The following is a 56,656-nucleotide window of genomic DNA, read 5'->3' as shown; positions in this document are numbered from 1 at the left end:
AGGCGCGGTTGATCAGGTCCATTTCCGCCTGCAGCTCGCCATAGCTGAACGGCATTTCCTCGCCGCCGACATAGGGGATCTGTCCGGCCAGATCGGCCGGGCACACCCAGTCGAAGGTGAGGTTGGTGAACGGCGTTTGCGTGCCCCAGCGGCTGGGTACGTTCAGGTTGTAGATCAGCTCCTGCATGGCCTGCTTGATGGCGGCATAGTCCATGCCATCGCGGCGCACAAAGGGTGCCATATAGGTATCGAAGGAGCTGAAAGCCTGCGCGCCGGCCCATTCGTTCTGCAGGGTGCCAAGGAAATTGACGATCTGGCCGATGGCGGCCGACATGTGGCGTGGCGGCGATGCCTCCACCTTGCCCGGCACGCCGTTGAAGCCCTCATGCAGCAACTGGCGCAGCGACCAGCCGGCGCAATAGCCGGACAGCATGTCCAGATCATGGATGTGCAGGTCGCCATCACGGTGCGCCTGCCCGGCCTCGGGGCTGTAGACGTGCGACAGCCAGTAGTTGGCGGTGACCTTGCCGGCCACGTTGAGGATGAGCCCGCCCAGGCTGTAGCCCTGGTTGGCATTGGCATTGACTCGCCAGTCGCGCTGGTCCAGGTATTCCTCCATCGCGTGCTCGACATCAACCAGCGTGCGGCGCACATCGCGCAGCTTGGCATGCTGTTCGCGGTAGACGATATAGGCACGCGCCGTGGGCCAGTAACCGGCGGCCACCAGCGTGCCCTCAACCCGGTTCTGTATCGCCTCGATGCCGGGGCAAGGCTGGTCTGCCAGCGCGGCGACTACCTGCCCGGCCAGCCGGGCGGCTTCATCCGCGCCGAACTCGCCGCTTGCCCTGCCCGCTGCCGCGATTGCCGCAGCAATCTTGCCGCTGTCGAACACGGCCGTGCCACCATCCCGCTTGATGACCCATCGCCCGTCCATAAACACTCCATATGGTGATTTATAAATAACAAAACCACTATATATTGTGTAAAAGCGCAAAGGACAGCACCATCAGCCCATCTCTTGACGTGGATCAATTCTGCGGCTGCCCCCCGGCCGGATCAGCCTGCTCCCATTCCTGCCAGTCATCACCCCAGAACTCCACTGGATGCTGTGTCCGGCTGGAACCGTTGCCGCAAGCCAGCGAATCGGCCGGGCAATAGCGATCACATCCCCAGCAGATACGCTCTGGATGTTTGGGATGGGCAGGGAATTTTTTGGCCATGTCAGCTCGCCGAGCGTTAGCCGGGCTTGCCGTCACTGCGGGGGCGCCAGTAAACGGGCAGGATGCGCGCTACCCACGCCAGCATGATCAACGCCCATAGCAGCGCCAGCCACTGCAATTGCGTGGCAGCGCCACCCTGTATGGCCAGTGCCAGCCGGAGCAAGGAAATCAGGTGCAGCGACAGGTAAATGGCCCAGTAGCCCTGGTCGGCAAGCAGATTGCGGCCGCTGTGCCCCAACGTCACCCGCGTGACGAAGGCCACCAGTGTGGTCGAAAAGAAACCCAGGCCGAGCGCATGTGCCGGCGCCGCACCGGCAGGAATGGCGCCGGCGCCATGCGCGGCCAGCACGCCCAGCGTCAGTGCCAGCCACAGGAAGCTCAGGTGCAGCATGGCCAGCAGCCGGTTATTCAGTACATCGAGCAGCCCCCAGCGCAGGCTGGTCAGCGCCAGCAGTACCGCCAAGCCCCCTGCCACCCAGGCCAGCAGCCGGCCGTCATCGAAGATCTTGAGCACCACCATGACCATGCAGCAGGCCAGCCACGTGTCGAGCAACCAGTTGGGGTGCCAACGCCCATGCATGGGCACCGCCATCTGCGTGAACACGGGCAGCATGCGGTGCAGCACGATCAGGAACACGGGCAGCAAAAAGCCCCAGAGCGCGACATCCCGGGCCATGGCCCAATATTGCAGGTTGCCACACCACGCCCACCCAGCAAACAGCCCCTGCGCGATCAGGCCAGCCATCATGGCCAGCAGCAACTGCACCGCATGGTGCTTGTCGCTGCTCTGTCCCCGGCGCACACAGCCATACCAGCGCCACCCGGCCAGCAGCCAGCTCGCCTGCATGAGCACACACCCAAGTAATGCAATACGTGGCGCCACGGCAAAGCCGTACAGGCAAAGCCAGATGCCGGCCAGATAAGCCAGCGCAAGCGGCGCATGGCCGGGGCCGGTTTCGGGGGCCAGCAGCCAGCGCGGCCCGGCAGTGAACATGAAACCCAGCATGAACAGCGGAAACACGCCCAGTGGCGTCAGTACGGCATGCACCATCCAGGCCGGCGCCGTTGACGGCAGCGGCACGCTCAGGCCCAGTGCCCACCACAGCACCATGCTGAGCAGTGCCAGCGCGCCACAGGCGAAATAAATACGATGCGGCACCCGGCACAGCCGCTGCCACGATGTCGGCCCGACCGCCTGCGGCATCATGCGGCACCACGGCGCGCTTGCATGCGCTGCCCTATCTGCGCCAGCACCTCGGGGGCAAGCCTGGCCGCGGCCGGGTAAAGCAGCGCCTCCTCATCGGCAGCATGGGCCGGGTAAGCCCGTGCGAACTCGCTCAAGGCATTTGGTGCAGGCAGCACCTGCCCTGCCACAACCGCCAGCAACCAGGACCGTACCGCCTGCCACAGTGCGGCCAGCGCTACGTGTTCGGCTTCGATGCGGGACAGCGCCGCATGCAGCTGCGCATCATCCAGGGCGCGCAAGGCCGGGAACAGGTCTTCCTCCTCGTCGGCGTGGTGCAGCGGCGCAGCGATGTCGAAATAACGCAGTATCTGCTCCGCTGCACCCGCTGCCTGCCCATCTGCGCCGTGTTCGGCCAGATGCGTCTCCAGCTTCAAGCCCAGCGCGGCAAAACGACGCACCTTGTCGTGGCACGCGGTCAGCATGCCTACCGGTTCATCAAAACGGGGAAAGGATGCGTCATCCGATGGCCACATGGCTGGCTCTCCTGCAAGGCAATCGCATCAAACGCCACGCAAAACCCGTCGCTCGATGCCGGAATGCCAGTGTGCCGGCACCCGCGCACGGGCCGCCATAGTTCACACGAACTAATCCCTCTGCCTCGCCCTGCCCCCTCCGCTGGCGAATGGCGACATGCCAGCAGGGTTTTTAAGCTTGTCTACCAGAAGCAATGACAGGAGGAGCAGTCATCATGAGCAAGCAAGCGTCGCATATCCCGCCCGGGGCCATCAGCGTGCTGGTCTCCAGCACCTTCGCCTTCACCATCTGCTTTGCCGTGTGGATGATGTTTGCGGTACTGGGCATTCCGATCAAGACCAGTCTCGGCCTGAGCGAAACAGAGTTCGGCCTGCTGGCCGCCATGCCGGTACTGACCGGCTCACTGGTGCGGGTGCCGCTGGGCATCTGGACCGACCGCTTTGGCGGGCGCATCGTGCTGTTCGTGCTGATGCTGTCCACCGTAGCGCCCATCTGGTTGATGAGCCATGCCACGGCCTACTGGCACTTTCTGGTGCTGGCACTGTTCGTCGGTCTGGCCGGCGGCGCGTTCTCGGTTGGCACCCCCTACGTGGCGCGCTGGTTTCCACGGGAGCGGCAAGGGCTGGCCATGGGCATTTTCGGCGCAGGCAATTCGGGTTCGGCGCTCACCAAGTTCGTCGCCCCCGCGCTGATCGTTGCCGCTGGCGGCAGCTGGACCATCGTACCCAAGGTCTACGCGGTGGCCATGCTGGTGACCGCCATCCTGTTCTGGGTGGGTTCGCGCAGCAAGCCTGAGCATCTGGTCTCGCGCAGCGTCACCCTGCGCGAGCAACTGGCAATGCTGCGTGATCCGCGCGTATGGCGCTACTGCCAGTATTACTCGGTGGTCTTCGGCGGCTATGTCGCGCTGGCACTGTGGATGACCAAGTACTACATCGGCGAATACGGCTTCGACATGAAGACCGCCGCGCTGCTGGCGGCCTGCTTCTCGCTGCCCGGCGGCGTGCTGCGCGCACTGGGCGGCTGGATTTCCGACCGCTACGGCGCCTACAAGACCACCTGGTGGGTGATGTGGGTGTGCTGGGTGGCATTCTTCCTGCTCAGCTACCCGCAAACCCGGTTCAGCATCCTCACCGTCGGCGGCCCGCAGGATTTCCACATCGGGCTGACCGCACTGCCGTTCACCTTGCTGCTGTTCGTCGTCGGCATCGCCATGGCCGTGGGCAAGGCATCGGTTTTCAAATTCATTTCCAACGACTTCCCCGACCACATCGGTGCGGTGTCGGGCATGGTCGGGCTGGCCGGCGGCCTCGGGGGCTTCGTGCTGCCCATCCTGTTCGGCGCACTGCTTGACCTGACGGGTGTGCGTTCCAGCTGCTTCATGCTGCTGTACGGCACCGTCTGCGTATCGCTGGTGTGGATGCACTTCAGTTTCCGTGCGGAAAGCGTTGCGCTGGGCGAACAGGTGCTTGCCCAGCACGCAGCACGCCCCGCCCAACAATGACCCAGTTTTCTCATCTCAGGAGTACATCATGTCTACGCACGTTCTAAAGCGCTGGGAACCGGAAAACACCGAGTTCTGGCAAAGCTATGGCGAGTGGGTTGCCTACCGCAACCTGTGGATCTCCATCCCGGCGCTGATGCTGGCCTTCGGCTTGTGGATGCTCTGGTCGGTGGTTGTGGTCAATCTGGACAAGGCCGGTTTCCAGTTTTCCAAGGATCAGCTGTTCTGGCTGACCGCGCTGCCGGCGCTCTCGGGCGCCACGCTGCGGATTTTCTACTCGTTTCTGGTGCCGATTTTCGGCGGCCGCAAATGGACGGTGATTTCCACTGCCAGCCTGTTGATCCCTACCCTGGGCATGGCCTTTGCGCTACGTGACCCCAGCACCAGCTATCCGACCTTGCTGGTGCTCGCGCTGCTGTGCGGGCTGGGCGGCGGCAATTTCAGCTCGTCGATGGCCAACATCAGCTTCTTTTTTCCCAAGGCCAAGAAGGGACTGGCCACCGGGCTGAATGCCGGCATCGGCAACCTGGGCGTCAGTGCCGTGCAGTTCATCATTCCGCTGGTGATCTCGGCCGGCCTGTTTGGCGCACTGGCTGGCGATGGCCATGTTTACGTCAAGGAAGGCGTGCAAAAAACCGTCTGGCTGCAGAATGCCGGCTGGTTCGGCGTACCGCTGGTGCTGGTTGCCACGCTGGCGGCCTGGTTCGGCATGAACGACATTGCCGGCGCCAAATCGTCGTTCATCGAGCAGGCGGTCATATTCCGCCGCCGCCACAACTGGCTGATGTGCTGGCTCTACCTGGGCACTTTCGGTTCTTTCATCGGTTTTTCCGCCGGCCTGGCATTGCTGACCAAATCGCAGTTCCCCGGCGTCAATCCGACGGCCTATGCCTTCCTCGGCCCGCTGGTTGGTGCGCTGACCCGTCCGGTCGGTGGCTGGATTTCCGACAAGCTTGGCGGTGCCCGTGTCACGCTGCTGACCTTTGCCGCCATGATAGGCGCCGTGTTCGGCGTGATGCATTACCTGCCCGGCAACGGCAACCCCGGCAGCTTTCAGGGCTTTCTGGCCATGTTCATCATGCTGTTCGCGCTGACCGGCATCGGCAACGGCTCGACCTTCCGCATGATCCCGGTGATCTTCATGACCGAGCGCCAGCGCGCAGCCGGCAGCAGCGAGACCGCACAGAAGCAGGCATTGGTGGACGGCAACCGCGAAGCCGCCGCCGTACTGGGCTTTGCCGGGGCCATGGGTGCCTATGGCGGCTTCTTCATTCCCAAGAGCTTTGGCACCTCGCTGGCCTATACCGGCAGCCTGAACGCGGCGCTGTATTGCTTCATCGTGTTCTACCTGAGCTGCCTGGCCGTCACCTGGTGGTTCTATGCCCGCAAGGGTGCGGACATGCCCTGCTGAGCGCCTGCAATGCCTTTCGGCCGCTTATCGGTGGATGACCGGCATCAAACGCCCGGCAAAGCCGGGCGCTGACCGGCTTTTGAAGGTGAAGCAGCGGCGCTCCCTGTTTGATTCCACGCCCCCGCCCTCGCCGCCGCGAGGGGGCCTCGCTGCGCTCGCCAGTGGTGCGATGGAGCTTTGTGGATCAAGCATCCACGCTCATGCCAGCCTCAGCGCGCCTGCCATGCCCTTCAGCCGCTTATCCGTGGATGACCGGCATCAAAAGCCCGGTAATGCCGGGCTTTCTTTCATTCAACACACTCCGCCGGATGAACTACCCCTAGGGCCTGTTAACACTTATTTCACGCTTGCGTTCGGGGTAGTTCGGGATGGAGCGCAAGGCGCAGAACGCGCCGCGGTACGGGTAGCGCAAGCGGTTTGCAACGCAGCGAACCGCCCGAAATACCCCGAACCCGCAGGGCTGGGCCGCAAAGAGGCCATCTACGGCGTTACGCGCCTTGGCAATAACCGGTTATTGCCTGCGTTGCGTGCCTTGTAGCTGACCTCTTTGCGGCCCAGCGCAAGCGCGAAATAAGTGTTAACAGGCCCTAGTCCTTCCGGACTAGTCCCACTGCCTTGCCTACCCCCTCCCTCCGATGAATGGGCCAGCGCTGCGCAAAATCCTAAAGTGGCATCGTCAATGCAGGAGTCCGGCTGCGCACCGCAGCCTTCCAGGAGAAATCAGATGAGCCACTTTTTGGACCGGCTGAAGTTCATGTCCCGCGTGCAGTCCACCTTCGCGGACGGACATGGCGCGGTCGTCGCGGAAGACCGCCAGTGGGAAAACGCCTATCGCAGCCGCTGGCAACACGACAAGATCGTGCGTTCCACCCACGGGGTGAACTGCACCGGGTCCTGTTCGTGGAAGGTGTATGTGAAAAACGGCCTGATCACATGGGAAACCCAGCAGACCGATTACCCGCGTACCCGGCCCGACCTGCCCAACCACGAACCGCGCGGTTGCCCGCGTGGCGCGTCCTACAGCTGGTATGTGTATTCGGCGCAGCGCGTGAAATACCCGATGATCCGTGGCCGGCTGATCGAAATGTGGCGCGAAGCGCGCAAGAGCATGGACCCGATCGCCGCATGGGCGCATATCAGCCAGGACCCGGAGCGGGCCGCGCGCTACAAGAGCGTGCGCGGCCAGGGCGGCTTCGTGCGCGCCGACTGGGAAACCGCCACCGAAATCATCGCGGCTGCCAATGCGCTCACCATCAAGCAATACGGCCCGGACCGCATCGTCGGTTTTTCGCCCATTCCGGCCATGTCCATGGTCAGCTATGCCGCTGGCGCGCGTTATCTGAGCCTGCTGGGCGGTGCCTGCCTGTCGTTCTACGACTGGTATTGCGACCTGCCGCCGGCCAGCCCGCAAATCTGGGGTGAACAGACCGACGTGCCCGAATCGGCCGACTGGTACAACAGCACCTACCTGATGGTGTGGGGCTCCAACGTGCCGATGACCCGCACACCGGATGCCCACTTCTATACCGAAGTGCGCTACAAGGGCACCAAGACCGTCGCGGTTTCGAGCGACTTCGGCGAAATGGCCAAGTTCGGCGACATCTGGCTGGCGCCGCGCCAGGGCACGGATGCCGCGCTGGCCATGGCCATGGGCCATGTGGTGCTCAAGGAATTCCACCTTGCCGGCAAGTCTGCCTACTTCACCGGCTATGTGAAGCAATACACCGACATGCCCATGCTGGTGATGCTCAAGGAACGAAACGGCGTGCTGGTGCCGGATCATTTCCTGCGCGCCTCGCATCTCGACGCCAATCATGGCGAGGCCAACAACCCCGAATGGAAGACGCTGCAGATCGATGCCACCAGCGGCGATCTGGTAGTGCCCAACGGCACTATTGGCTTTCGCTGGGGCGAGGGCAAGGTCAACGATGGTGAAAAGGTCGGCCGCTGGAACCTGGAGCTGAAGGATGGCGGCTCTGGCCGCAGCGTCGACCCACTGCTGTCCTTGATTGACCAGTGCGACGACGTGGCCGGTGTCGGCTTCCCATACTTCGGTGCCGAGCACGACGATCTGCTGGTGCGCAATGTGCCGGTCAAGCGCCTGCGCCTGGCCGATGGCAGCACGGCGCTGGTCAGCACCGTGTATGACCTGCAGATGGCCAACTACGGGATTGATCGCGGGCTGGGCGGCAACAATGTGGCGGCATCCTATTTCGACGATGTGCCCTACACCCCGGCCTGGCAGTTCAAGCATACCGGCGTGAAGCCCGAACTGGTGATCCAGGTGGCGCGCGAGTTTGCGCAGAACGCGCACGATACGAATGGCCGCAGCATGGTCATCGTCGGCGCCGCACTCAATCACTGGTACCACATGGACATGACCTACCGCGGCATCATCAATCTGCTGATGATGTGCGGCTGCATTGGTCAGAGCGGCGGTGGCTGGGCGCACTATGTGGGGCAGGAAAAGCTGCGCCCGCAATTCGGCTGGGCACCGCTGGCTTTCGCCGCCGACTGGCAACGCCCGCCACGCCAGATGAACGGCACCAGCTTCTTCTATGCGCACACCAGCCAGTGGCGGCATGAAAAGCTGGCCGTCGACGAAATCCTCGCGCCGACTGCCGATGCCGGCCGCTATGGCCGCATGAGCATGCTGGACCTGAATGCCAAGTCCGAACGCATGGGCTGGTTGCCGTCCTGCCCGCAGTTGCAGACCAACCCGCTGGAAGTGGTTGCCGCCGCCGAAGCCGCCGGGCAAGACCCGGCCGCCTATGCTGCCGCACAGCTCAAGGCCGGCAAGCTGCACATGAGTTGCGACGACCCGGACAACCCGGCCAATTTCCCGCGCAATATGTTCGTCTGGCGTTCCAACATTCTCGGCTCCAGCGGCAAGGGGCACGAATACTTCCTCAAATACCTGCTGGGCACGCAAAACGCGCTGTTCGCCGACGAAGCCGACGCAATCCGCCCGTCCGAGGTCACCTGGCGCGAAGAAGCCGCCGAAGGCAAGCTCGATCTGCTGACCGTGCTCGATTTCCGCATGAGCACCACCTGCCTGTATGGCGACATCGTGCTGCCGACGGCCACCTGGTATGAAAAGGACGACCTCAACACGTCCGACATGCACCCCTTCATCCACCCGCTGTCCGAAGCCGTGCAGCCGCTGTGGGAAAGCAAGACCGACTGGGAAATCTACAAGCTGCTGGCGAAGAAATTCAGCGAAATCGGCGGCCCCTATCTGGGCACGCGCAAGGACTTGGTACTGACCCCGCTGCTGCACGACACGCCGGGCGAGCTTGGTCAGCCGCTGGAACCCAAGGACTGGAAAAAGGGCGAATGCGAGCTGATTCCGGGCAAGACCGCGCCGAACATGACCGTGGTCGAGCGCAACTACAACGACATCTACAAGAAGTTCACCTCGATCGGCCCCCTGCTCGACAAGCTCGGCAATGGCGGCAAGGGCATCAACTGGGATACCCGGCACGAGGTGCATGAAGTCGCCGGCTTCAACAAGGTCGTTACCGAGCCGGGCGTCAGCCAGGGCCGGCCGCGCCTGGATACCGCGATCGACGCGGCCGAAATGATCCTGACCTTTGCACCGGAAACCAACGGCCACGTTGCGGTCAAGGCCTGGGAGGCATTGTCGAAGATCACCGGGCGCGACCACAGCCACCTTGCCATCGGCCGCGAGCACGACAAGATCCGCTTCCGCGACGTGCAGGCGCAGCCGCGCAAGATCATCAGTGCACCGACCTGGTCGGGGCTGGAATCGGAAGAGGTCAGCTACAACGCCGGCTATACCAATGTGCACGAGCTGATCCCCTGGCGCACGCTGACCGGCCGCCAGCAGTTCTACCAGGATCACCGCTGGATGCTCGATTTCGGCGAAGGCTCGTGCGTCTACAAGCCCGCCATCGACACCAAGACCATCAAGCCCATGCTGGGCAAGCATGGCAACGGCGAGCACGAACTGGTGCTCAACTGGATCACGCCGCACCAGAAATGGGGCATCCACTCCACCTATTCGGACAACCTGCGCATGCTCACGCTGTCGCGCGGCGGCCCGCACGTGTGGATTTCCGAGGCAGAAGCCAAACAAGCCGGCATCAAGGACAACGACTGGGTCGAGGTCTTCAACGTCAACGGCACGCTGACCGCGCGCGTAGTGGTGAGCCAGCGCGTGCCGCAAGGCATGTGCCTGATGTACCACGCACAGGAAAAGATCGTGAACGTGCCCGGCGCCGAAACATCGGGCAAGCGCGGCGGCATCCACAACTCGGTCACGCGTACGGTGCTCAAGCCCACGCACATGATAGGCGGCTATGCGCAGCAGGCCTGGGGCTTCAACTACTACGGCACCGTAGGCAGCAACCGCGACGAGTTCGTCGTACTGCGCAAGATGAAGAAGGTCGAGTGGCTGGACGGGCCGCGTGCCGAAGAAGAACAAGGAGTCGCAAAATGAAGATCCGCGCTCAAGTGGGCATGGTGCTCAACCTCGACAAATGCATTGGCTGTCATACCTGCTCGGTGACGTGCAAGAACGTCTGGACCAGCCGCGATGGGGTCGAATACGCCTGGTTCAACAATGTCGAGACCAAACCCGGCATCGGTTATCCCAAGGAATGGGAAAACCAGGACAAGTGGAACGGCGGCTGGAAGCGCAATGCCAAGGGCAAGCTGGTGCCGCGCCAGGGCGGCAAGCTGCAGATTCTCGCCAACCTGTTTGCCAATCCCAACCTGCCGGCCATCGACGATTACTACGAGCCCTTCACCTACGACTACGAACACCTGCAAAAGGCGCCGCTGTCGCAAACGCCGCCGACCGCACGCCCGGTGTCGGTGATCACCGGCCAGAAAATGGACAAGATCGAATGGGGTCCGAACTGGGAGGACGATCTGGGCGGCGAGTTCAGCGCACGCAGCCGCGATGCACTGTTCGAGGGGGTGCAGAAGGAGATGTATTCCACCTTCGAAAACACCTTCATGATGTATCTGCCCCGCTTGTGCGAGCACTGCCTGAACCCGGCCTGCGTGGCATCGTGTCCGTCCGGCTCGATCTACAAGCGCGAGGACGATGGCATTGTGCTGGTCGACCAGGACAAGTGCCGTGGCTGGCGCATGTGCATCTCGGGCTGCCCGTACAAGAAGATTTACTACAACTGGCAGAGTGGCAAGGCCGAAAAATGTACTTTCTGCTTCCCGCGCATCGAGGCCGGCCAACCCACGGTCTGCTCGGAAACCTGTGTGGGTCGCATCCGCTATCTGGGTGTGCTGCTGTATGACGCCGACCTGATCGAACAGGCCGCCTCGACCGCGGACGAACAGGACCTGTACGAAGAACAGCTCAAGTGCTTCCTCGACCCGCACTCGCCAGCGGTGATCGAAGCGGCACGCGCACAGGGCATACCCGAGAGCTGGCTGGAAGCGGCGCAACGCTCCCCCGTCTACAAGATGGCCTGCCAGTGGAAAGTGGCTTTCCCGCTACACCCGGAATACCGCACCCTGCCCATGGTCTGGTACATCCCGCCGCTGTCGCCGATCCAGTCGGCGGCCGAGGCCGGCCGCATGCCGCACAGCACGGTGGGCGACAGCATCATTCCCGACGTCAAGAGCCTGCGCATCCCCGTGCGCTATCTGGCCAACCTGCTGACCGCCGGCAAGGAGGCGCCCGTGGTCAGCGCGCTGGAGCGGATGATCGCCATGCGCGCCTACAAGCGCAGCGAGGTGGTGCACGGCAAGCCGGATGCCAGCCTGATCACACCGGTCGGGCTGAACGCGGCCACGGTCGAGGACATGTACCAGACCATGGCGATTGCCAACTATGAAGACCGCTTCGTGATCCCGAGCAGCCACAAGGAAATGGTCGAGGACAGCTTCAACGACAAGGGGTCCTGCGGCTTCACCTTCGGCAACGGCTGCTCCGGCGGCACCTCGGAAGGAACGCTGTTTGGCAAGAAGCCGCAAGGCAGCGTGATCTTCGTTGACATGCCCAAGTCGCGCAAAAAGGCGACCTCCTGATCAGCGTGCCGGCGGCCCGCCCGCCGGCACCGGTTTGCACAAGGAAATCCGCACATGAACACGCTCTACCGCATCTTGTCCGCGCTGCTCAGCTATCCAGAACCGGATCTGCTGGATGCACTGGACGAAATCGACACTGCGCTGCATGCCCATCCCGAGGCACGGCAGACACTGGCCCCGTTGACCGCTTTTCTGGGCCGGTACTCCCTGGTTGAACTGCAGGAAAACTACGTTGCAACCTTCGACCGCAACCCCGCGCATTCGCTGCACCTGTTCGAGCACGTGCATGGCGAAAGCCGTGATCGTGGCCAGGCCATGGTCGATCTGCTGCACGAATACCTGCAGCACGGTTATGAGCCGCATGCCGCCGAGCTGCCCGACCACGTGCCGCTGTTTCTTGAATACCTCAGCCTGTGCGACGACACCAAGGCCGAAGCATTGCTGGGCGATGCCATCCACGTACTGGCCGCCATCGGCGCGCGGCTGGCGCGCAATGAAAGCCCCTATGCCACGGTTTTCATGGTGTTGTGCTCGCTGACCGACGTGGTGCCGCAGGAACAGACCGACCCGCCGGTACGCGACATGGACGAAGCACTGGAAACATTCGGCCCCGGCGCCGATGGCGTCGAACCACTGCTCAAACCGGCCATGGATGGCGTACAGCCATTGCATTTCCACCCCCGCAATCCCTCCCGCCAGGCGCACACCCCGCCGGGGTCGCAGTCTTAAGCCCAGGAGACCATCATGGATTACCTGCATCAGTTCATTTTCGGCATCTATCCCTATATCGCGCTGTGCATCTTCCTGCTCGGCAGCCTGATCCGCTTCGAGCGCGAGCAATACACGTGGAAAAGCGACAGCTCGCAGCTGCTGCACCGGGGCAATCTGCGCCTCGGAAACATCCTGTTCCACATCGGCATCATCGGGCTGTTTTTCGGTCATCTGGCCGGCCTGCTGACCCCGGTGGCGGTCTGGGATGCGCTCGGCATCAGCCACACCTTCAAGCAGCTGGTGGCCATGACGGCGGGCGGCATACTCGGCACGCTGTGCCTGGCCGGTCTGCTGCTGCTCCTGCATCGCCGGCTGTCCGACCCGCGCCTGGCGGCGCAGACGCGCACCGGCGACAAGATCCTGCTGCTGTGGATACTCGTCACGCTGCTGCTCGGCCTGTCGACCATCTTCGTCTCGGCCGGTCACCTCGACGGCCACATGATGGTGCTGCTGATGACCTGGGCCCAGCATATCGTCACCTTCAAGGGTGATGCCGCGCTGTTCATCATCGGCGCCGATACCCTGTTCAAGCTGCACCTGTTCATGGGCATGACGCTGTTCGTGATCTTCCCGTTCACCCGGCTGGTACACGTGTGGAGCGGCTTTGCCTCGGTCACCTATCTGGGCCGCGCCTGGCAGCTGGTCCGCCCGCGCTAGAACCGGCAACGCCGGGCCGGCAGCACCGGCCCGGCCAAGGAGCTCATCATGCCCATTACCGTCAATGACCACGAAATCACCGACGACGAAATCGCCGCCGAACTGCCCGGACACGATACGTTGCATCTGGCCACCATGGCCGTCATCCTGCGGCATCTGCTGCGCGACGAAGCACACCGGCTGGGCCTGCCAGCCACCGACGAGGACAGCGCCATCGCCGCACTGTTGGCGCACGAAGTGACCGTGCCCGAAGCCGACGACGCCAGCTGCCGCCGCCACTACGCGCAAAACCCGGCCCGGTTCACCGTCGGTGAACTGGTCGAGGCCGAACATATCCTGTTCCAGGTGACCGAGCGGGTGCCCTTGCCGGCGCTGCGCGGTCTGGCTGAACAAACGCTGGCCGATCTACTGGCCGAACCTGCGCAATTTGGCGAACAGGCACGCAAGCTGTCCAACTGCCCTTCCGCAACGCTGGGCGGCAACCTCGGCCAGCTGGGCCGGGGCGACACGGTACCCGAGTTCGAGCGGGTACTGTTTTCGGCCGACCAGGGCGCCATCGTGCCACGGGTGGTCGAAACGCGTTTCGGCTTGCACATTGTGCGGGTGGTGCACCGCATCGCAGGCCGCTTGCTGCCCTATGAGCAGGTCTGCACGCAGATTGCCGAGGCACTGCAACAGGCCAGCCGCGATGCTGCATGGCGCCAATACCTGCGCGTGCTGGCCAGCCGTGCACGCATCACTGGCATCGACCTCGACATTGCCGACAGCCCCTTGCTGCAATAGCAAACGGCGGGGTCGGGTGGCTGGCAGAGTGACTAGTCCCTCCTGCATATGGTCTAAAGTGGCGCCGGTGCGCAAAATCAAGACAGCTCGTTTCGGTTCCCAGCCATGAATACGGATAGTGCCCCACCCGTCCTGATCGACTCCTTCCAGCGCCGCATCGATTACCTGCGCGTATCGGTGACCGACCGCTGCGACCTGCGCTGTACCTACTGCCTGCCCAAGGGCTTCAAGGGTTTCGAGGAACCGGCCAACTGGATGACCCACGCCGAGATGACCCGCCTGGTGGGCCTCTTTGTCGGGCTGGGTGTACGCAAGGTCAGGCTGACCGGGGGCGAGCCGCTGCTGCGACGCAATCTGCCCGACCTGGCTGCGGCGCTGGCCGCGCTGCCGGGCCTGCACGACCTGTCCTTGTCGAGTAATGGCACACAACTCGCCCACCATGCAGCGGCATTGCGCCGGGCCGGGGTGCAAAGGCTGAACATCAGCCTCGATACACTGGATCACGACTGTTTTGCCCGCATCACCGGCCGCGATTGCCTGGCCGATGTGCTCGCCGGGCTGCGTGTGGCCAAAGAGGCAGGTTTTGCGCCAATCAAGCTCAATATGGTGGTGCAGCCAGCGGTGAACGATGCGGAGGTCGAGCGCATGGTCGGGTTCGCGATCGCCCACGGCTTCATCCTGCGGCTGATCGAGGCCATGCCGATGGGCGATACCGGCAGACAGGCAGGCGCCATCAATCTCAGCCGGCTTGGCATGCAACTGGCTGAGCGCCATGCGCTGCTGCCCGCGATCAAGGGCAGTGGTGCCGGGCCGGCGCGCTACTGGACCACGGCCGACGGCACGATGAGCCTGGGTGTGATCACACCGATGTCACAGCACTTTTGCGCCACCTGCAACCGCGTGCGCCTTACCGTGGACGGCACGCTGCACCTTTGCCTCGGGCAGGAAGACAAGGTTGCGCTGGGCGCGATGCTGCGCGCCGGCGCGGATGATGCGCAACTGCGACAGGCCATCATCGACGCAATCGCCGTCAAGCCGGAACGGCACGACTTCAGCAGCCAGCCAGCCAAAATCGTGCGCTTCATGTCGCAGACCGGCGGTTGAACCCGGACCGCGCCATGCACGACCTCCAACGTTTCATCGACGGTTTTCAGCGCTTCCAGCAGCAATACTTCGGCCATGATCGCGCGCTGTACAGCGATTTGCTGCAAGGGCAGCGCCCCAGCACGCTGCTGATCGGCTGTTGCGATTCGCGCGTCGATCCCGCGCTGCTGCTGGGGTGCGATCCGGGCGATATATTCACCGTGCGCAACGTGGCCAATCTGGTGCCGCCGTTCGACCCGGCCCAGCATATCGCCGGTGTGACATCGGCCGTGCAGTTTGCCGTGGCACAGCTGGGCGTGGCACGCGTCATCGTACTGGGCCATGCCCAATGCGGCGGCATCCGCGCCTTGCTGGAAGAACGGCTGTCGGGCAGCGACGAAACCGACTTCATCACGCGCTGGATGCAGATCGTTGCCCCGGCGCGCGACGAAATCGAGCGACGCATGCCCGAGGCCGATGCAGGCGAGCGTCGCCGCGCGTGCGAAATGGCCGCCATACTGGTGTCGCTGCGCAACCTGGAAACATTTCCCTGGGTGCAGCGCCGGGTAGCCGAAGGCGTATTGACGCTGCACGGCTGGTATTTCGACCTCGAAGCAGGAACGCTGCTGGCCTATTCGCCACGCGCGGACGGTTTTCTGCCGCTGGTCGCATCAAGGGATATGGAGCAGGAATGAAACAGGTATTCGGACTGATCGGCCGTTCGGGCAGTGGCAAGACCACACTGATCGAAACCATGCTGCCGCTGTTTGCCGCGCAAGGGCTGCGGGTGAACGTGATCAAGCACAGCCACCATGACGTGCAGTTCGAACCACCGGGCAAGGACAGTGCCCGCTTTCGCGCGGCCGGCGCGGCGGAGGTGCTGTTGGCCACCCCATACCGCTACGCGATCTTTCACGAGCTGCGGCACGAGGCCGAGCCAGACCTGGCCAAACAATGGGCCAGGCTGGCGCCAGCCGACCTGACCCTGGTCGAGGGGTTCAAGCACTATCCGATACCGCGCCTCGAAGTCTTCCGCCCCGACCTCGGCCAGCCTCCGCTCTACCCTGAGCACCCCGATCTGCTGGCCGTCGCGAGCGACGCGCAGCTCGATTGCCCGCTGCCCGTGCTGGACCTGAACCGACCGGCCGACATCGTACGCTTCATCATCGCCCGTGCCTTGGGAGGCCATCATGCTTGAGCTGCAAGCCATGCGCGACAAACTCGCGCGGATAGCGCTGCCGGCGCCAGCCAGCGAGTGCGTGGCGCTGTCTGCTGCAGTAGGCCGGATTTGCGCACAGACGCTGCGTGCAACAGTCGACCTGCCCGGTTTCGACAACAGCGCGATGGATGGCTATGCCGTCGCAGTAGACGCCGCCCGCCCGCTCGGGCAGTACGAAATCATCGGCTATGCCGCAGCCGGCAGCAGCGCGACAGGCGCGCTGCGTGCCGGCCAGGCACTGCGCGTGCTGACCGGCGCCCCGCTGCCCTTTGGCTGCCAGAGCGTAGTGCCGCAGGAACAGGTGCGTGTGGACGGCAAGCTGCTGCAGCTGGCCGAGGCCCCGGTGTATGGCGCCCACATGCGCGTGCGCGGCAGCGAGCTTGCGGCCGGCACCCGACTACTGGAACAAGGCACAACGCTGCGCCCGCTGCATATCGGCCTGCTGGCTGCACAGGGCATCGCCGAGCTGGATGTCCACCTGCGCCCGCGCGTGGGCGTGCTGTCCACCGGCAGCGAGCTGGTGCCCGCCGGGCAGCCGTTGACGGCAGGCCGCATCCACGATGCCAACCGCCCCCAGTTGCTGGCCTTGCTGACCGCCTGTGGCGCCGATGCAATCGACCTCGGTCAAGTGCCCGATGACCCGGAAGCCACGCGCGAGCGGCTGGCCGATGCAGCAGCATGCTGCGATATCGTCATCAGCTCGGGCGGTGCCTCGGTCGGCGATGCCGACCATGTGCGTCATGCAGCCAGCATGCTGGGCGGGATCGACCACTGGAAAGTCGCCATCAAACCCGGCAAGCCCTTTGCCTTCGGCCATCTGTGCGGCAAGCCGTTTCTGGCGCTGCCCGGCAACCCGGTTGCGGCAGCAGTCACCTTTCTGCTGCTGGCGCGCCCGCTGGTCCGTCGCGCGGCCGGCGGCACGCCGTCAGCCGACACCATGCAGCTGCTGCCGCTGACCGAGGCCGTGCACAACCGCGACATGCGGCCGCACTTCATGCGCGCCCGGCGTGTATACGACAACGGCATGCTGCTGGTGCAACCCTTTGCCCAGCAGGGCTCGGCGGCACTGGCCACCCTGGCCGAGGCCGATGTGCTGATCGAGGTACCGCCACAAACAACCCTGTCGGCCGGCAGCCCGGCACCATGCCATCTGCTTTCGGAGTTGATTGCCCCATGAATGCCGCCGGCATGCAAATCCACCTGCTTTACTTCGCCCGGCTGCGCGACGCGCTGGCGTGCGATGCCGAAACCATCACGCTGCCCGGCAGCAACCATGATGTCGCCACATTGCTGGCCCACCTGCGCCAGCGCGGCGGCATCTGGGCCAGCGAGCTGTCCGGCGACAAACCATTCCGCGTCGCGGTCGACCAGCACATGGCCACGCCGGCAACCCGCATTCCCGACGGCGCCGAGGTAGCCGTGTTTCCACCGGTGACCGGGGGCTAACCATGGCCGACATCCATGTGCGCGTGCAGCACGACGACTTCAGTCTTGATGCCGAGCTGGCCCGGCTGGCCGACCCGCTGCGGCGTTGCGGTGCCATCGCCAGCTTCGTGGGGCAGGTGCGCAACGACCCGGCGGGCAACCATGCGCTGACCGCGCTGACGCTGGAGCACTACCCGGGCATGACGGAACGCAGCCTGCATGCGCTGGCCAGCGACGCCGCCGTGCGTTTTGCACTTGATGCCGTCGTGATCATCCACCGGATCGGCACCCTGCAGCCGGGCGAGCGCATCGTGCTGGCACTGACCGCCGCAGCGCACCGCAAGGCAGCGCTGCATGCGGTCGACTACCTGATGGATCACCTGAAATCGACCGTGCCGTTCTGGAAGCAGGAACACCATGGCGCGCAACACCGCTGGGTGGACGCTAAGCACGCGGACGACGCAGCATTGCAGCAATGGCAGGCCCACGATGCGGCACGATGACGCAACAAGTACGGCACAACGCAGTACAACCATGAACGACGTGCTGAACCACTTCGATGCCGCCGGCAACGCCCATATGGTCGATGTCGGCGGCAAGGCCGCCACGGACAGGCAAGCGGTGGCTACGGGCAGCATCCACATGCAAGCAGACACGTTGGCGCGCATCGAAAGCGGCCAGCACGCCAAAGGCGATGTGCTGGGCGTGGCGCGCATTGCCGCCATCATGGCGGCCAAGCGCACGGCAGAACTGATTCCCCTGTGCCACCCGCTGGCGTTGACCCGCGTTTCCGTCGACTTCCGCTGCGCATACAATAAGGTGGATGTGCTGGTCACCGCAGCAACCACCGGCCAGACCGGTGTGGAAATGGAAGCGCTCACCGCAGCCAGCATCGCGCTGCTCACCATCTACGACATGTGCAAGGCAGCAGACAAAGGCATGCAGATCAACGCCGTGCGCCTGCTGGAAAAATCGGGTGGCCGCTCCGGTTGCTGGACTGCCCAAGAACTGGAGCCACACCCATGAGCGCCGATTCCGACGGTTTGGGCGTCACCCCGCCCTCCCCGCGCGAAAGCCTGTCGGCACGCATCGTGATCAGCTCGCTGGTTGCGCTGCTTGGCGTGCTGGCGATGATAGGCTGGACACTCTGGCTGTCCTGGCAGCTTGAAGGCGCAGGTGCCGCAATCAACGATGCCGGCAGCCTCCGCATGCGCGCCAACCGCATCGGGCTGGAGCTGCTGCGCACCGACAGCGGTCACACGCAACGCATACAGCTCGACCTGTCCGCGCAGACCGACACCCTGGCCCGCCTGCAAACCGGCGTGCCGTCGCGGCCGCTGTTCCTGCCTGATGACCCGGCCATCCTCGCGCAAATGGGCAAAGTGCGCACGCTCTGGACCAGCACGCTGCAACCTGCCGCCAGCCGGGCGCTGGCCGGTACGGATCGCGACAGCTATCTGCAGGCATTGCAGCCTTTCGTTGATCAGGCCAACCAGCTCGTACAGATGATAGAGGCCGACAACGCGGGTAAAACCACGCTGCTGCGCCTGTCGCAGGCCGTGCTTGCCGTGATCGCCTTTCTGGGCACGCTGGCCATGATCTACCTGCTGTATATGTGGATCGTCGCACCGGTGCTGCGCCTGCAGCACGGCTTGCAACGCATGGCCGAGCGGGAATTCAGCGTACGCCTGCCGGTGGAAAGCCGGGATGAATTCGGCGTACTGGCGCAGGGCTTCAACAATATGGCCGACACGCTGGAGGGGCTATACCGCGACTTGGGCGAGCGCGTGCAGGAAAAAACCGCGCAACTGGCGCAACAGAACCGCGAGCTGAGCCTGCTGTATGGCATGACGGCCTTCCTGAACCAGCCACTGGACATCGAAACCCTGTGCCAGGGTTTTCTGCAGCGCGTGATGCAGCAATTCAACGCCGACGGCGGCAGCATACGCGTGCTGGACCCCACCGGCGAAAAGCTGCATCTGGTCGTTTCCGAAGGGCTGACCGAATCGCTGGAAGAAGCCGAGCACTGCATGCGCGTACACGCGTGCTACTGCGGCGAGGCCACGCAGCAAGGCGCGGTGGTTATCCGCGATTTCCGCAAGCTGGCCAACCCGGAGGCGCTGCAATGCGCGAATGCCGGCTTCAGGGGGCTGGCGGTATTTCGCGTTGCAACGCATGACGAGGTGCTGGGTTCGTTCTCGCTGCATTTCCGCAATACGCATGCGGTGCCAGCTGCCGAAGCGCAGTTGCTGGATGCACTGGGCCAGCATCTGGGCGTGGCGCTGGTCAACCGCAGACTTGGCGCCAAGGCGCGGCAACTGGCCGTGGCCGAGGAACGCAATCTGGTCGCGCAAGGGCTGCATGACAGCATTGCGCAGGGGCTGAACTTCCTGAACCTGCAGGTGCAGATGCTGGACAGCGCCGTGCAGCGCGAGCGCTGGGCCGAGGTACGCGAGGTCGTGCCGCTGCTGCGCACCGGCGTTGATGAAAGCTATCAGGACGTGCGCGAGCTGCTGGTCAATTTCCGCAGCAAGCTGGGCCAGGGCGAACTGATTGCCGCCATCGAGGATACGGTGGCGCGCTTCAAACGCCAGTCCGGCGTGGCAGTCAGCCTGCATGTTGAAGACGCCGCCGGGCAACCGCTGCCGTCCGAGGAACAACTGCAGGTGCTGTTCATCCTGCAGGAAGCGCTGTCCAATGTGCGCAAGCACGCCCACGCCAGTGCGGTTGATGTGGAAATCAGCAACCAGCGCGACTTTCGCATGCGGATCAGCGATGATGGCGACGGTTACGACCCTGCCGAAGTCGCTGAGCGAGACACACCGCACGTCGGCCTGCACATCATGCATGAACGCGCCGACCGGCTGAATGCGCAACTGACGATGACATCACGCCCCGGCGGCGGCACACGGGTCGAACTCGTGCTGCCGTCCAGCGAGCGGCGCGCAGCCTGAACCCGATGGATGCCCCATGACCATACGCATACTCCTGATCGATGACCACAGCCTGTTCCGCTCCGGCGTGAAGCAATTATTGCAGCGCGAGCCGGACATGGAGGTGGTTGCCGAGGCAGCCGATGGCGTCGAAGGCATCAAGCGTGCCAAGGAGCACACGCCGGATGTCATCCTGCTCGACCTCAACATGCCCGGGCTGTCGGGGCTGGAAACGCTGCAACTGCTGGTGCAGGACCTGCCCGAGACAGCGGTCATCATCCTCACCGTCTCCGAAGAGGCGGACGAGCTGGGCCAGGCACTGCGCAACGGCGCTTATGGCTATCTGGTCAAGAACATCGATGCTGAGGCGCTGGTCAACGCCATCCGCCGTGCCGACCGGGGCGAGGCGGTAATCGCCGACAGCATGACGGCCAAGCTGGTGGCGCAATTCCGCGTCCAGGGCAGCGGCCCTGCCGCGTCGCCCGCTGGCGAGCGGGACCGTCTGACCCCCCGCGAGCGCGAAATCGTGCAGTGCCTGGCGCGCGGCGAGAGCAACAAGGAAATCGCCCGCAATCTCGATGTGGCCGAGAGCACGGTCAAGATCCACGTGCAGAACATCCTCAAGAAGCTCAATCTGAACAGCCGGGTGCAGGTGGCCGTGTATGCCGTCGAGCACGGCCTGAATGCCGGTGCCGCTGGCGACGGCAACTGACAGACCGATCCGGCTGGATTCATTGCAAACCTTGACCGGGGACAAGGCCGGGGCAGACTGAAAGCCTAGAATCGGCGCATGACCAAGCCTACCCCCAAGATGGAACTGGTGGCGCCGGCAGGCAGTCTGGCTGCGCTGAAGGGCGCGCTGGAAGCCGGTGCCGATGCCGTGTATCTGGGCCTGCGCAATGCAACCAACGCGCGCAACTTTGCCGGGCTCAATTTCAGCAATGACGATCTGAAAACCGGCATCGCGCTGGCGCACCGCATGGGCCGCAAGGTGCTGTTCGCCATCAACACTTTTGCCCAGCCCGGCCGTGATCATGAATGGCAGACCGCCGTCGATACCGCCTGCGGCCTGGGGGCAGATGCCGTCATCCTGGCCGACCCGGGGCTGCTGAGTTATGCGCGCATGCGCTATCCGGCGCTGCGCCTGCATCTGTCAGTGCAGGGTTCGGCCACGCACGCCGATGCCATTGCACTGATGCACCGCGAGTTCGGCATCAGCCGCGTGGTGCTGCCCCGGGTGCTGACACTGGCCGAGATCGAAAAAATCACTCGCGCCAGCCCGGTGGACATCGAGGTATTCGGCTTTGGCAGCCTGTGCGTGATGGCCGAGGGGCGCTGCCTGCTGTCCAGCTATGCCACCGGCGATTCACCCAACAACAAGGGCGTGTGCTCGCCCGCACACGCAGTGCGCTGGCACGACAGCCACGGCCATCTTGAGGCTCGCCTCAATGGTCTGCTGATCGACCGCTATGCCCCGGGCGAGCCGGCCGCCTACCCCACGCTGTGCAAGGGGCGTTTCGAGGTGCAGGACCAGCTGGATCATGCCCTTGAGGAACCCACCAGCCTGAACGCGCTGGGCTTGCTGCCACAGCTGGCCGCCATGGGCGTGCGCGCAATCAAGATCGAGGGGCGCCAGCGCAGCCCGGCCTATGTGCGCGACGTGGTCTCCACGCTGCGCGCCGCCATCGACAGTCTTCAGACAGCCCCGGATCGTTACTCGCAAAAACCGGCGTGGCAAGCCACGCTGGCAAGGCACGCCGAGGGCTCGCAAACCACGCAAGGCGCTTTCGAGCGACCATGGAAATGAACCAATACCGGATTGCCCTCGGCCCGCTGCTGTATTACTGGCCGCGCCAGACCACGCTCGATTTCTACGCCCGCATCGCCGACAGCCCGGTGGACATCGTTTATCTGGGCGAAACCGTGTGCAGCCGCCGCCACGAACTGCGCCTGCCCGACTGGCTGGCACTGGCCGCCGAGCTGCAGGCGGCCGGCAAGCAGGTAGTGCTGTGCACCCCCACGCTGGTCGAATCCGGCGCGGAGACCACGATGATACGGCGCATTACCGAGCAGCAAGACTACATGATCGAAGTCGGCGAGCTGGGGGTGATCCTCAATCTGGACGGGCGCGGCTTTATCGCCGGCCCGCATCTGAATGCCTACAACGGCAACACGCTGCAATGGCTGGCCGGGCTGGGCGCGCAACGCTTTGTCACGCCGCTGGAACTCAACCGCGCCGATCTCAAGACGCTGTTGCGGGAAAAACCCGCATCGTTGCAGAGCGAAGTCATGGTGTGGGGCCGCATGCCGCTGGCCAGCTCGGCACGCTGCTTTACCGCGCGGTACTACAAGCTGCACAAGGACAATTGCGGCTTCCGTTGCATAGAGCACCCGGACGGACTGGACATGCGCACGCGCGAATCAGTCGATTTTCTGGCCATCAACGGCATACAGACCCAATCCGGCCACGTGCTGGACCTGCTGGCACAGGCCGGAGAGCTGGCCGCCATGGGTGTGGATGTGCTGCGCGTCAGCCCGCAATCGCAACGCACGCTGGAAGTGATTGCCTGGCTGGATGCAGCCCGCCATGGCGCTGCGCCACAACCCTCGGTATTGCCCGACGGCATGCCCCGCTGCAATGGCTACTGGTTTGGTCACCCCGGGCTGGACTGGATAGAGAACGAGGCCCATCGACATGCGCACTGAAGACATGAAATGGCTGCACCGCAGCGCGGTGCTGGCACGCCTGGGCAAACGGATTCCTCGCCCCTTGCTGAGCCTGCAGCTTGCTGGCGTGCTTGAAGCTGCGCGCCTCGTCGGCTGGCTGCGCCCGCCGGCCGAGCTGGATGGCCGCAGCTTTGCCATTACGGTGCACGATCTGGGCCTGCGCCACCCGTTCCGCTGCGAGCGGCAACACTTCCTGCCCAGCTGGCAGCAGCAGGTCGATCTTGAACTCTGTGCCGACGCAGCGGATTTCATTGCGCTGCTGCAAGGCAAGGCGGATGCGGACACCCTGTTCTTCATGCGCAAGTTGCGCGTCGAGGGCGATGTCGAGCTGGGTTTGCTGGTCAAGAACTGGCTGGATAGCCTGGAGCGCCCCAGCTGGCGCTAGCCAACGCGCAGCGATGATCCGGCCGCTGCGGTCCCGTGCTTTCCATCTATCAGAGTCGCGAACAAAACCCTGCCAGCGGCGTTACGCTCACTGGCCGTACGCCTTGTACTGTCTTCGCGTGCCTTGCCTGCACCGCTACACCGGGTTTTGTTAGCGGCTCTTATATATGACAGGGCCGGCCCCGCGAGGGAGCCGGCCTTGTCATTCCTGTATCCGGTCAATTGCCCGGTCAACCGCCGCAGGCGCAGGCAGTCGGGCCACATGTGGTCGCGGCAGTGTCGAACATCGGAAACAGCACGTTGTTTTCCAGATGGATGTGGTTGATCAGGTCGTCACGCAGCTGGTTGATGCCGGCATAGAGTGCGCGCCAGGTGGTGCATGCGTCCTCGGGTGGCGTCAGATCACGCGTCAGCTCGGCCAGTCTGTCCAGCGCAAGGCCGTGGTCGACGTGCTCGGCGCGCATCATGCCGATGGGGTGAACGACGAAAGGATTGCCGCCGGCCTTGAGCATGGGGAACAGCACCTGCTCTTCCTTCGCCATGTGCGACAGCAACTCTTCTTCCATATGCGCAAGCAGGGCCGCCAGCCCTGCCGGCACTGCGGGATGATCGCGGTGCACTGCCTCGACACGGCGAGCCATGGCCACCAGTTCGGGCAGCTGCACCCGGTGCACCTCGTGATAGCGGGTGAGGATATGGTCTATCAGCGTGCCGGCATCCTGCGCTGCCGGCTGCGCGTCGCTACGCTGCAGCGCCGCCAGCTCTGCCACGAGGTCATCCAGGTTCAAGCCCTTGTTGGCAGCCGCCTGCCGCAGGCTGATCTGCCCGCCGCAACAGTAATCGAGCTTGAGGCGGCGAAAGACGGCAGTAGCGCCGGGCAAGGCAACGGCAATCTGCCCCAGTGCGGCATCGGCCTGTACGGGGGACACGGTATCTTGACGGGTATTCATGTCTGGAACTCCTTGGAAACGGGTGTCGGCATCAGGCCGCAATACGGAAATCGATGATGATTTCGCCAGGCGTGCGCTGCACGTAGCGGATCTGCACGCGCTGGGCAAAACGCTGCTCGATCTGCGTCAGCAGCGGCAGCGGATCGTGGTCATTGCAAAAGCGCATGGTTTCGCCCGGTTGCAAGACATCGAGCGCGCCGAAAATTGCCGCATGGCGAAAGCGGCGGGCAACCCCGCGCGCATCAAAGCCGTAAACGCCGTCCTGAATGACGGGAATTGAACAATCGTGTGCCATGGGTTTACTCCTGTGTCGGGCAGCGGGCAGCCCCTGCCGCCCGCGCTGTGAAATGAATGGAAAACGCACCAGGACTGATCAGGCAGTCGCCCCTGCATAGCTTGCTGCTTGCCGGCGTGCACGGCCCTGCAGCAGCCGCCAGGCAAACAGCGCCAGGAACAGCACGCCGATCGAGAACACGATGTCACCCGGCACACGCAGCCACACCAGCGTGTGCATGACGCCCGATTGCACCACCTCGGCCGAGCGGGCCAGCCACAGCCCGCTGTTGATGCTGTGATACGCCTGGTAAATGCCGGCCGGCAGCAGCGACATGAACACCATCATGGCCAGCCCGATGTTCATGCACCAGAAGGCCGGCGCCAGCAGCTTGTCCTGCCAGTGTTCGCGCGGATACAGGCCGCGCAGGCAGAACAGCATCAGCCCGATGCCCAGCATGCCGTAGACACCGAACAGTGCCGCGTGGCCATGCGCCGGGGTCATGTTCAGGCCCTGCACGTAATAGAGGGCAATCGGCGGATTGATGGCAAAGCCGAGCAGGCCGGCGCCCACCATGTTCCAGAAACCGACCGCAACAAAGCACAGGATGGACCAACGATAGGCCGCCACCCACGGCGCTGCCTTGCTGCGGCGGTACATGGCCACCGCATCGAAGCCGATCAGGGTCAGCGGCACCACTTCCAGCGCCGAGAACACCGCGCCGATGGCAATCACCGCCGTCGGTGTCCCGGTGAAGTACAGGTGGTGCAGCGTGCCCAGAATGCCGCCGAACAGGAACACGATGGTTTCCAGCACGATGGCTGCATTGGCAACGGCGGCGCGAATCAGGCCCAGCCGGCTGAAAATCAGCGCGATCACTGCCGTGGCGAAGACCTCGAAGAAACCCTCCACCCATAGATGCACCAGCCACCAGCGCCAGTATTCAATCATCGAATAGTGGCTGCGCTGCCCCCACATCAACGACGAGGCGTAGAACAGGCCGATGCACATCGCCGACAGGAACACCATGCAGATCAGGCCACGGCTTTCGCCCGGCTGTTTCAGCGCCGGCCACAGCGCCCGCCCCATCAAGGCCAGCCAGAGCAGCAGGCCGATGAACAGGCCAATCTGCCACACGCGCCCCATGCTGGTGTATTCCAGACCCTGATTGCCCAGCCAGAAGGCAAATTGCGTGCCCAGCCTTTCCTGCGTGCCCACCCAGCCACACAGCAGCGAGCCCAGCGCTACCACGATCAGCGCCCAGAACAACAGATTGACCCCCAGCACCTGCCCCTTGGGCTCGTGCCCCGACAGCGCCGGCGAGATATACAGGCCGGTTGCCAGCCAGGCAGTGGCAATCCACAGCACCCCCAGCTGGGTGTGCATGGTACGGCTGGCCACGAAAGGCAGGATTTCACCCAGCGGCAGGCCGAAGAAGTGCTGCCCTTCCACCGAGTAGTGGGCCGAAACCACACCCATGACCACTTGCAGCAGGATGAGCGCGATCACCACGAAGAAATACTTGCGCGTGGCCCGCATCGACGCGGTCGGCTGCAACCTGAATAGCGGGTCGGCCTCCGGTGCGACAGGGTCACCCGTCTCGCCATGGGCGTTGTGATACCAGATCATTGCAGCAATGCCGGCAATCAACAGGATCACGCTGGCAATCGACCACATGCCGGTGCCGGCAGTCGGCACGTTGCCGATCAGCGGTTCATGCGGCCAGTTGCTGGTGTAGCTCAACCCGCTGGTGCCGGGGCGATCAGTCGCCGCAGCCCACGACGACCAGAAGAAGAATGCCGGCAGTGCCTGCAGGTCAGCCTGATCGCGGATGCTGCCGGGCATCATTGCATACTGGCTGCGCAGCGGGTTGCTGGCGGCATCACTGCCGAAGAGGCCCTGATAATGTGCCGCCAGCGCGGCAATGACCTGCGCGCGCTCGGGGCTGACGGTCAGCGTGCCGGTCGCCTCGTCGTATCTGTTGCTGCGCATGTCTGCCTTCACTCGCGCCATGATCGCAGCCTGATCGGCAGCGTCCAGCGTAGCGAAGCCCTGGCCGAACTGCTTGCGCGCCAGTACATCGCGCAGGCCGGTGATTTCCCGGTGCAACCAGTCGGCCGACCAGTCCGGCGCCACATAGCTGCCATGCCCCCACACCGACCCTACCTGCTGCCCGCCGGCCGCCAGCCAGGCGGACTGCCCCTGCTGCACCTGCTCGCCGCGATACAGCAACACCCCCTCACTACTGACGATGCGCGCCGGTATCGGCGGCTTGGCCAGATAAATCTCGCGCCCGACCCAGCCCAGCACCGCGAACGACAACAAGAAAACAGCCAGCAGCCAGCGCCACCTTCGGCTCAATCCGCTCATGACACGCCCTCCCTCATAAAATGTATTCAACATGCACATTATGCATCGCGCGTCATAATATGCAAATAATTTACATATTTAAGGACCGGGCACGCACTTGCGGCAGCAAGGAAACGTGCATGCCTGTGCCGGCAACAGGCACAAGCCTTTGATTAACAAAGACCCGGCATGCAGCAAGAGGAAGATGGCAAGTGTTGGCGTGTGGATTCACACAGTCTGGCGTTTCATCTGCCGCAACAAGCAGGCCCGGGCTGGCCGGGCAGGTGCAGCCGGATATCGTCCGGGCAGGCGGGGATTGCAGACACGCGCGCCGATCACCGGCTCAGCCGGCGTGCAGCAATCAACATGGGTATATCAGCAGAGAAAATGCAGGGTACGGGTCAGGCAGGCGCTGGCCGTGGCAGCGGAGATCAGCGCGGGCTATCGGCTGCCGGGTCGAAATGGATCACGGCCAGCCGCCCGGCCAGCGCCTGCCGGTTACCGGCCAGATCATTCAGGGTGTAGCGGTCGAGGGCGGCATACATCGCCTCGCGCGCCTCGAACAGCGCACGCTTGAGCACGCACATGCCGTCGATGCGGCAATGGCCCTGCAGCGCTTCGTCAAAGCACTCGACCACCGGCACGTCGGCTTCGCACAGCCGCACCAGCTCGCCGACGCGGATTTCGTTTGCGGGCCGGGCCAGCTTCATTCCGCCGCCCCTGCCGCGCGTGGTGTCAATCAAACCGGCCTTGGCCAGAAAGTGCACCACTTTCATCAGATGGTTGTCCGAGATGTCGTACGCGGCAGCAATTTGCGCCCGCGTGGCCAGCCCTTCCGGCTGCACGGCCAGGTAGATCAATGTTCGCAGACTGTAATCGGTAAAGGCGTTCAGGCGCATGCTGGGGCCCGTGCAGGCATAAAATCATTCATTCAGTATACAACTTTGTGGGTCCTGGCCATGCCTGGCCAGCATTTTTCCCATTTTTGATCAATCAGCCCGTTGCCGTGCTTTCATACCTGCTCTAGCCAGCTAGCATCTCTCCAACTTCGCAACGGGGCTCTTCCGTGCGCGGCCCTTTTCGATAAGGTAATACACGTAGTCTCATTCTCAGGCACTACATTTGTCTGGTATAACTGCAATCCGCATTTGCTGATTACGTTTTAGCAAACAGCTTTCAGCCCTGTCACTCTACAAGTGGTCGTGGCTGCGATTTTTCAAGGCAGCAACTCCAGGAGCCGGTCGTGACCCGTGTATTGGTAGTGGGTAGTATCAATATGGATCTGGTGGTGGAAAGCAACGCCTTTCCACGGCCGGGCGAAACCTTGTTTGGCCAGCATTTTGCCACCCATCCCGGTGGCAAGGGAGCCAATCAGGCGGTTGCTGCGGCACGGCTGGGGGCACAGGTCACCATGCTGGGTTGTGTGGGCAACGATGGTTTTGGCGCAGCCCTGAAAGCCGGCCTGATTGCCGAGGGCATAGATGTGCGCTGGCTCAAGCAAACCGATGAGGCTGCTACCGGCATCGCCCAGATCACCTTGTGTGATGCGCAAAATGCCATCGTGGTGGTGCCGGGTGCCAACGCCTTGCTGCTGCCCGCCGATCTGGATGCCGCCGAGGCGGCATTTGCCGACTGCGATGTGGTGCTGACCCAGCTGGAAGTGCCGCTGGCCACGGTTGAACATGCGGCCCTGCTGGCGGCACGGCATGGCAAGCCATTGATACTCAACCCCGCCCCCGCCACACCGCTGGCCGCTGAGCTGTTGCAGTGCGTTGCATTGCTCACGCCGAATGAATTTGAACTGGGCATCACCCTTAGGGCCGCGGATGCGGATTGGGAAACGCTGGTCGCGCAGATGCCCGCCCGCGTGGTGATGACCAAGGGCGAAGATGGCGCCTGGTTCAGTGATGGCCAAGGGCAACTGCAACATCAGCCTGGCTTCAAGGTAGAAGCAGTCGATACCACCGGCGCTGGCGACACCTTCAACGGTGCACTGGCCGCATTCTGGCCGCTGGGGCTGGCCGAAGCGGTGTGGCGTGCCAGCGCGGCAGGCGCGCTGTCGGTCACCAAGGCTGGTGCTCAGGGTGGCATGCCCGATCTGGCCACGCTGGAGCACTTCCTGCGCACGCATCTGCAACATGCAGTCGGCCTGGCCGCCACGCATTGATCCTCTGCCGGAGCACATTTCATGAAGAAACAGGGCCATCTCAACCGTGATATCAGCCGCGTGCTGGCCGGCATGGGACATACCGACTGCATCGTGATCGCCGACTGCGGGTTGCCCATCCCGCCCGGGGTCGAATGCATAGACTTGGCGGTGCGGCTGGGCGAGCCGGGGTTTGCCACCGTGCTGGCGTCGCTGCTGGACGACTTTATTGCCGAACGCGCCGTATTTGCCAGCGAGGCACTGACTGCCAACAGCGACGTGGCCACCCAGGCCAGCGCGCTGGCCCGCATCGGCATCACCATCGATTACGTGCCGCATGCACAATTCAAGCAGTTGAGCCGCGAGGCCAAAGCCATCATCCGCACCGGCGAGGCCAGCCCTTACGCCAACGTGCTGCTCTATTCGGGCGTCGCTTTCTGACACCCTGCCGCTCGTTCTCCATCCTCAGGACGACCTTGACCGGCGCATGCGCCGGTTTTTTTTGTCATACGCTACACTGCGCAAACCCGCCCCAGCGCACCGGAACCCGTCTTGTCCCAGTTTGAACGCCTTACCATCGACGATATCGCTCGCCTGGCGCAAGTGTCGCGCACCACGGCCAGCATGGTGCTCAACGGCCATGCCGCGCGTTACCGCATTGCCAAAGCCACGGTCGAGCGCGTACTGGCAGTAGCGGCCGAGCATCAGTTCAGCCCGTCGCAACAGGCGCGCGCCCTGCGCAGCAAGCGCAGCGGTACGCTGGGTCTGGTAGTACCGGAACTGACCAACTCGGCCCATGCCAGCCTGGCACAGGCGCTGGAAACACAAAGCCGTGCTGCCGGCTACCAATTGCTGATCGTCACCAGCGATGATGATGCCGAACGTGAACAGGCGGCGATTGCGCAGCTGGTCGCGCGGCAGATCGAGGGGCTGATTGTAGTGCCGTGCACGGCAGATGCTGCGCGCTATGTGACGTGGGCACGGCGTTTGCCGCTGGTCTTCGTCGATCGGCGTGTCGATGGCTGCAATATTCCCTGGTTTGTTACCGATGCCCGCGCATCGACAGCAGCTCTGGTCGCGCAGACCCTGCAGGCCGGTTGCAACGAGATCGTCTATTTCGGCGGGCAATCCGAGCTGTCGCCCAGTCGCGACCGGCTGGCCGGCTATCGCGCTGGCCTGGCCGACGGGCTATGCACCGAACAAACCGGCTGGGTGCTGGAGCGCGACTACCGCCGCAGCGCCGGCCAGGCCATGCTGCAGCAATGGCATGCGCAGCGGCACCGTTATCCGCAGGCGATTTTCACTGGCGCCATCACCTTGCTCGAAGGTGTGCTGGCAGAACTGATCGCCAATCAGGCGCTGGACCATGGCGTACGCTTGCTGACTTTTGATGATCATCCACTCCTGGATTGCTTGCCAGTGCCGGTTGATGCGATCGCACAAGACAGCACCCGCATGGCGGCCTGCAGTTTGGCCGGCGTGCTGGCATTGCTGGCCGGCAACACACCTGATTCCGCGTGGGTTCCAGCTACCCTGCATCGCCGCAGTGCATCGCCAGCTTGAGCATCAATACCCCGCAATACGGATTGCGGCTTTAGCGGTTCTTAATACAGTTTCATTCAATACACGCACGAATTGGCAATTATCGTTACGTATTGAAATACGTCTCAACCCGGCATGTGCTTATTGCCACTTCATTGGCCAATTTTCCGCCGACCGGTAGAAAATTCCGTTAAAAATGCCATTTCCACACCATATGTGAGGAAGATAATAGAGACAGCTGCCAAACCAGCATTGAATGACGCCATGCCTGCCGCTCTGTGCAGCAGCGCACGCCGCTGCGGCCACTGTGGCTGGTCGGTGTGATTCAAATACAGCAAGGAGTCTGTCATGAAAAAGTTTCTGCTTGCCCTCGCAACACTGGGCACACTGGTCACCGCCAATGCTGCAGATGTAGGGGTCTCGGTCAGTATCGGCGATCCGCATTTTTACGGGCAGATCACCATCGGCGACTACCCGCGTCCACAGTTGCTCTATGAACGCCCGGTCGTCATCGTGCAGCAGCCCCGCCCTTATGAGCCCATTTACCTGCGCGTACCCCCGGGCCACGCCAAGAACTGGGCTCGATACTGCGCCGGATATAATGCCTGCGGCCGCCCTGTCTATTTCGTGCGCGACGACTGGTATACCAACGTCTATGCCCCACGCTATCGCCACGATCACGACGACCACCGTTGGGAGCACGACGACAGGCGCTGGAACAACGATGATCGTGGTCATGATCGCGGCCATGGTCATGGGCGTGGCCATGATCACTGGAAAGACCGGGATTGATGCTCGTCGGGCGTAAAAAATGGCAACGCCCGGCAACGCGATCAACAGGGGCTCAATAGTGGTTGCCGCCGGTGCTGCTGTCCGCCGAAGGCGGTGCAGGCTTGTTGCTGCTGTTACCCACGGACGAGACTGCACCGCCCCCGCTTTCATCTAGTTTGGCCGCCGGCACAAACGCACGCTGCGGTATCTTGACCCTGCTGACCGTGCCATTGTCACGCATGGGCAGCTGCTGACCAGTGCAAGGCGAGTCGGAATAGCTGATTGCGCCAGCGGCATCGCGGCACTTGTACAGGCCGCCATGGCATGGCATCGAAGCCAAAGCGACTACCAGCCCAGGCACAACACACAGTGTACGGATCAACATGGTCGGACCTCCGACCCGGATACAACCTCTTTTCAGCATTGCAAGGACGAACTACCGCAACAAGCAGCACAAGACGGCACAGCTGCCGAATGGCAGCGTGCCGCTGCTACCTGGCGCCGTTGTCGGATGAAGGCTCAAGCTTGACTACCGGCAAGGTAGCCGGAACAACCGGTGCGGGAGCATCGTCTGGCGCAGATTTCTGCATCCTTGGCTCTGGCGCTCGGCTGATATTGATAACCGGAACACTGGCACGGGGCGCTGCCTCGCCGGTTGCTTTGGGCACCGGCACTGCCACAGGGGCAGGGGTTGCCGGCGGCGCGGCTGGTAGCGGGGTTGCCGTGGGCGGCGGAGGAGCAGGCTTGCTGGCAGGTGGCGGCTTGGGCGTAGGCGTGCTGCGCACCACGGTCACCGAGCCACGCTCGGTCATTGGTAGTTGCTCACCCTTGCAGGGTTTGTCCGAGTACAGGATGCCGCCACCGCTGTCGCGGCATTTGTAGATGTCGTCCGCCCACGCAGGCTGTAGCGCCAGCAAAGCCAGCGCCAGCAGCATGTGTGCTTTACAGGTGGGCAAGATCGATTTCGCCAACATGATTGAACACATAGTCCGGCTTGTACGGGAAATGCTCGATCAACGATGGCGTGGTCACGCCGGACAGCACCAGCGCGGTCTTCATGCCCGCCTCCATGCCACCGACAATGTCGGTATCCATGCGGTCTCCCACCATCAGCGCTTCTTCCGGATGCACACCCAGCTTGCGCGTGGCCAGCATCATCATCAGCGAATTGGGTTTGCCCACGATATAGGGCTTTTTGCCAGTGGCTGCGGAAATAGCCGCCAATATGGTGCCGGCCGCCGGTTCATTGCCGCCTTCTACCGGGTCTATCATATCCGGATTGGTGCCAATGAATTTGGCGCCACCATCAATCAGGCGTACCGCCTTTTTCAGCATTTCGAAATTGAAATTGGCGGTTTTGCTCACCACCACATAATCGGGATGTGATTCGGACAGCGAAAAGCCAACGTTATACAGCTCATTCATCAAGCCGCCGCCGCCAATCACGAATGCAGTGGCGCGTTCTTTCTGGCTGCGCAAAAACATGGCGGTAGCCATGGCGCTGGTAATGAAGTTTTCTTCTTCAATACCATGAATGCCCAGGTGCTCCAGCTTGAGCTTGAGATCAAGCGGCGTCTGCTCGGCATTGTTGGTCAGAAACAGGAATGGTGTTTTGCTGCTGTGCAGGCGATCGACGAAATCCTGCGCACCCGCGATGATCTGCTTGCCGCGATAGATCACCCCGTCCATGTCCGAAATAATGGCCTTGATCAAAATGCACGCTCCGTATGGGTCGCTGCCGAACCCGGCATGATGTCATCGTAGCCCTTTATTTTGCCCATCGGGCAAATCAGGGCGCTGCGCAGCCGCCCCGGCTGCAATGCCAGGGCGGAACGGAGCGCATCATGCCACAGCGGCGTGCTGCTGCGCAGTGCCCATGCAGCGATCAGTGACGATCCCAGCCGTGCCTGTCGCCGTCGTGGCCCCAGCCGTGGTCCCAATCACGATCGTGCCAGTGATGATGATCCCAGTGATCATGCCAGCGCGGCTCTTCGCGGTATTCGATCACGCGATAGCCCTGCACCGGGCGCCAATAGCCGTCACGCCAGTAGCGATCGCGGCCATACCCTTCCCAGCCCGCCTCGATCCAGACGAAGCCCGGCCGTTGCGGCGGCACATACACAACGCGTGCCGGCGGTGCCACGGGCACCCCCAAGTTGATGCCGATATCAACATGCGCCTGCGCCGCGCTCACCTGTGCCATTGCCGTCAGTGCGAGCACGCCAGCGCCCAGCAGCGAGATGAACTTGTTCATGTCTAGTCTCCACCAGGTCGTCGAAGGACGCCCCTGCGCAAATAACGTGCAGGCACAGCCCGGCGATGACGGTTTTCAAGCAATGTCACCACCGGTTACACGGGCAGACAATGCACGGATCAGGCACGGGGGGCTGCCACGTCCTATGCTGCTAGCAAGATGCCGCCAGTCACGGACCCTCAGAGCCTACATGAGCACACCACCGTCCTTTCGCAGCCTGGAAGACCTGCAGGAGTTTCGCGAAGCACTCTACGACTACGCCCCCAATATCGAGCGACTGGTGGCCGAGCTGGTACGCCAGCCCGACGATGCCACGCTGATTGCCGATCTGTTCCGGGCCTTTCACAACATCAAGGGTGATGCCTCGCTGTGCGGGGTGATGTTTGTCGTACCCTTTGCGCACGGCGTGGAAAACCTGCTGGCGAGGCTGCGCGCCGGTACACTGGCCTTCCACGCCAGCCTGGCCGAGCTGATCCTGCTGACGCTGGACCGGCTTGAACTTGCTGTCGATGCCATGGCAGAGCGTCAGGACATCGCGCACCTGCAGCTCGACCTGCTCGAACAGGCCATTGCCGAGCTGGCCGAGCTGGACCAGGAAACCCTGGACGAACATTGCCGGCAATGGCTGGAAACGCTGACGGGCTTTGCCGGCGCCGAAGCCCCTGCACTGGCAGAGGACACGCCGGGCGATGTGCTCAGCGATGACGAGCGTGCCGACGACCTGCGCTTTTTCCGCCATCTGGCCCTGCAGATGGAGCGCCGCCAGCCGCAATTCGAGGGCCGCATCAGCCGCAACCTGAAACTTGCACTGGATACCAACCAGCGTGCCGGCAGCCCGGTTGACCCGGTGCAGCTTGAAGCCGCCGTCTATATGCACGATCTGGGCATGATGCTGCTGCCCGAGGCCATCTGGCTGCAGGGCGAGCGACTGTCCGAACTGCAGCGGCGCCAGCTCAGCCTGCACCCCAGTTGGGGTAGCGGTTTGCTCGAGCGTATGGCGGGCTGGCAGGATGCAGCCGCCATGGTGCTGCAGCACCACGAAAAACCCGACGGCAGCGGCTATCCGCAAGGGCTGAAGGGAGACGGGATACTGCCTGGCGCCAAGATACTGGCACTGGTCGATGCCTTCGAGGCCGTCATGCTCAAGCACCACCAGCGCGGCCAGCACCGCTCGGTGTTGCGCGCGATTGCAGAGATCAACGCATCCGACCGCCAGTTCGACCCGGCCTGGATTGCGCCCTTCAACGCCGTGGTGCGAGACATGCTGGGCCAGCGGTGAATCGACGAACGGCAACAGCGCAACACCTATAGTCTGGAAATACCCTTACCGTCCACCAGACCCGGAGTCTGCCATGCGCCGCCTGATCCTGTTGTCCTGTACGCTGCTCACCGCCGCCGCCCAAGCTGGCAGCATGCCTTCGCTGATGCCCAGTGAGGGTAAATGGGCCATAACCACCGAAATGCCGCCGGAACAAAAAGCTGCCATGGGCAAGATGGATCCGAAGGCGCAGGAAATGATGAAGCAGCGTGGCATGGACATGGACCTCAAGGCCGGCACGATGACGATGACCATGTGCCTGAACAAGCAGAACATCAATCGCTGGCACGAGGCCGGAGAAGCTCAGCATGCCAAGGCCAAGAACGACCGTCAGTGCGACGAGCCGAAGTACGATGTATCAGGCAACACCATGACCATGGACATGAAATGCAGCAAGCCCGAAGAAATGACCATGCACAGCGTGTTCCAGTTCAACGCCGCGCATGATGGCTACACCTTCGAGCACACCATGACATCGCCCAAGCGCCAGATGCACATGAAGGGCAGTGCGAAGAAAGTCGGTAGCTGTTGAGGGCTTGTACGTTTCGGCAAAAGAACCCACGGCGTCTCCGGATTGACTCCGCCCCCGCATGTGCGACCTCAAAACAAAAATGGCCCGCTCAAGCGGGCCATTTTCTTGCGCTACACACTGAATCAGAGCGGACGGGTATGGGGACCATCTGCGGCGGCCGCATCGCGGGTGTTCTTTTGCACCGCAACCGCGCCAAACAGCGACAGCAGGAAAGCCATGGCGTAAAAGCCCTTCTCGCTCTGTTGCAAGGTGGCGTTCCACAGGCCGATACCCAGCAGCGAAATCGCAATCACCACCGAAAACCAGCAGATCGAATAGTAGATGCGGGTAACCGGTATCCCTTCGAGCTGGTCACGCACGCTCTTCTGCAGCGACACCGCCGAAAAAAGCCCGTACAGCAGCACGGTGAAGTAATAACCCTTTTCGTTCAACTGCATATTGGCATTGAACAGGCCCGTCAGATAAGCCACCGCACCAGCCAGCAGCGCCACCCACGAAGCCGCAATGAACGCACCGGAGGTTTTAGGCTGAATTGCCGCCATTTCCATATCCTCTTGTTGTTAGACAACGGCCGTTGCTACATCAGCAATCATGGCCGTGCCTACAGTATGCCCAAGTCATTTCGATGACAGAAGCCTTCGTGTAACTTTTATTTAAATTACAGCGCAGCTGCTATTCGGCTGCACCAAAGGTGTTGCACGCCTGTACCTGCCCCTGCTCGAAGCCAACGCGGAACCAGTGCATGCGCTGCTCGGACGTGCCATGGGTGAACGCGTCCGGCGTCACCTGCCGGCCCGCATTGCGCTGCAGTGTGTCGTCACCAATCGAGTTGGCAGCCTTGAGCGCCTCATCGAGCGAGTTGGGGTCCAGCAAGCCGCGTTGCTGGGCGTAATGGCCCCACACGCCGGCAAAGCAGTCGGCCTGCAGCTCCATCTTGACCGACAGCGCATTGGCACCAGCCTTGCTCTGCTGGCGCTCGGCCTTGCTGACCTTGGCCGAGATGCCCAGCACGTTCTGCACATGGTGGCCGACCTCGTGCGCCACCACATAGGCAGCGGCAAACTCGCCCGGCGCACCAAAGCGGCGGTGCAATTCGTCAAAAAAGCTCAGATCCAGATACACTTTGGCATCTGCCGGGCAATAGAAGGGGCCGACCGCCGCACTGGTAAAACCGCAACCCGAGTTGACGCCATTGCGGAACAGCACCAGCCGTGGCGGCTGATATTGCTTGCCGGACTGCTGGAAAATCTTCTGCCAGGTATCCTCGGTATCGCCCAGTATGTGCGCAACAAACTGCTTGCTGCGGTCGTTGTCGGTTGCCGCCGGCTGGCTGCGTGCCGGCGCCTGAGCTTGATGCTGCCCCGCAAGCTGCATCACGAAACCGAGTATCTGCATCGGGCTTTTGCCCATCAGCAGCCCGACCACCACGGCAATCACGATGCCGCCCACGCCCAGCCGCAAACCGCCGCCGATCAGGCCACCGCCACCGCTACTATTGCCGCGCTCGTCATCGACGTTGCTGCTCTCACGCATTTCATCCCAACGCATGGCCTGCTCCTGCTGTATCCAGTCAGCAGCAGTGTAGCCATATAGGCGCAGCTCGGCAGCTCCTTACTGGTTCAGCGAGTGCCGCATCATGAGAAAACCCGGCGCAGCGGCGCTCAATCCTGCTCGAACGCCAGCGCCGCCTGCACACTGGGCCGCGCGCGATATGCCTCGCGATAGCCGTTGAGCACCGCGCTATCGGCAAACTCCGGCCCCAGCCTGGCCAGCCAGCCGATGAACACGCCCAGATAGGCATCGGCAATGGTGAACCGCTCGCCCACCAGCCACTGCCGGCCGGTCAGGTGTTTTTCGATATGGCTGAGGCCGGCCTTGAGCTGCACCGCGCCACGCTCGCGCACCAAGGTGTGTTCGGCCGGATCAGGGTGATAGCGCTCCGGCCGGTTGATGGCGCGGAACGAACCGACATGGATCTCGGTGCCGATATAGCTGAGCCATGATTGAATCTGCCCCCGCTCGATGCTGCCCGCCGGCGCAAACAAGGGCGTGCCCGGCACCTGATCGGCCAGATATTGCAGGATGGCCGTGCTCTCGGTGATGAGTGCGCCGTCGTCCAGCTGCAGCGCCGGCACACGGCCCAGCGGGTTGACCTGATAGATCAGCGAGCCGGGTTCGCGCAGCTTGACCTTGACCAGTTCGACCGGCAGGCCCAGCTCGCGTACAGCCACGTGGGTACCGAACGAACACGCACCGCGTGCGATATAAAGTTTGCTCATATGTAGTTCCGGTAATGAATGTTCAGCGTGTGGCCGGCTTGTGCGCAACGGCAAACAGCAGATTGCGGTGCAGCAAAATGCCGCGCTCGTCGCGATGTGCCTGCAAGCGCTCGTTGAAGCGCGCGATCAGTTGCTGGCGCACCTGCGGCAGAAATTCGCCGAGGAAATTGCCGAACGAGCTGGACTGATTGAACGCCAGCACGCTGTCGGCATCGGCAAAGCGGTCGGCAAAGCGGCGCAGGCGGATTTCATCAACATGGAAACCGGCCGATTCAAGCTGGAAGGCCAGCTCGCCAAACGACACCTTGTGCGGCGTGCTGCCGCTGCCCTGCCCGCGCCCCAGGCCGGCCTCGGCCAGTACCTCGGACACCAGCCGCTGTACGTCATGCGGCCGTTCGCGGCTGGCGCTGCTGATGGCAATGCGGCCACCCGGCTTGAGCACGCGGATCGCCTCGGCCAGCGCCGGTGCCTTGTCCGGCAGCCAGTGGTAAACGCTGTTAAGCACCACCGCATCGGCGCTCGCATCAGCAACTGCGTGCAGTGCTTCGGCCTGCCCCACATTGAAGGACAGTTGTGCCAGACCCAGCTCCTCAGCGCGACGGCGACCGATGTCGATGCGCAGCGGCAAAGGGTCGATGCCAAGCACGCGGCCGGTGGGGCCGATGAAATGGCGCGCAGCAAATGCGGTCAGCCGGCCAGTGCCGCAGCCGACATCCAGCAACGTTTCACCGGGTTTGAGTTGCAGCGCATTGAGTAAATGCTGGCCGTGTTCGTATTGCAGATCACTGACGCGATCATATTGTTCGGCAAGCTCGGGGGTATCCAGGGTAAGGCTGGGCATGATGTTGATCCGGGGTGTTCAGTTGAGCGTAAAACCGAGATTGCTGATCGCTTCAAGCAAGCGATCACGGCCGTTCAGTGCCTCCGGCCCGCGCAAGCGACTGACCACCTGCTGCGACCACGGTTGCTGCGGCAACCCCTGGCTGCGCTGAAAGGCAGTAATGACGGCGTCGTAATCGGCCACGGCGGCATCCTGCTGCTCGACCGAATACTGCTCGCGGTGCAGCACCGCGCGCTGCGACAGCCGCGGCTTGACCGACGCCGGGCGCAGCGGGTCCGGCTGGCCGATCACCAGACCGAATACCGGGAATACCTTGGGCGGCAGGCCCAGCTCGGCAGCAACCTCTTCGGGCTTGTTGCGCAGCGCGCCGATATACACGCTACCCAGGCCCAGCGATTCGGCTGCGGTGACCACGTTCTGCGCGGCCAGCGCGGCGTCGATCACCGCCATCAGATAGGTATCGAGATAATCCGGGCCGCTGATCGTTTCGCCCTGCTGTTGCGCCAGCGTGGACACACGGGCCAGATCGGCCAGGAACACCAGCACCAGCGGTGCCTGCGCCACGTGCACCTGGTTGCCGGCCAGTTGCGACAGCCGGGCACGGCGCAGCGGGTCTTCCACCGCCAGCACGCTCCACACTTGCAGGTTGGACGAGCTGGGCGCCGACTGGCCAGCGGCGATCAGCAGTTCCAGCGTACCCTCGGCCAGCCGTTCCGGCACGAAAGCGCGCACCGAACGATGCCCCAGCAGCACTTCCAGCGTGCTGTTGAAGTCAGGCACCTCGGTGAGTTCATTGCGACCATAACGGCCATTGGCGAGGTCGAGCGGCGAAAAATCCTGCGGTTTGCCCATGATGCAAGGTCCACGTTGTCGTTGAAGTCAACGAAGACAGAGCAAATGGCATACCAGCCTGCGTGCCGGGCGCTACACCGCAACAAACGGCGTCAGCAAGCGCGTACTTGCTGGAACGTGGCCGTAGCGGCTGCGCGAATCTGTGCAAATTCAAACAGCAAATTGCGCAGATCGGCGCAGCTCAGGCATAGGTATCGACCAGCGCATACGGATTGCGCTGCCGCCCGGCGGCAGTCCCAGCACTATCGCTGTTGCCAGCCGGCTGCTGCACCGTCGTGGCCTGCGTCTGCTGCGTACGCAAGGACTGTATCTGCTGATCCAGCGCGGATTCCTGCTTGATCTTTTCGTTCTGTGGCGTGGTCGCACAGCCAGCGATGTCGGCATATTTGCGCTGTAACACATCCAGCTGTTGCGCGATGCCGGCACTACCGCCAGCCAGTGTGGTGGCCGAAGCCGGGGAACAGATTGCACCGATGCTCATCTCGTTTTCCTTTTCTGGACCAGGCACCGGCAAACGGAACTTGCACGGTCTCTGTGATGGCTTGGTCGTGGGAGGGAGATGGATATGACAACACGGCTGCAGATTTTTTTTGTTTGCCGTGCAGTGCTTGCGGATTGACCCGGCTGTCAGCGTTGATAGCTACGGTTCAAGCGCGCCTCCAGCCGCTTCTGCACCAGCTCGAACGAGGCACTCAGCGCCCAATAGATGCCGGCCGCCGCCAGATAAAGCGGAAATGGCTGGAAGGTGGTGGCAATCACCTCCTTGGTGGCCAGCATCAGCTCGCCCACGGCCACCACCGATACCAGCGAGGTGTCCTTGATCAGGCTGATCAGGCTGTTGGACAGACTGGGCACTGCCAGCCGCAGCGCTTGCGGGCCGATCACGTAGCGCAACACCTGCGCCTGCGTCAGGCCCAGGCTTTTACCGGCCTCCCACTGACCATGCGCTACACCGATGATTGCACCGCGCAGGGTTTCGGACAGATACGCGCCCACATTCAGGCTCAGCCCCAGAATACCGGCAGTGATCGGTTCAAACTGGATACCGATGCTGGGCAGACCGAAATAAATGACAAAGAGCTGCACCAACAGCGGCGTACCGCGCATGCAGCTCACATACAGCGCAGCCAGCTGGCTCAACAGCGGCAATCTGGCCAGCCGCACCCCGGCCACCGTCGCCCCCACCAGGAAACCACCCAGCATCGATGCCACGGCCAGCAACAGGGTATACAGCGTGCCCTTGAGCATCAGCGGCAGCGCATCGCGCAGCAGTTCGATCAGGCCATGGACATCCATTGCATTACTCCGGCAAAAACAAAACCCCCGGCCTGCGCCGGGGGTGAGCGTTGGGTATGACCACTATTTTACTGCGCAACCGGCGGCTTGCTCACGTCCCGGTCAAACCACTTGGTGGAAATCTTGGCAAACGTGCCATCGGCCTGCAGATCAGCCAGTGCCTTGTTCAGCGCAGCCTTGAACTTGGGGTTGTTCTTGGCAAACGGGATACCGGATTTTTCCAGCTCGCCCACCGGCGCACCCGGCTTGAGTGGCAGCTTGGTCTGCTTGACGATATAGGGAATCAGCAGGCTGTCGTTCAGCGCTGCATCGATGCGGCCCAGCGCCAGGTCCTGCAGGTATTCCTGCGCGCCCGGATAGGTTTTCACATCGATGCCACCCACCGCCTTGGCAATATCGGCATAGTTGGTGCCCTGCCCCAAGCCCAGCTTTTTGCCCTTCAGGTCATCCAGCGACTTGAACACGCGCTTTTCATCTTTGCGCACGATGAGCTGCGGCGCCGAGATGGTATACGGCTCGGAGAAATCGAAGGTCTGCTTGCGCTTGTCGGTAATGCCAACCTGGTTTATCACCACGTCATACTTGCCCGCTTGCAGACCAGCGAGGATGGCGCTCCACTCACTGGTGGTGAATTCCGCCTTCACGCCCAGCTTCTGCGCCAATGCCTTGGCCAGCTCGACCTCGAAACCGGCCAGCTCGTTGTTTTCCTTGTAGTTGAACGGCGGATAGGTGCCTTCCAGTGCCACCTTGAGCGTGCCGCGCTGTTTGACGGTATCGAGCAGATCGGCCGCAGCCGCATGCAGACTCAATCCAAGCAGGCTGGCAGCCACCAGCCAATGGCGCATTTTCATATTCCAATTCCTTATTTCAAATAAAATTTGATATCGAATGGAAATATTAATCAGCGTCGCCACCCCAGGTCAACGCTACAGACCGCAAATACAGGATAGCCCTGATCCCGCCCACGCCAGCGAAAACTGCCACTGGTCAGTCCGGCCAAAAGCATGTAAGTTTTTGGCAAGCATTGCCAACTGGAGCCACGATGCACCGCCTTGCCACCCTGCTCGCCCAAGCGGGCAACCGGCGCGACCCCGCCACCGGCGCCATCAGCACGCCGATCTATCAGACCGCCACCTTTGCCCACCCGGCCCTCGGCGCCAGCACAGGCTACGATTACACGCGCAGCGGCAACCCCACCCGGCAGGCACTGGAAGACGCGATGACGCAGATCGAAGGTGCCGCCGGCAGCTTCGCCTTCGGCAGTGGGCTGGCGGCACTGTCCACGCTGTTCTGTCTGTTCAACAGCGGTGATCATCTGGTGGTGGCCGAGGGTGCCTACGGCGGCACCACGCGCCTGCTGGAGCAGGTCTTTGCCCGGCTGGGCCTGACTGCGAGCTATGTCGCGGTGACCGACACCGCCGCATATCAAGCCGCCATCAGCCCCAACACCCGCGCCATTCTGGTCGAATCGCTGTCCAACCCCTGTTTGCTGGTGGCCGACCTGCCCGCACTGGCGCAGCTGGCACGCGAACGCGAGCTGTTGCTCATCGTCGACAACACCTTCCTTACCCCCTACTGGCTGCGCCCGCTTGATCTGGGCGACGGGCTGGGGGCGGATATCGTGGTGCATTCGGCCTCCAAATATCTGGCCGGCCACAACGACACCATTGCCGGCATCGTCAGCGCGCGCACGCCCGAACTGGCCCAGCGCATCGGCTATCTGCAGAATGCCGTCGGCGCAGTGCTGGCGCCACAGGATGCGTGGCTGACCCTGCGCGGGCTGAAAACGCTGGCACTGCGGCTGGAAGCCCAACAACGCAACGCGCTCACCATTGCGCAATGGCTCTGCCAGCAGCCACAGATCAGCCGGGTGTACTATCCGGGCCTGTCCGATGACGCCGGCCACCAGCCACTCAGGCTGTTTGCCACCGGTTATGGTGCGGTGCTGTCCTTTGAACTGACCTCGACTGATGCTGTTGCCACGCTCATTGAAGGTGTGAAACTGATTGCCTACGCCGAGAGTCTGGGCGGCGTGGAGAGCCTGATCACCGTGCCGGCCATCCAGACCCATGCCAACCTGCCACCGGCAGAGCGCGCACGGCTGGGCGTCACCGATACCCTGGTGCGGCTGTCGGTCGGCATTGAAGATCCGGCCGACCTGATTGCCGACCTCGCCGCCGCCCTGGCCCGCTGATTCAAACCATTTCGAGTATTGCCATGCCGTTTCGCCAGCAGATAGACCGCACCCCCACCGCCAGCCAGAAATGGGCCAAGTACGCCGGCACCGACATCCTGCCGATGTGGGTGGCCGATATGGACTTCCAGAGCCCGCCGTCGGTGATTGCCGCGCTGCACGAGCGCGTGGCGCACGGTGTGTTCGGCTACACCGATCCGCCCGCCAGCCTGATTGAAGCCTTCATCGACTACGCCAGCCGCGTCTATCGCTGGCAGGTCGACCCCGCATGGATCGTCTGGCTGCCAGGGCTGGTACAGGGGCTGAACATTGCCTGCCGCGCCATTGGCGAGCCGGGCGATGCCGTGCTTACCTTCACCCCGGTCTACCCCAAATTCCTGCACGCGCCGCCACTGGGCGAGCGCGAGCTGATCACCGTGCCGCTGCACCAGCACGCCGACGGGCAATGGCGCTGGGATGTGGCCGAGCTGGAAGCCGCCATCACGCCGCGCACCCGCCTGCTGATGCTGTGCCATCCGCACAACCCGGTTGGCCGCATCTGGAGCGACGACGAGCTGCGCCAGTTGATCGATGTAGCGCGCCGGCACGACCTCATCATCTGCTCGGACGAAATCCATTGCGACCTGCTGCTGGATGAAGGCACCCAACACACGCCGCTGGCCAGCCTGGACCCGGACTTTGCCAGCCGCACCATCACGCTGCTGGCGCCATCAAAAACCTGGAACATCGCCGGACTGGGCTGCGCGCTGGCCGTGGTACCGGATGCCGCGCTGCGCAACCGCCTGCGCCGCAGCACGCTGGGTCTCACACCGGCCGTCAATCTGCTGGGCTATACCGCTGCCGAAGCAGCCTACCGTGACGACGGCATCTGGCATGCCGGCTTGATCGCCACCCTGCGCGAGAACCGCGCACTGCTGCGCGACTGGTTTGCGCAGTCGAGCCGGCTGAAAATCACCATTCCGCAGGCCACCTATCTGGCGTGGATCGATGCCCGCGCCATCGATGCTGAGAACCCGCTACCGGTGTTCGAAGCGCACGGCGTCGGCCTGTCGGACGGGCGCGACTTCGGCACGCCGGGCTTTCTGCGCCTCAACTTCGGTTGCCCCACCAATTTGTTGCAGGAGGCCTTGAACCGGCTGGAACCGTTGCGCTGATCACAGCCAGGTGCGACACCGGCGATGAGGCTTGCACCCGCCGGGCCGGCTTGGCACCATGTCTGAAAATGCGCAGCAACCCGCCCAGCCTGCCCGGTTCACCATGAATGCCGTTTCCCCCTCCCCGTCCATACGCACCCTGCTGCCCGCGCAGGCCGACCTGCTTGTGCAGGCGCGCGCGCTGGTGAAGCGCGAGCTGCCGGCGTCACTGCTGCTCACCCAAGCGCTGCGTCACGGCCAGTGGAATACTGCGGAACAGGCCGAAATTGCCCTGCTGCTGGGGCAAAGCCAGCTGCTGGAAGGCCATGGCGGCAAGGCCGTCAGCACTTGGCTGGCAGGACTGGAGCGCGCCCAAGGCACTGGCGACCGTGCGCTGATCGCCCGGCTGTGGCTGGCCGTGGGCGACACCCACGCCCGCAGCGGCGACTGCGAAACCGCACTGCGCCTGCACGAACACGCCATCGATCTGGTACCGGGCGCCGAGCAGACATTGCGCTCGGCTTGCCGGCTGGCGCTGGCAACAGATCTGCTGGCCTTGCAAGACACCGCAACTTCGGCCGCGCTGCTGTGGCAGATCGAGCAGGACGGCACTACCAACTGGCCCGCCAGCCAGTTTGAAACACTGGCCGAACTCTATCGACTGCACGGCCGGCTGACCGATGCCCTGGTTTATCACGACCGCGCGCACCAGCTGCACGCGCAGGCCGACTGTGCTGCCGGCAGCCTGCGCTGCCTGCTGCGCATCGGCCAGCTGCAACAGCAATTGGGGCAGGATGGCGAGGCAGCGCTGCACGCGGCACTGGCACAGGCCGATGCTTTGGCCACCCATGTGCTGCAGGCCGATGTTCACCATGAACTGGCGGCACTCTATGAGGCTCGCGGCGACCACGAACGCGCGCTGGAGCACTTCGACGCGTTTCTGGCACGCCAGCCCCAGGCCGCCGCCACCCGGCATGCCAGCAGCAAACGGCTTGCCGCCATCGAAATGCGGCTCAAGTTGCTGACCTCGGAAATCGAGTTATCACAGCTGCGCGAGGAAACGCTGGCCGGCAGACAGCAACTGCAAAAGCTGGAAAACGCCGCCTATCGCGACAGCCTGACCCAGTTACCCAACCGCCGTGCGCTGAACGAGCGCCTGCCGGATTTGCTGGCTGCAGCCGAAGCGGGCCAGCCGCTCAGTCTGCTGTTGCTCGATCTGGACCATTTCAAATCAGTCAACGACGAATACAGCCATGCCGTTGGCGATGATGTACTGGTATCTGCTGGTGAGCTGCTGCGCCAGGAATGCCGCGACAGCGATCTGCCGGCCCGCTTTGGCGGCGAGGAATTCGTGCTGGTGCTGCCGGGCGTGCGCCTGAACGACGCCATGCACACTGCCGAGCGCATCCGCCTGCGTGTGCGTTCGCAGCGCTGGCCCGCGCAACCCGAACTTGCGCTGACGGTGAGCATAGGCTGTGCAGAGTTCCTGCCCGGCGACAACGCCGAGATCCTCCTGTCACGGGCCGATCTGGCGCTCTACCTGGCCAAGCGCACCGGGCGTGATCGCGTCTGTACCGCGCCGGAGCACTGAGATGCACCCCAGCGACGACAACTTGTTGCACGAACTGGAACCCATCGCGACAGCTGCCGCCAATGGCTCGCCGCCAGAGCCGGCCGATGGTGAAGCACTGCTGCGGCGCGCGCGTGCCAGCGGCAGCCCGCAACTGGTGGGGCTGGCGCAACTCATCATGGGCCACGCCTGGCAGCACGTCGGCGCGCTCCTGATGGCACAACGATTGTTCCGCCGCGCCGCACTGACCTTCCAGCAAGCCGGCCTCAGCCGCCAGCATGTCGAGGCCATGATCGAAGTCGGCCGCGCCTGCAATGTGGCCGGCGATGTCACCCAGGCGCTGGCAGCGTGGACCGCCAGCCTGGCCCATGCGCGCGACAGCCACGACATGTACAACTGCGCGCGTGTCTATCTGGGGGTAGGCCAGGTTTACGTCGGCTTTGGAGATCACGCCACCGCGCTGCAATACCACGAGTTGGCGCTGAAGCTGGCACTACCGCTGGCGCAGGACAGGCTGTGCTGCGAGGCGCTGATCAATGTAGCGGGCGATGCTTACCGCGCCGGCCTGCATGCGCGCGCGATCGAGGCACTGGACGAGGCCGAACGCCTGCTGGCCGGTCCGGTGCACAACCGCGTGTGGTCGGCCGAAGTCTGCAACTATCGCGGCCTGATCGAATACGCACTGGGCAACGATGCCGCAGCATTGCCGCTGCTGGAAACCGCCTTTGCCCTGCACAACGAGAACGACAATCTGTGGGGTAAGGCCCATGCATTGCTGGCACTGGGTCGCGCCTGGGCCAGACAGGGCGACGTGGCCAGCGCCGAACGCAACCTGCTGGGCGCGCGCGAACTGGCCCGCCATGCCGGCATGCTGGCGCTGCAGCAGGATTGCGCCGAATTGCTGGCCGAACTCGCCCGTGACCGCAACGACGCCGCCACCGCACTGCGCCGCCTGCGCGAACTGCATGCGCTGCGCAGCGAGCCGGCCAAGTCCCCCCAGTTGCGCTTGCGCCCGCAAGCCATCAACCAGCTCAAGACGCTGGAAGCGCGCAGCCTGCAGCTGCGTGCGCGCCTGCGCTACAGCTTGCCGGACGCACCCACAGTCTGAAGTGCTTTGCCACCGGCCTGCCTCAGTAGAGTCTGCAACTGACGCAGAAACACACACCTCGCGATTACCCCGCCAAACCTGTCAACGCTTCAGCATCCGGGTTCTGAATGCCGGTGGGCACCCGGCGTTGCCTCGTTCACTGCATCCGCCCCCGTCAAGCCAATCGCAGATAGACAACATCTTGCTGCATCGGGCAGCTCCGATTCTTTCATCCACAAGATCGGCTCGCCGTATGGCGCACTCTGTTTTCTTACAGAATCAGCCCAAAATACTGCCGAACACAACCTGTTGCATACTTGACAAGTAATTTTTCAAATACGTGCAAACGAAATATTTTTCCCATACATTACACAAACCAAACGCCATTTTTTAAAAATAGCGACATTGCCCGTCAAGGAGTTCAGATGCGTCATTTTCGTTTGTCGATATTCGTTGCGATACTTTGCCTGGGACTTGCTTTTTTCTGGGGGCAAAAATCTGCAGGCGGGGGCGTAGCGGCAGTCACACTCGCCCTGTTGCTGGGCATCATGGAAGTCAGCCTGTCGTTTGACAATGCAGTGGTAAACGCCGCCATCCTCAAGGAAATGGATCACAGGTGGCGGCAGATTTTCCTGACGGTTGGCATTTTGATCGCCGTCTTCGGGATGCGCTTGCTGTTTCCCATCGTGGTTGTGGCAGCAGCAACCGGGGAGCAGCTCATTGCAGTAGCGCAACTGGCATTGAACAAGCCCGAAGAATATGCACGCCACCTGACTGATGCGCATGCAGGCATCGCATCCTTTGGCGGCATGTTCCTGCTGCTGGTTTTCTTCTCGTTTCTGTTTGATGAAGGCAAGGAGCTGCACTGGCTTGGCAAAGTTGAGGAATACCTTGCCAAACTGGGGAAACTTGATTCGGTACGCATCATCTGTGCCTTGGGCGCACTGCTGATCGCGCAGGCATTTCTGCCAATTGATGCCACAACACGTCTGGCCATCGTCGTTGCCGGCATGGGCGGTATCTTTCTCTACGTCGTCGTCGATAGCGTTGGCAGCCTGTTCGGAGATGGCGAAGCATCGGATGCCGCAGGAAAGGCAGCAAAACGTGCGGGGGTGATGGGCTTTCTTTACCTCGAGGTACTGGACGCATCGTTCTCTTTCGATGGCGTGATCGGTGCCTTTGCCGTTACACGGGATGTCGTGATCATCATGCTCGGCCTTGCAATCGGTGCCATGTTCGTACGATCGCTGACTGTGTACCTGGTGGAAAAGGGAACACTCGACGAATACGTTTTCCTTGAGCATGGTGCCCACTACGCCATCGGCGCACTGGCCATCATCATGTTTGGCAGCATCGTCTGGCACATCAGTGAAGTCGTCACGGGCTTGATCGGTGTCGCTTTCATCGCGGCAGCACTCGCATCGTCGCTGATTTACAAAAAGAACAATCCGGAGCTTGCAGGCGAAACGGAAGCAGCCCGGTAATCAAATCAATCCCGTTTTTGAAAGGATCAGACCATGGCGGTTTCTTTGTCCAAAGGTAGCAACGTTTCGTTGTCGAAAAGCGCCCCTGCACTCAAGCGCATTCTTGTCGGACTGGGCTGGGAGGCCCGGGTAACCACCGGCGCAGCCTATGACCTTGATGCCAGTGCTTTCCTGCTTGGGGAAAGCGGCAAGGTGCGCAACGATGAAGACTTCATTTTCTACAACCAGCTCTCGTCCAGGTGTGGTTCGGTTGCACACACCGGTGACAACCGGACAGGCGCGGGTGGTGGCGATGACGAAGCATTGCAGGTCGAACTCGAAAAAGTGCCTGATGCCGTCAAACGCATCGTCGTCTGCGTCACCATCGATGAGGCTACTGCCCGCAAACAAAGTTTCGGCCAAGTTTCCGATGCGTTCATGCGCATCGTGAATCTCGATAACGATGTCGAGATCGCCCGTTTTGACCTGTCCGAAGACTACAGCACGGAAACCGCAATGATCTTTGGCGAGATATATCGCCACAACGATGAATGGAAGTTCCGTGCCGTGGGCCAGGGCTTTGCTGGTGGCCTGGAAGCGATGTGCAATCAGTTTGGCGTAACGGTTGCTTGAGGCCGCTCCGGCAAACCACAAGAAGGAAACAACAATGAGAAGGCTACCTGTCTATTTGCTCCTCGACGCTTCCGGCTCCATGAGTGGCGAGCCCATTGAGGCCGTCAAAACCGGCGTTCAAACGCTGATATCGACATTGCGCCAGGATCCGTACGCGCTTGAAACCGCCTACCTGTCCGTGATCACCTTTGATAGCAGTGCCCGGCAAGTTGCACCGCTTACCGAACTGTCGACCTTTCAGTCCCCCAAGATCAGCGCCAGTGGCACCACGGCACTCGGCGAGGCGCTTGCCCTGCTGGCAGACCGACTGGAAGGCGAAGTGATCAAAAGCACCGCTGAAGTAAAAGGCGACTGGAAACCGCTCGTGTTCATCATGACCGACGGGGTTCCGACAGACGACTGGCAACGCGGTCTTGAAAAACTGAAGAAAGTTCGTACCGGCATCATCGTGGCCTGTGCCGCCGGCCAGGATGCAGATACATCCGTGCTCAAGCAGATCACCGAAGCGGTCGTACGGCTTGATACCGCTGATGGCAGCACTATCAAGGCCTTCTTCAAATGGGTTTCCGCCTCTGTGTCCACGGGTAGCCAGAAAGTGGATCAGGCCCAAAAAGAAGTGGCTGGTCTGGATGATTTGCCGCCACCGCCCCCCGAAGTCAACGTCGTCCTTTAATCACACACAGGGAAGCACAACGACAAATGGCCATCTCGCTCAAAAAAGGTCAGGGTATCAGCCTCAAGAAATCCGATTTTGACCTGTCCATGGTTACCATCGGCCTTGGCTGGGACATCAACGACGGCAAGAAAGGTTTTCTGAGCAATCTGCTTGGCAAAAAGGAAGATGAATATGACCTGGATGTGATTGCCTTTCTTTGCGACGCCAACAGCAAGGTTAAAGACCTTGGCAGCGTTGGTGCCAACAACCGGGTGACTTTGGTTGGTGGTGACGTTGTTTTTTTCAACAGCATGCGCCATGGTTCAGGCTGCGTATGGCTCACAGGCGACAATCGAACCGGTTCTGGAGATGGCGACGACGAGCAAATCATCGTCAAGCTGAATGACCTCCCGGATGCCTATCAAAAAATTGCCTTTGTTGTGCAGATTTACGGTGGCAAGGAAAAGCGGCAGAACTTTGGCAAAGTCCGGAATGCATTCATTCGTGCCGTTGACAATCAGGGCAAGGAAATGACACGTTTTGACCTGTCGGGCGGTGCGGGCTTTGACCAGTATTGCTCGATGCTGTTCGCAGAACTGGTGCGTGAATCAGGTGGCTGGAAGTTCAACGCGATAGGTTCTCCTGACCCCTCGGACACCTTTGTAACCTGGTTAAAGCAATACAGCCATTGAGCGGGTGGTCATCATGAGCGTCAGAAGGCTGCCTGTCTATATCCTGCTAGATACGTCCGGGTCGATGCGCGGTGAGCCGATCCATTCCGTGAATGTCGGTCTCCAGTCCATGCTTAGCGCGCTTCGACAAGACCCGTATGCGCTCGAAAGCGTGCATCTTTCCATCATTACTTTTGACATTGAAGCCAGGGTGTATCTTCCCCTGACACCACTGGACGAGGTAAAGCTTGCAGGAATCATTGCACCGGATGCCGGCGCCACCTTCTTTGGCGCCGCGCTTGAGTTATTGCTGCAATGCATGGCGCGGGACATCAAAAAAAATACCGGTGATGCCAAGGGAGACTGGCGGCCGCTGCTGTTTGTTATGACGGACGGTAGTCCTTCCGACCTGCATGCTTACCGGGAAGCGATTCCTGAAATCAGGAAATGCAACTTCGCTTCGATCCTGGCCTGCGCTGCCGGCCCCAAAGCCCGGCAAGACTTGCTCCTGGAGCTCACCGACCGGGTGGTGACACTCGATACCATGGATGCAGCTGCTTTTTCCGGCTTCTTCAAGTGGGTATCCGCGTCGGTCGCAGCCGGATCGAGCAGCGCGGGCATAGCCGATTCGATTTCCCTGCCGCCACCGCCTCCGGAAGTGCAGCTCGTTCTCTAAACGGCCGAGCGATACGCAAATGACATGCCACCGGCCTTGTCGGGAACAGATGCACCTGTTCCCTGACCATCTCTGCACCGGGCAACCGACCTGTCAACCCGGATTGCTTGCCCGGTGCGGAATCATGGCACCAGCCCGCTGCTTGATGCCCGGCCCCATCGTGCCCCCAGGAGTCCCCGATGCGTAGATTGCCCGTATTTTTCGTACTCGATTGTTCCGAATCAATGGTGGGCGAAGCACTCAGCAAAATGGAAGACGGGCTGCAGTCCATCATGCGCACGCTTCGTACAGACCCGCATGCACTGGAAACAGTGCATGTTTCAGTCATTGCATTCGCTGGTATCGCAAAAAAAATTGCACCGCTGATCGAGGTTGCGTCGTTCTACCCGCCCAAGCTGCCGCTCGGCAGCGGCACCAGTCTCGGCGCAGCCCTTGAAACATTGATGGCCGAAATTGACACGTCCGTGATCAAGACGACGCCCGATCTCAAGGGAGATTGGCGACCCATCGTCTACCTCTTTACCGATGGCAGACCGACCGATAACCCAATACCCGCAATAGAACGCTGGAAAGCCCGATATGCCAGCCAGGCCACCCTGATCGCAGTCGGATTGGGCAAAGATGCCGACTTTACTACTTTAAAGAAGCTCACTGACCACACCATCGTCTTCGAAGATACCAAGGAAGGCAACTTCAAGAAGTTTGTGGCCTGGGTTACTGCCTCCTTGCTTGTACAAAGCAAAAGCACGGGCGAACGCCAGCAGCATGCCCAGCTCCCAGTCTTCGATGAACAAGTCATGCGCATCGTCAAAGAGCCACAACCGGTCGCCGACGAAGCATGCGTGACCCTGGTTGGCCGCTGTCAGAAAACTCGCCGGCCCTACATCATCAGATACGGTCGCAGGCTAAGGTCAGTGGGAACGCGTGACTTCTCGGTGGATGTCGCAAGCTACCATCTGGATGGATGCCATCCCCTTGATGAAGACTATTTCGCCTGGTCGGACCAACGTGCAGCAGACCTCAAGGTCAATACCTCATCGCTGGTGGGCTCCCCTGGTTGCCCGCATTGCGGCAACTTCACCGCCTTCGCGGTCTGCGGCTGCGGCAAGCTGCTGTGCGTGAACGGCCCGGGCAAGGTTGTCTGCCCATGGTGCGAAGAGTCGGTTTCATTTGGCCCCGCACCTGAAGAGGCGGGGGGATTCGACGTCGGCAGGGGTCGCGGCTGATCATGACAACAGAAAATACCCGGCAAACGACCGTACCGCCTCAACTCCAGGCGCATGCCGAAGAACTGGTCCTGGGCTTGTTCAAGGAAAGCCAGACCCCTTTCTTTGACCGAGGCAAGGTCGCAGGCCCCTTGATTGATGAATTCGCCAAGGATGGAGAAGTACAGCGGCTTGCATATGAATTTGCCAGCAAGCTGAAAAAAATCTGGGCAGCCCGCTACCCCGGCAAGCCGGGATTGTTTCCCAAAGCACGCCTCAATAGTACCCCGCAGATAAAACCAATGGCGTTTGCCCAGCTGGATGCCCCCTCTGCCACACCAGGCAACAGCGAGGTTGCACCAGCAATGGTCGCCCCCCCCCCTATTGCCGAAGCTGCGACGCAGATGCCGGATCAAGCCGCAAAGACCGAAGACACCGCGCCGCCGGCGCGGCCTGTGCCCCACCCCGCCCCAGCAACCATGCATGACGCATCAACACCCTCCCAAGTGCTCAGACCCGGGCAAGTGCCTATTGCTCCTGTGGTCACTGCGACGATACCCGAAGGCCAGCCGGTATTCCATCTGCCCAACTGCAAGGCTGGCAGCCCTTACTCGGCCAGAATGGAAGGGCTGGACAAAACGGGTCGGCAAATCAGAGTTGCCCATGTGAAGTTTCCTGATGGATTCGGGCTGACATTTGACCCCGCAACCCAGATGGTGAGCGGGCACCCGCTGCTGGACGGCGAGTTTGACCTTGATCTGCAATGGTCCTATGCCGAGGCACTCAATGAAGGGAAAACCAGCGGCACATGCCAACTCATCGTCAACCCGGATCCACGCTCCCTGTGGAAAGTGCTGGAACCGGCCGGTGACCTTCCATACCGCAAGGCACATCTCGACCAGAAGCTGCTTCGCGGGACGTCATTCAACATCGCCGCAGCCAGTCGCCGTGGCCGCTCTCACGAGCACGGAGGCAGTTTTCGTGACGACGACTTCTTCATTGCCGACGACACGACCAGTGGCTGGAGCGTGCTGATCGTTGCAGATGGTGCAGGCAGTGCGAAATCTTCCCGCGAAGGGTCAAGAATTGCAGTCCAGACCGCCGGAGTGCAACTGACCGAAAGCCTGGCCGGGGTATTTGGCCAGACAATTTCAAATCACCTTGCAAGCTGGGATACCGACCCTGCATCGCAAAATGCCATCGGGACCGAGTTCCATTACTTTTTCCACAAGATGGCACACACCACCGTGCAGGCTATCGAGCAAGAAGCACAAGTGCAAAATGCCCAAGCCAGGGACTATGCAACGACACTGCTGGTCGCCGCAGTAAAGAAAGAGGGGCCGAGCACCTTTCTGGCCACCTTCTGGATGGGTGACGGTGCAATTGCCGCCTATGGCCCCAAAGGCACCGTCAAGCTCATGGGAACTCCCGATGGTGGTGAATTTGCAGGCCAGACACGCTTTCTGGACCGCAATGCACTGGCCGACCAAGGGTTCGGCAAACGCGTCAGGGTAGGCCGATTACCAAATATTTCAGCCATCATCCTGATGACCGACGGCGTCTCCGACCCCTATTTCGAAACCGACAACGGTTTGGCAGACGAAACAAAGTGGGATGCGTTGTGGAATGAAATCCAGCCCCATTTGGAGCAAGAGACATCGTCAGCGCTGAATTTGCTCGAATGGCTACATTTTTTCAAGCAAGGCCACCATGATGACCGGACTATCGCCCTGCTCTGGTAATGGCCAATGACCCGCAGCAATGCGGCTCGTACCAACATGTCTGGCAGCGGAATGAGAAAGCGATGCCGCGCCGGCAGTGGCAAATCACTGCCCATATTAATTCAGGAGCATCGGCATGGCCAAAGTGGTCAAGTGCAAGACGTTAGACGGGCAGGATATCGAGTTTGTCGATGACATCATCGGATCGGGGGCGATGAAAGACGTCTATTTCTCGCCGGACAAGTCATATGTCGTCGGTTTTTACAAGACCGGGCAGGATGCTCAAGCCAAAGAACGTCTGCAGATGATTACCGGCAAATACCGCGAAAACATCTTCAATCAGGTTGGCGGCGACTATTGGAAGCACCTGTTCTGCTGGCCAACAGCCATGCTCGAACACAACGGCAAACTTGGGATGGTTGCCCCGGCATATGCCAGGCATTTCTTCTTCGAACACGGTTCTAAGAACAATGACATGCTCCAGATCAAGGGCAAGGAAAAGGAGGGCAAATGGTTTGCCGCCCCCAATCTGCGCAATCGTTTTGTCGATACCAGAGAGCTTGGCGACTGGCTGAATCACATCAAGGTCTGCCTGCTGCTGGCGCGCGCCGTTCGCCGCATGCACTTCGCCGGCCTCGCACACTCGGACCTGAGCTACAAGAATGTGTTGGTCGACCCCTCGCGGGGGATGGCATGTGTCATCGACGTTGATGGACTGGTCGTCCCCGGCAAATTCCCGCCCGACGTCGTTGGCACGCCTGATTTCATTGCCCCGGAGGTCATCCAGACCGGCCATCTGGCCAAAGACGACCCCGCACGTTGCCTGCCCAAGCGCGAGACTGACCAGCATGCTTTGGCCGTCCTCATCTACATGTATCTGCTGTACAGGCACCCGCTGCGTGGCGGAAAGGTGCACGACCTGAACGATGAACAGCGTGACGAGACGCTGACCATGGGCGAACGCGCCCTGTTTGTTGAGCACCCGGTAGACAAATCCAATCGCATCAAAATCAAGAACGTAAAGCCTTCCGAACTGCCTTGGGCAGATACGGACAAAATTCCGTTCACGGTAACCGGGCCATATCTGAAAGCGCTGTTCCTGCAAGCCTTCGTCAACGGCCTGCACGATCCCGCAGTGCGACCATCAGCCAACGACTGGGAAACAGCCCTGGTCAAGACGGTCGACCTGGTTCAACCATGCCAGAGTCCTGCATGCGAACAGAAATGGTATGTCTTCGACAACTCCACGCAGCCACAATGCCCATTTTGCGGCACCCCCTTCAAGGGCAAGCTGCCCGTGCTGAATCTGTACTCGTCACGCAAGGAAGGGTCATACCGGCCCGACAATCATCGTTTGATGGTTTACACCAATCAGTCCATGTTCCCATGGCATGCAAACAACCTGATCGTGCCGAATGAAAAACTGGCTGATGAGCAAAAGAAACGCATCGGCTACTTCGTACTTCACAACGACCGCTGGTGGCTTGTGAACGAGCGCATGCCAGACTTGACGGATGTTACTGACGAAGCAAAGCGGCCGGTTGCGATCGGAGAAAAACTGGAACTCAAGGACGGTCAGAAAATACTGTTTGGCAAGGGGGACGGCGGTCGGCTTGCCGTCGTCCAGATGGTGGAGGCCTAGCACGATTTGAGCACACCGCCACTCCTCCGGGCCAGACCGGTCATTGCAGCATTTGACTTTGACGGCACCATCACGACCAAAGATACATTTCTGCCTTTTCTATGCCGTGCTTTTGGCAGGCGAAGCGTCGCAATGTCTTTGGCCAGGCTTGCCTGGCCAGCCCTGAAGGTCTGGCTCGGCCTGACCTCGCGAGACCATTTTAAAGCCCTGTTGATTGCCAGGTTGTTCCCCGACGCGCCGGTCGCCAGACTAAAGCAGCTGGGCCGCGAGCATGCAAGCCATATTGCCTCACTGTGCAGGCCTGCAGCACTGAACCAGATCAAATGGCACCAGGATCAGGGGCACCACCTCATCATGGTCAGTGCCTCGCTCGATTTTTACCTTGAGCCTCTGGCAAGGCAGCTGGGATTCAAGAACCTGCTCTGCACCGAGGTGGCATCTTGCAACGGGGTCTGCACCGGACAGATAAGGGGAGAGAATTGCCGGGCATCCGCCAAGGTTAGGCGCCTGGAGGAGCTACTGGGTCCGCTGCATCAATATGAAATCCACGCCTATGGCGACTCGGACGGCGATGCCGAAATGCTCGCAATATCGGATCATCCCGCGTTCAAGCCATTTCGCAAGGCCAGATGAACGAGGCAGCAAACCAGATCAAAGAACCAGCCGTGACAGCTGCGACAACCTAGGGCCTGTTAACACTTATTTCACGCTTGCGTTCGGGGTAGTTCGGGATGGAGCGCAAGGCGC

Annotated in this window: 59 protein-coding genes (1 of these 59 cut by a window edge); 38 read left to right on the top strand and 21 right to left on the bottom strand. The window is 62.0% G+C overall.

The annotated features are described in order from the left end of the window. The 4 genes from B9A19_RS16335 to B9A19_RS16320 all read right to left on the bottom strand — a co-directional run. On the bottom strand, positions 1-934 hold the 5' end (the start) of the coding sequence (locus B9A19_RS16335) for a ribonucleoside triphosphate reductase (RefSeq protein ID WP_084092142.1). 1,055 nt of this gene lie to the left of the window's left edge; only the first 934 of its 1,989 coding nucleotides appear in the window; the start codon lies at positions 932-934; its stop codon lies beyond the left edge, outside the window. Positions 935-1,028: 94 nt separating this feature from the next. Then, positions 1,029-1,220: a DUF3079 domain-containing protein gene (locus B9A19_RS16330; RefSeq protein WP_084092140.1), complete on the bottom strand. Its 192-nt coding sequence runs from the start codon at positions 1,218-1,220 to the stop codon at positions 1,029-1,031. A gap of 16 nt (positions 1,221-1,236) precedes the next feature. After that, a complete protein-coding gene (locus tag B9A19_RS16325; protein WP_084092138.1) occupies positions 1,237-2,427 on the bottom strand; it encodes an NnrS family protein in 1,191 nt (396 codons plus the stop codon). Next, positions 2,424-2,939 (bottom strand): hemerythrin domain-containing protein, encoded by a 516-nt coding sequence (locus B9A19_RS16320; RefSeq protein WP_084092136.1) that lies wholly within the window; start codon positions 2,937-2,939, stop codon positions 2,424-2,426. The genes B9A19_RS16325 and B9A19_RS16320 overlap by 4 nt, the downstream gene beginning before the upstream one ends. A 215-nt stretch (positions 2,940-3,154) precedes the next feature. On the opposite strand from B9A19_RS16320, the gene B9A19_RS16315 reads away from it, so the two are divergent. The 19 genes from B9A19_RS16315 (at position 3,155) to ubiT (ending at position 23,856) form a co-directional block, all read left to right on the top strand. Further along, positions 3,155-4,444, top strand: a complete 1,290-nt coding sequence (locus B9A19_RS16315) for an MFS transporter (RefSeq protein ID WP_084092134.1) — start codon at positions 3,155-3,157, stop codon at positions 4,442-4,444. Between the two features lie 28 nt (positions 4,445-4,472). Further along, on the top strand, positions 4,473-5,855 hold the full coding sequence (locus B9A19_RS16310; RefSeq protein WP_084092132.1) for a NarK family nitrate/nitrite MFS transporter: 1,383 nt from the start codon (positions 4,473-4,475) through the stop codon (positions 5,853-5,855). Positions 5,856-6,579: 724 nt separating this feature from the next. Then, a complete protein-coding gene (locus tag B9A19_RS16305; protein ID WP_084092130.1) occupies positions 6,580-10,317 on the top strand; it encodes a nitrate reductase subunit alpha in 3,738 nt (1,245 codons plus the stop codon). Then, positions 10,314-11,873 carry a nitrate reductase subunit beta gene (narH, locus tag B9A19_RS16300; RefSeq protein WP_084092129.1) on the top strand — a complete coding sequence of 520 codons (1,560 nt, stop codon included), beginning with the start codon at positions 10,314-10,316 and terminating at the stop codon, positions 11,871-11,873. Before B9A19_RS16305 ends, narH begins: the two co-directional genes overlap by 4 nt. Positions 11,874-11,927: 54 nt before the next feature. Then, positions 11,928-12,602: a nitrate reductase molybdenum cofactor assembly chaperone gene (narJ, locus tag B9A19_RS16295; RefSeq protein ID WP_084092127.1), complete on the top strand. Its 675-nt coding sequence runs from the start codon at positions 11,928-11,930 to the stop codon at positions 12,600-12,602. 15 nt (positions 12,603-12,617) lie between these two features. Next, positions 12,618-13,301: a respiratory nitrate reductase subunit gamma gene (narI, locus tag B9A19_RS16290; protein ID WP_084092125.1), complete on the top strand. Its 684-nt coding sequence runs from the start codon at positions 12,618-12,620 to the stop codon at positions 13,299-13,301. Positions 13,302-13,349: 48 nt separating this feature from the next. Continuing rightward, complete coding sequence (locus B9A19_RS16285) at positions 13,350-14,084, top strand: peptidylprolyl isomerase (RefSeq protein WP_084092124.1); 735 nt, start codon at positions 13,350-13,352, stop codon at positions 14,082-14,084. 105 nt (positions 14,085-14,189) lie between these two features. Further along, positions 14,190-15,188: a GTP 3',8-cyclase MoaA gene (gene moaA / locus B9A19_RS16280; protein WP_084092123.1), complete on the top strand. Its 999-nt coding sequence runs from the start codon at positions 14,190-14,192 to the stop codon at positions 15,186-15,188. A 14-nt stretch (positions 15,189-15,202) separates the two neighbouring features. Then, complete coding sequence (locus tag B9A19_RS16275; RefSeq protein WP_084092171.1) at positions 15,203-15,862, top strand: carbonic anhydrase; 660 nt, start codon at positions 15,203-15,205, stop codon at positions 15,860-15,862. After that, a complete protein-coding gene (gene mobB / locus B9A19_RS16270; protein WP_084092122.1) occupies positions 15,859-16,365 on the top strand; it encodes a molybdopterin-guanine dinucleotide biosynthesis protein B in 507 nt (168 codons plus the stop codon). The genes B9A19_RS16275 and mobB overlap by 4 nt, the downstream gene beginning before the upstream one ends. Then, a complete protein-coding gene (locus B9A19_RS16265) occupies positions 16,358-17,563 on the top strand; it encodes a molybdopterin molybdotransferase MoeA (protein ID WP_084092121.1) in 1,206 nt (401 codons plus the stop codon). Before mobB ends, B9A19_RS16265 begins: the two co-directional genes overlap by 8 nt. Then, positions 17,560-17,832, top strand: a complete 273-nt coding sequence (locus tag B9A19_RS16260; protein WP_245804362.1) for a MoaD/ThiS family protein — start codon at positions 17,560-17,562, stop codon at positions 17,830-17,832. Before B9A19_RS16265 ends, B9A19_RS16260 begins: the two co-directional genes overlap by 4 nt. Positions 17,833-17,834: 2 nt before the next feature. Then, positions 17,835-18,314: a molybdenum cofactor biosynthesis protein MoaE gene (locus B9A19_RS16255; RefSeq protein ID WP_217807097.1), complete on the top strand. Its 480-nt coding sequence runs from the start codon at positions 17,835-17,837 to the stop codon at positions 18,312-18,314. A 31-nt stretch (positions 18,315-18,345) separates the two neighbouring features. Then, positions 18,346-18,837 (top strand): cyclic pyranopterin monophosphate synthase MoaC, encoded by a 492-nt coding sequence (moaC, locus tag B9A19_RS16250; protein WP_084092120.1) that lies wholly within the window; start codon positions 18,346-18,348, stop codon positions 18,835-18,837. After that, positions 18,834-20,765, top strand: coding sequence for a type IV pili methyl-accepting chemotaxis transducer N-terminal domain-containing protein (locus B9A19_RS16245; protein ID WP_084092119.1), 1,932 nt, complete (start codon positions 18,834-18,836; stop codon positions 20,763-20,765). Before moaC ends, B9A19_RS16245 begins: the two co-directional genes overlap by 4 nt. Before the next feature lie 16 nt (positions 20,766-20,781). After that, positions 20,782-21,456: a response regulator gene (locus B9A19_RS16240; protein WP_084092118.1), complete on the top strand. Its 675-nt coding sequence runs from the start codon at positions 20,782-20,784 to the stop codon at positions 21,454-21,456. 78 nt (positions 21,457-21,534) lie between these two features. Next, a complete protein-coding gene (gene ubiU / locus B9A19_RS16235) occupies positions 21,535-22,551 on the top strand; it encodes a ubiquinone anaerobic biosynthesis protein UbiU (RefSeq protein ID WP_084092117.1) in 1,017 nt (338 codons plus the stop codon). Beyond that, on the top strand, positions 22,542-23,450 hold the full coding sequence (locus B9A19_RS16230) for a U32 family peptidase (protein WP_084092116.1): 909 nt from the start codon (positions 22,542-22,544) through the stop codon (positions 23,448-23,450). The genes ubiU and B9A19_RS16230 overlap by 10 nt, the downstream gene beginning before the upstream one ends. After that, the gene (gene ubiT / locus B9A19_RS16225; RefSeq protein WP_217807096.1) at positions 23,440-23,856 is read left to right on the top strand and encodes a ubiquinone anaerobic biosynthesis accessory factor UbiT; all 417 of its coding nucleotides are present in this window, start codon (positions 23,440-23,442) and stop codon (positions 23,854-23,856) included. Before B9A19_RS16230 ends, ubiT begins: the two co-directional genes overlap by 11 nt. Before the next feature lie 229 nt (positions 23,857-24,085). Here the strand turns inward: ubiT and ytfE are convergent, their stop codons facing one another. The 4 genes from ytfE to B9A19_RS16205 all read right to left on the bottom strand — a co-directional run bounded on the left by ytfE (position 24,086) and on the right by B9A19_RS16205 (position 28,327). Beyond that, positions 24,086-24,805, bottom strand: coding sequence for an iron-sulfur cluster repair protein YtfE (gene ytfE / locus B9A19_RS16220; RefSeq protein WP_084092115.1), 720 nt, complete (start codon positions 24,803-24,805; stop codon positions 24,086-24,088). Positions 24,806-24,836: 31 nt separating this feature from the next. After that, on the bottom strand, positions 24,837-25,100 hold the full coding sequence (locus B9A19_RS16215; RefSeq protein ID WP_084092113.1) for a DUF2249 domain-containing protein: 264 nt from the start codon (positions 25,098-25,100) through the stop codon (positions 24,837-24,839). Between the two features lie 78 nt (positions 25,101-25,178). Then, positions 25,179-27,449, bottom strand: coding sequence for a nitric-oxide reductase large subunit (locus B9A19_RS16210; RefSeq protein ID WP_084092111.1), 2,271 nt, complete (start codon positions 27,447-27,449; stop codon positions 25,179-25,181). Between the two features lie 410 nt (positions 27,450-27,859). Next, the gene (locus B9A19_RS16205) at positions 27,860-28,327 is read right to left on the bottom strand and encodes an RrF2 family transcriptional regulator (RefSeq protein WP_084092109.1); all 468 of its coding nucleotides are present in this window, start codon (positions 28,325-28,327) and stop codon (positions 27,860-27,862) included. A 344-nt stretch (positions 28,328-28,671) separates the two neighbouring features. Here B9A19_RS16205 and rbsK point away from each other — a divergent pair, with 344 nt between their 5' ends. From rbsK to B9A19_RS16190, 3 genes are all read left to right on the top strand, one after another. Beyond that, entirely contained in the window at positions 28,672-29,595 is a 924-nt protein-coding gene (gene rbsK / locus B9A19_RS16200) for a ribokinase (protein WP_084092107.1), read from the top strand. Between the two features lie 21 nt (positions 29,596-29,616). Next, positions 29,617-30,015 (top strand): D-ribose pyranase, encoded by a 399-nt coding sequence (rbsD, locus tag B9A19_RS16195; RefSeq protein ID WP_084092105.1) that lies wholly within the window; start codon positions 29,617-29,619, stop codon positions 30,013-30,015. 111 nt (positions 30,016-30,126) lie between these two features. Beyond that, positions 30,127-31,137, top strand: a complete 1,011-nt coding sequence (locus tag B9A19_RS16190; protein ID WP_084092103.1) for a LacI family DNA-binding transcriptional regulator — start codon at positions 30,127-30,129, stop codon at positions 31,135-31,137. A gap of 131 nt (positions 31,138-31,268) precedes the next feature. Here B9A19_RS16190 and B9A19_RS22230 read toward each other — a convergent pair whose 3' ends face one another. Further along, the gene (locus tag B9A19_RS22230; protein ID WP_139798912.1) at positions 31,269-31,466 is read right to left on the bottom strand and encodes a hypothetical protein; all 198 of its coding nucleotides are present in this window, start codon (positions 31,464-31,466) and stop codon (positions 31,269-31,271) included. On the opposite strand from B9A19_RS22230, the gene B9A19_RS16185 reads away from it, so the two are divergent. Next, positions 31,465-31,908, top strand: coding sequence for a hypothetical protein (locus tag B9A19_RS16185; protein WP_084092101.1), 444 nt, complete (start codon positions 31,465-31,467; stop codon positions 31,906-31,908). The genes B9A19_RS22230 and B9A19_RS16185 overlap by 2 nt on opposite strands. A gap of 52 nt (positions 31,909-31,960) precedes the next feature. Here B9A19_RS16185 and B9A19_RS23480 read toward each other — a convergent pair whose 3' ends face one another. The 4 genes from B9A19_RS23480 to B9A19_RS16170 form a co-directional block, all read right to left on the bottom strand. Further along, positions 31,961-32,272 carry a DUF4124 domain-containing protein gene (locus tag B9A19_RS23480; RefSeq protein WP_176216976.1) on the bottom strand — a complete coding sequence of 104 codons (312 nt, stop codon included), beginning with the start codon at positions 32,270-32,272 and terminating at the stop codon, positions 31,961-31,963. 106 nt (positions 32,273-32,378) lie between these two features. After that, positions 32,379-32,843 (bottom strand): hypothetical protein, encoded by a 465-nt coding sequence (locus B9A19_RS22225; protein WP_139798911.1) that lies wholly within the window; start codon positions 32,841-32,843, stop codon positions 32,379-32,381. Continuing rightward, a complete protein-coding gene (locus tag B9A19_RS16175) occupies positions 32,830-33,600 on the bottom strand; it encodes an HAD-IIA family hydrolase (RefSeq protein WP_245804361.1) in 771 nt (256 codons plus the stop codon). Before B9A19_RS16175 ends, B9A19_RS22225 begins: the two co-directional genes overlap by 14 nt. A gap of 172 nt (positions 33,601-33,772) precedes the next feature. After that, complete coding sequence (locus B9A19_RS16170) at positions 33,773-34,141, bottom strand: hypothetical protein (protein WP_084092097.1); 369 nt, start codon at positions 34,139-34,141, stop codon at positions 33,773-33,775. A 190-nt stretch (positions 34,142-34,331) separates the two neighbouring features. Between B9A19_RS16170 and B9A19_RS16165 the strand changes: the two genes are divergently transcribed. Then, positions 34,332-35,420, top strand: a complete 1,089-nt coding sequence (locus B9A19_RS16165) for an HD domain-containing phosphohydrolase (RefSeq protein WP_084092095.1) — start codon at positions 34,332-34,334, stop codon at positions 35,418-35,420. A 73-nt stretch (positions 35,421-35,493) separates the two neighbouring features. Further along, positions 35,494-35,991 carry a DUF3617 domain-containing protein gene (locus B9A19_RS16160; RefSeq protein WP_084092093.1) on the top strand — a complete coding sequence of 166 codons (498 nt, stop codon included), beginning with the start codon at positions 35,494-35,496 and terminating at the stop codon, positions 35,989-35,991. Between the two features lie 122 nt (positions 35,992-36,113). On the opposite strand, the gene yiaA is transcribed toward B9A19_RS16160, so the two are convergent. The 8 genes from yiaA to B9A19_RS16120 all read right to left on the bottom strand — a co-directional run bounded on the left by yiaA (position 36,114) and on the right by B9A19_RS16120 (position 42,110). Continuing rightward, positions 36,114-36,533 (bottom strand): inner membrane protein YiaA, encoded by a 420-nt coding sequence (yiaA, locus tag B9A19_RS16155; protein ID WP_217807095.1) that lies wholly within the window; start codon positions 36,531-36,533, stop codon positions 36,114-36,116. Between the two features lie 130 nt (positions 36,534-36,663). Further along, entirely contained in the window at positions 36,664-37,539 is an 876-nt protein-coding gene (gene ypfJ / locus B9A19_RS16150) for a KPN_02809 family neutral zinc metallopeptidase (RefSeq protein WP_084092090.1), read from the bottom strand. 113 nt (positions 37,540-37,652) lie between these two features. Further along, a complete protein-coding gene (locus B9A19_RS16145) occupies positions 37,653-38,270 on the bottom strand; it encodes a glutathione S-transferase N-terminal domain-containing protein (RefSeq protein WP_084092088.1) in 618 nt (205 codons plus the stop codon). Positions 38,271-38,292: 22 nt separating this feature from the next. Next, positions 38,293-39,111, bottom strand: a complete 819-nt coding sequence (locus B9A19_RS16140; protein WP_084092085.1) for a class I SAM-dependent methyltransferase — start codon at positions 39,109-39,111, stop codon at positions 38,293-38,295. An 18-nt stretch (positions 39,112-39,129) separates the two neighbouring features. Then, entirely contained in the window at positions 39,130-39,963 is an 834-nt protein-coding gene (locus B9A19_RS16135) for an NADPH-dependent oxidoreductase (RefSeq protein ID WP_084092082.1), read from the bottom strand. Between the two features lie 181 nt (positions 39,964-40,144). Next, positions 40,145-40,444, bottom strand: coding sequence for a hypothetical protein (locus tag B9A19_RS16130; protein WP_084092080.1), 300 nt, complete (start codon positions 40,442-40,444; stop codon positions 40,145-40,147). A 146-nt stretch (positions 40,445-40,590) separates the two neighbouring features. Next, the gene (locus B9A19_RS16125; protein ID WP_084092078.1) at positions 40,591-41,259 is read right to left on the bottom strand and encodes an amino acid ABC transporter permease; all 669 of its coding nucleotides are present in this window, start codon (positions 41,257-41,259) and stop codon (positions 40,591-40,593) included. A 68-nt stretch (positions 41,260-41,327) separates the two neighbouring features. Then, a complete protein-coding gene (locus B9A19_RS16120) occupies positions 41,328-42,110 on the bottom strand; it encodes a cystine ABC transporter substrate-binding protein (RefSeq protein ID WP_139798910.1) in 783 nt (260 codons plus the stop codon). A 191-nt stretch (positions 42,111-42,301) separates the two neighbouring features. Between B9A19_RS16120 and B9A19_RS16115 the strand changes: the two genes are divergently transcribed. The 13 genes from B9A19_RS16115 to B9A19_RS16055 all read left to right on the top strand — a co-directional run bounded on the left by B9A19_RS16115 (position 42,302) and on the right by B9A19_RS16055 (position 56,542). After that, complete coding sequence (locus tag B9A19_RS16115) at positions 42,302-43,453, top strand: trans-sulfuration enzyme family protein (RefSeq protein ID WP_084092076.1); 1,152 nt, start codon at positions 42,302-42,304, stop codon at positions 43,451-43,453. A 23-nt stretch (positions 43,454-43,476) separates the two neighbouring features. Further along, positions 43,477-44,607 (top strand): MalY/PatB family protein, encoded by a 1,131-nt coding sequence (locus B9A19_RS16110; protein WP_084092074.1) that lies wholly within the window; start codon positions 43,477-43,479, stop codon positions 44,605-44,607. Between the two features lie 103 nt (positions 44,608-44,710). Continuing rightward, complete coding sequence (locus B9A19_RS16105) at positions 44,711-46,177, top strand: GGDEF domain-containing protein (protein WP_176216975.1); 1,467 nt, start codon at positions 44,711-44,713, stop codon at positions 46,175-46,177. A gap of 1 nt (position 46,178) precedes the next feature. After that, complete coding sequence (locus tag B9A19_RS16100) at positions 46,179-47,264, top strand: tetratricopeptide repeat protein (protein WP_084092070.1); 1,086 nt, start codon at positions 46,179-46,181, stop codon at positions 47,262-47,264. A gap of 404 nt (positions 47,265-47,668) precedes the next feature. Continuing rightward, the gene (locus B9A19_RS16095; RefSeq protein WP_084092068.1) at positions 47,669-48,727 is read left to right on the top strand and encodes a DUF475 domain-containing protein; all 1,059 of its coding nucleotides are present in this window, start codon (positions 47,669-47,671) and stop codon (positions 48,725-48,727) included. Between the two features lie 33 nt (positions 48,728-48,760). After that, a complete protein-coding gene (locus tag B9A19_RS16090) occupies positions 48,761-49,339 on the top strand; it encodes a TerD family protein (protein WP_084092066.1) in 579 nt (192 codons plus the stop codon). Between the two features lie 34 nt (positions 49,340-49,373). Then, positions 49,374-50,012: a vWA domain-containing protein gene (locus tag B9A19_RS16085; protein ID WP_084092064.1), complete on the top strand. Its 639-nt coding sequence runs from the start codon at positions 49,374-49,376 to the stop codon at positions 50,010-50,012. Positions 50,013-50,038: 26 nt separating this feature from the next. Continuing rightward, positions 50,039-50,686, top strand: a complete 648-nt coding sequence (locus tag B9A19_RS16080; protein WP_084092062.1) for a TerD family protein — start codon at positions 50,039-50,041, stop codon at positions 50,684-50,686. A 13-nt stretch (positions 50,687-50,699) separates the two neighbouring features. After that, a complete protein-coding gene (locus tag B9A19_RS16075) occupies positions 50,700-51,341 on the top strand; it encodes a VWA domain-containing protein (RefSeq protein ID WP_084092061.1) in 642 nt (213 codons plus the stop codon). 179 nt (positions 51,342-51,520) lie between these two features. Further along, positions 51,521-52,567, top strand: coding sequence for a TerY-C metal binding domain-containing protein (locus tag B9A19_RS16070; RefSeq protein ID WP_084092059.1), 1,047 nt, complete (start codon positions 51,521-51,523; stop codon positions 52,565-52,567). Positions 52,568-52,569: 2 nt separating this feature from the next. Next, positions 52,570-54,288 (top strand): PP2C family serine/threonine-protein phosphatase, encoded by a 1,719-nt coding sequence (locus B9A19_RS16065; RefSeq protein WP_084092057.1) that lies wholly within the window; start codon positions 52,570-52,572, stop codon positions 54,286-54,288. Between the two features lie 115 nt (positions 54,289-54,403). After that, complete coding sequence (locus B9A19_RS16060) at positions 54,404-55,909, top strand: helix-hairpin-helix domain-containing protein (protein ID WP_084092055.1); 1,506 nt, start codon at positions 54,404-54,406, stop codon at positions 55,907-55,909. A 6-nt stretch (positions 55,910-55,915) separates the two neighbouring features. Further along, complete coding sequence (locus B9A19_RS16055; protein WP_084092053.1) at positions 55,916-56,542, top strand: HAD family hydrolase; 627 nt, start codon at positions 55,916-55,918, stop codon at positions 56,540-56,542. The last annotated feature ends 114 nt before the right edge of the window (positions 56,543-56,656 follow it).

This window comes from Andreprevotia lacus DSM 23236 (genome assembly GCF_900176275.1).
Classification (GTDB): Bacteria; Pseudomonadota; Gammaproteobacteria; order Burkholderiales; family Chitinibacteraceae; genus Andreprevotia; species Andreprevotia lacus.
The sequence above is the reverse complement of the archived record's forward strand: the minus strand, read 5'-3'. Positions and strand labels throughout refer to the sequence as shown.

Bases quoted from the DNA above. Each gene is read 5' to 3' on its own strand.
- B9A19_RS16330 (WP_084092140.1), bottom strand. From the start codon at position 1,220: ATGGCCAAAAAATTCCCTGCCCATCCCAAACATCCAGAGCGTATCTGC.
- B9A19_RS16325 (WP_084092138.1), bottom strand. From the start codon at position 2,427: ATGATGCCGCAGGCGGTCGGGCCGACATCGTGGCAGCGGCTGTGCCGG.
- B9A19_RS16320 (WP_084092136.1), bottom strand. From the start codon at position 2,939: ATGTGGCCATCGGATGACGCATCCTTTCCCCGTTTTGATGAACCGGTA.
- B9A19_RS16315 (WP_084092134.1), top strand. From the start codon at position 3,155: ATGAGCAAGCAAGCGTCGCATATCCCGCCCGGGGCCATCAGCGTGCTG.
- B9A19_RS16310 (WP_084092132.1), top strand. From the start codon at position 4,473: ATGTCTACGCACGTTCTAAAGCGCTGGGAACCGGAAAACACCGAGTTC.
- B9A19_RS16305 (WP_084092130.1), top strand. From the start codon at position 6,580: ATGAGCCACTTTTTGGACCGGCTGAAGTTCATGTCCCGCGTGCAGTCC.
- narH (WP_084092129.1), top strand. From the start codon at position 10,314: ATGAAGATCCGCGCTCAAGTGGGCATGGTGCTCAACCTCGACAAATGC.
- narJ (WP_084092127.1), top strand. From the start codon at position 11,928: ATGAACACGCTCTACCGCATCTTGTCCGCGCTGCTCAGCTATCCAGAA.
- narI (WP_084092125.1), top strand. From the start codon at position 12,618: ATGGATTACCTGCATCAGTTCATTTTCGGCATCTATCCCTATATCGCG.
- B9A19_RS16285 (WP_084092124.1), top strand. From the start codon at position 13,350: ATGCCCATTACCGTCAATGACCACGAAATCACCGACGACGAAATCGCC.
- moaA (WP_084092123.1), top strand. From the start codon at position 14,190: ATGAATACGGATAGTGCCCCACCCGTCCTGATCGACTCCTTCCAGCGC.
- B9A19_RS16275 (WP_084092171.1), top strand. From the start codon at position 15,203: ATGCACGACCTCCAACGTTTCATCGACGGTTTTCAGCGCTTCCAGCAG.
- mobB (WP_084092122.1), top strand. From the start codon at position 15,859: ATGAAACAGGTATTCGGACTGATCGGCCGTTCGGGCAGTGGCAAGACC.
- B9A19_RS16265 (WP_084092121.1), top strand. From the start codon at position 16,358: ATGCTTGAGCTGCAAGCCATGCGCGACAAACTCGCGCGGATAGCGCTG.
- B9A19_RS16260 (WP_245804362.1), top strand. From the start codon at position 17,560: ATGAATGCCGCCGGCATGCAAATCCACCTGCTTTACTTCGCCCGGCTG.
- B9A19_RS16255 (WP_217807097.1), top strand. From the start codon at position 17,835: ATGGCCGACATCCATGTGCGCGTGCAGCACGACGACTTCAGTCTTGAT.
- moaC (WP_084092120.1), top strand. From the start codon at position 18,346: ATGAACGACGTGCTGAACCACTTCGATGCCGCCGGCAACGCCCATATG.
- B9A19_RS16245 (WP_084092119.1), top strand. From the start codon at position 18,834: ATGAGCGCCGATTCCGACGGTTTGGGCGTCACCCCGCCCTCCCCGCGC.
- B9A19_RS16240 (WP_084092118.1), top strand. From the start codon at position 20,782: ATGACCATACGCATACTCCTGATCGATGACCACAGCCTGTTCCGCTCC.
- ubiU (WP_084092117.1), top strand. From the start codon at position 21,535: ATGACCAAGCCTACCCCCAAGATGGAACTGGTGGCGCCGGCAGGCAGT.
- B9A19_RS16230 (WP_084092116.1), top strand. From the start codon at position 22,542: ATGGAAATGAACCAATACCGGATTGCCCTCGGCCCGCTGCTGTATTAC.
- ubiT (WP_217807096.1), top strand. From the start codon at position 23,440: ATGCGCACTGAAGACATGAAATGGCTGCACCGCAGCGCGGTGCTGGCA.
- ytfE (WP_084092115.1), bottom strand. From the start codon at position 24,805: ATGAATACCCGTCAAGATACCGTGTCCCCCGTACAGGCCGATGCCGCA.
- B9A19_RS16215 (WP_084092113.1), bottom strand. From the start codon at position 25,100: ATGGCACACGATTGTTCAATTCCCGTCATTCAGGACGGCGTTTACGGC.
- B9A19_RS16210 (WP_084092111.1), bottom strand. From the start codon at position 27,449: ATGAGCGGATTGAGCCGAAGGTGGCGCTGGCTGCTGGCTGTTTTCTTG.
- B9A19_RS16205 (WP_084092109.1), bottom strand. From the start codon at position 28,327: ATGCGCCTGAACGCCTTTACCGATTACAGTCTGCGAACATTGATCTAC.
- rbsD (WP_084092105.1), top strand. From the start codon at position 29,617: ATGAAGAAACAGGGCCATCTCAACCGTGATATCAGCCGCGTGCTGGCC.
- B9A19_RS16185 (WP_084092101.1), top strand. From the start codon at position 31,465: ATGAAAAAGTTTCTGCTTGCCCTCGCAACACTGGGCACACTGGTCACC.
- B9A19_RS22230 (WP_139798912.1), bottom strand. From the start codon at position 31,466: ATGACAGACTCCTTGCTGTATTTGAATCACACCGACCAGCCACAGTGG.
- B9A19_RS23480 (WP_176216976.1), bottom strand. From the start codon at position 32,272: ATGTTGATCCGTACACTGTGTGTTGTGCCTGGGCTGGTAGTCGCTTTG.
- B9A19_RS16170 (WP_084092097.1), bottom strand. From the start codon at position 34,141: ATGAACAAGTTCATCTCGCTGCTGGGCGCTGGCGTGCTCGCACTGACG.
- B9A19_RS16165 (WP_084092095.1), top strand. From the start codon at position 34,332: ATGAGCACACCACCGTCCTTTCGCAGCCTGGAAGACCTGCAGGAGTTT.
- B9A19_RS16160 (WP_084092093.1), top strand. From the start codon at position 35,494: ATGCGCCGCCTGATCCTGTTGTCCTGTACGCTGCTCACCGCCGCCGCC.
- yiaA (WP_217807095.1), bottom strand. From the start codon at position 36,533: ATGGCGGCAATTCAGCCTAAAACCTCCGGTGCGTTCATTGCGGCTTCG.
- ypfJ (WP_084092090.1), bottom strand. From the start codon at position 37,539: ATGCGTTGGGATGAAATGCGTGAGAGCAGCAACGTCGATGACGAGCGC.
- B9A19_RS16145 (WP_084092088.1), bottom strand. From the start codon at position 38,270: ATGAGCAAACTTTATATCGCACGCGGTGCGTGTTCGTTCGGTACCCAC.
- B9A19_RS16140 (WP_084092085.1), bottom strand. From the start codon at position 39,111: ATGCCCAGCCTTACCCTGGATACCCCCGAGCTTGCCGAACAATATGAT.
- B9A19_RS16135 (WP_084092082.1), bottom strand. From the start codon at position 39,963: ATGGGCAAACCGCAGGATTTTTCGCCGCTCGACCTCGCCAATGGCCGT.
- B9A19_RS16130 (WP_084092080.1), bottom strand. From the start codon at position 40,444: ATGAGCATCGGTGCAATCTGTTCCCCGGCTTCGGCCACCACACTGGCT.
- B9A19_RS16125 (WP_084092078.1), bottom strand. From the start codon at position 41,259: ATGGATGTCCATGGCCTGATCGAACTGCTGCGCGATGCGCTGCCGCTG.
- B9A19_RS16120 (WP_139798910.1), bottom strand. From the start codon at position 42,110: ATGAAAATGCGCCATTGGCTGGTGGCTGCCAGCCTGCTTGGATTGAGT.
- B9A19_RS16115 (WP_084092076.1), top strand. From the start codon at position 42,302: ATGCACCGCCTTGCCACCCTGCTCGCCCAAGCGGGCAACCGGCGCGAC.
- B9A19_RS16110 (WP_084092074.1), top strand. From the start codon at position 43,477: ATGCCGTTTCGCCAGCAGATAGACCGCACCCCCACCGCCAGCCAGAAA.
- B9A19_RS16105 (WP_176216975.1), top strand. From the start codon at position 44,711: ATGAATGCCGTTTCCCCCTCCCCGTCCATACGCACCCTGCTGCCCGCG.
- B9A19_RS16100 (WP_084092070.1), top strand. From the start codon at position 46,179: ATGCACCCCAGCGACGACAACTTGTTGCACGAACTGGAACCCATCGCG.
- B9A19_RS16095 (WP_084092068.1), top strand. From the start codon at position 47,669: ATGCGTCATTTTCGTTTGTCGATATTCGTTGCGATACTTTGCCTGGGA.
- B9A19_RS16090 (WP_084092066.1), top strand. From the start codon at position 48,761: ATGGCGGTTTCTTTGTCCAAAGGTAGCAACGTTTCGTTGTCGAAAAGC.
- B9A19_RS16085 (WP_084092064.1), top strand. From the start codon at position 49,374: ATGAGAAGGCTACCTGTCTATTTGCTCCTCGACGCTTCCGGCTCCATG.
- B9A19_RS16080 (WP_084092062.1), top strand. From the start codon at position 50,039: ATGGCCATCTCGCTCAAAAAAGGTCAGGGTATCAGCCTCAAGAAATCC.
- B9A19_RS16075 (WP_084092061.1), top strand. From the start codon at position 50,700: ATGAGCGTCAGAAGGCTGCCTGTCTATATCCTGCTAGATACGTCCGGG.
- B9A19_RS16070 (WP_084092059.1), top strand. From the start codon at position 51,521: ATGCGTAGATTGCCCGTATTTTTCGTACTCGATTGTTCCGAATCAATG.
- B9A19_RS16065 (WP_084092057.1), top strand. From the start codon at position 52,570: ATGACAACAGAAAATACCCGGCAAACGACCGTACCGCCTCAACTCCAG.
- B9A19_RS16060 (WP_084092055.1), top strand. From the start codon at position 54,404: ATGGCCAAAGTGGTCAAGTGCAAGACGTTAGACGGGCAGGATATCGAG.